Source organism: Apilactobacillus waqarii (assembly GCF_019061205.1).
GTDB lineage: Bacteria > Bacillota > Bacilli > Lactobacillales > Lactobacillaceae > Apilactobacillus > Apilactobacillus waqarii.
Map to the genome: position 1 here is coordinate 57,672 of NZ_JAHQYH010000005.1, position 44,119 is coordinate 101,790.

Annotated in this window: 46 protein-coding genes (1 of these 46 running past the window's edge); 44 read left to right on the plus strand and 2 right to left on the minus strand. The window is 35.3% G+C overall.

Going from position 1 to position 44,119, the window contains the following annotated elements; all coding sequences use genetic code 11:
• The 24 genes from KTJ72_RS04605 to trxA all read left to right on the plus strand — a co-directional run.
• On the plus strand, positions 1-819 hold the 3' portion of the coding sequence (locus tag KTJ72_RS04605) for an amino acid ABC transporter substrate-binding protein (protein WP_041152722.1). The gene continues 45 nt to the left of window position 1, outside the view; only the last 819 of its 864 coding nucleotides appear in the window; its start codon lies beyond the left edge, outside the window; the stop codon is at positions 817-819.
• Between the two features lie 20 nt (positions 820-839).
• The gene (gene yfmF / locus KTJ72_RS04610) at positions 840-2,114 is read left to right on the plus strand and encodes an EF-P 5-aminopentanol modification-associated protein YfmF (RefSeq protein ID WP_217304229.1); all 1,275 of its coding nucleotides are present in this window, start codon (positions 840-842) and stop codon (positions 2,112-2,114) included.
• Positions 2,104-3,360: an EF-P 5-aminopentanol modification-associated protein YfmH gene (gene yfmH, locus KTJ72_RS04615; RefSeq protein ID WP_217304230.1), complete on the plus strand. Its 1,257-nt coding sequence runs from the start codon at positions 2,104-2,106 to the stop codon at positions 3,358-3,360. Before yfmF ends, yfmH begins: the two co-directional genes overlap by 11 nt.
• A 78-nt stretch (positions 3,361-3,438) precedes the next feature.
• The gene (locus KTJ72_RS04620) at positions 3,439-4,293 is read left to right on the plus strand and encodes a helix-turn-helix domain-containing protein (RefSeq protein WP_034534365.1); all 855 of its coding nucleotides are present in this window, start codon (positions 3,439-3,441) and stop codon (positions 4,291-4,293) included.
• A 47-nt stretch (positions 4,294-4,340) separates the two neighbouring features.
• Positions 4,341-4,928, plus strand: a complete 588-nt coding sequence (gene pgsA / locus KTJ72_RS04625) for a CDP-diacylglycerol--glycerol-3-phosphate 3-phosphatidyltransferase (RefSeq protein ID WP_034532136.1) — start codon at positions 4,341-4,343, stop codon at positions 4,926-4,928.
• Positions 4,929-4,972: 44 nt separating this feature from the next.
• Entirely contained in the window at positions 4,973-5,440 is a 468-nt protein-coding gene (locus KTJ72_RS04630) for a CinA family protein (RefSeq protein WP_052471502.1), read from the plus strand.
• A 90-nt stretch (positions 5,441-5,530) separates the two neighbouring features.
• The gene (gene recA, locus KTJ72_RS04635; protein ID WP_034532137.1) at positions 5,531-6,577 is read left to right on the plus strand and encodes a recombinase RecA; all 1,047 of its coding nucleotides are present in this window, start codon (positions 5,531-5,533) and stop codon (positions 6,575-6,577) included.
• Between the two features lie 193 nt (positions 6,578-6,770).
• A complete protein-coding gene (gene rny, locus KTJ72_RS04640) occupies positions 6,771-8,336 on the plus strand; it encodes a ribonuclease Y (protein WP_034534319.1) in 1,566 nt (521 codons plus the stop codon).
• Between the two features lie 79 nt (positions 8,337-8,415).
• Positions 8,416-9,216, plus strand: coding sequence for a TIGR00282 family metallophosphoesterase (locus KTJ72_RS04645; RefSeq protein WP_041152719.1), 801 nt, complete (start codon positions 8,416-8,418; stop codon positions 9,214-9,216).
• A 23-nt stretch (positions 9,217-9,239) separates the two neighbouring features.
• A complete protein-coding gene (gene mutS, locus KTJ72_RS04650; RefSeq protein WP_041152718.1) occupies positions 9,240-11,861 on the plus strand; it encodes a DNA mismatch repair protein MutS in 2,622 nt (873 codons plus the stop codon).
• A gap of 15 nt (positions 11,862-11,876) precedes the next feature.
• On the plus strand, positions 11,877-13,817 hold the full coding sequence (gene mutL, locus KTJ72_RS04655; RefSeq protein ID WP_217304231.1) for a DNA mismatch repair endonuclease MutL: 1,941 nt from the start codon (positions 11,877-11,879) through the stop codon (positions 13,815-13,817).
• Positions 13,818-13,830: 13 nt separating this feature from the next.
• Positions 13,831-14,448: a Holliday junction branch migration protein RuvA gene (gene ruvA / locus KTJ72_RS04660; protein WP_034534315.1), complete on the plus strand. Its 618-nt coding sequence runs from the start codon at positions 13,831-13,833 to the stop codon at positions 14,446-14,448.
• Positions 14,449-14,461: 13 nt separating this feature from the next.
• Positions 14,462-15,472 (plus strand): Holliday junction branch migration DNA helicase RuvB, encoded by a 1,011-nt coding sequence (gene ruvB, locus KTJ72_RS04665; protein WP_094750513.1) that lies wholly within the window; start codon positions 14,462-14,464, stop codon positions 15,470-15,472.
• Between the two features lie 67 nt (positions 15,473-15,539).
• Positions 15,540-15,854 carry a preprotein translocase subunit YajC gene (yajC, locus tag KTJ72_RS04670; protein WP_217304232.1) on the plus strand — a complete coding sequence of 105 codons (315 nt, stop codon included), beginning with the start codon at positions 15,540-15,542 and terminating at the stop codon, positions 15,852-15,854.
• Positions 15,855-15,981: 127 nt separating this feature from the next.
• Positions 15,982-16,959, plus strand: coding sequence for a DHH family phosphoesterase (locus KTJ72_RS04675; protein ID WP_371416540.1), 978 nt, complete (start codon positions 15,982-15,984; stop codon positions 16,957-16,959).
• 3 nt (positions 16,960-16,962) lie between these two features.
• Positions 16,963-18,324, plus strand: a complete 1,362-nt coding sequence (locus KTJ72_RS04680) for a DEAD/DEAH box helicase (RefSeq protein ID WP_041152715.1) — start codon at positions 16,963-16,965, stop codon at positions 18,322-18,324.
• 266 nt (positions 18,325-18,590) lie between these two features.
• The gene (gene alaS, locus KTJ72_RS04685; protein WP_217304233.1) at positions 18,591-21,233 is read left to right on the plus strand and encodes an alanine--tRNA ligase; all 2,643 of its coding nucleotides are present in this window, start codon (positions 18,591-18,593) and stop codon (positions 21,231-21,233) included.
• 79 nt (positions 21,234-21,312) lie between these two features.
• Complete coding sequence (locus KTJ72_RS04690; RefSeq protein ID WP_034532160.1) at positions 21,313-21,585, plus strand: IreB family regulatory phosphoprotein; 273 nt, start codon at positions 21,313-21,315, stop codon at positions 21,583-21,585.
• 3 nt (positions 21,586-21,588) lie between these two features.
• Entirely contained in the window at positions 21,589-22,020 is a 432-nt protein-coding gene (gene ruvX, locus KTJ72_RS04695; RefSeq protein WP_034532162.1) for a Holliday junction resolvase RuvX, read from the plus strand.
• A gap of 18 nt (positions 22,021-22,038) precedes the next feature.
• Entirely contained in the window at positions 22,039-22,353 is a 315-nt protein-coding gene (locus tag KTJ72_RS04700) for a DUF1292 domain-containing protein (protein WP_034532164.1), read from the plus strand.
• A gap of 109 nt (positions 22,354-22,462) precedes the next feature.
• Positions 22,463-22,726, plus strand: a complete 264-nt coding sequence (gene zapA / locus KTJ72_RS04705) for a cell division protein ZapA (RefSeq protein WP_034532166.1) — start codon at positions 22,463-22,465, stop codon at positions 22,724-22,726.
• The gene (locus KTJ72_RS04710) at positions 22,726-23,211 is read left to right on the plus strand and encodes a CvpA family protein (RefSeq protein ID WP_034534301.1); all 486 of its coding nucleotides are present in this window, start codon (positions 22,726-22,728) and stop codon (positions 23,209-23,211) included. The genes zapA and KTJ72_RS04710 overlap by 1 nt, the downstream gene beginning before the upstream one ends.
• Positions 23,212-23,224: 13 nt before the next feature.
• On the plus strand, positions 23,225-25,582 hold the full coding sequence (locus KTJ72_RS04715) for an endonuclease MutS2 (RefSeq protein WP_041152712.1): 2,358 nt from the start codon (positions 23,225-23,227) through the stop codon (positions 25,580-25,582).
• An 84-nt stretch (positions 25,583-25,666) separates the two neighbouring features.
• Entirely contained in the window at positions 25,667-25,984 is a 318-nt protein-coding gene (gene trxA / locus KTJ72_RS04720; protein ID WP_272946541.1) for a thioredoxin, read from the plus strand.
• A gap of 45 nt (positions 25,985-26,029) precedes the next feature.
• On the opposite strand, the gene KTJ72_RS04725 is transcribed toward trxA, so the two are convergent.
• Entirely contained in the window at positions 26,030-26,521 is a 492-nt protein-coding gene (locus tag KTJ72_RS04725; RefSeq protein ID WP_052471501.1) for a YslB family protein, read from the minus strand.
• A 164-nt stretch (positions 26,522-26,685) separates the two neighbouring features.
• On the opposite strand from KTJ72_RS04725, the gene racE reads away from it, so the two are divergent.
• The 19 genes from racE (at position 26,686) to KTJ72_RS07205 (ending at position 42,351) form a co-directional block, all read left to right on the plus strand.
• Positions 26,686-27,501 carry a glutamate racemase gene (gene racE / locus KTJ72_RS04730; protein ID WP_217304234.1) on the plus strand — a complete coding sequence of 272 codons (816 nt, stop codon included), beginning with the start codon at positions 26,686-26,688 and terminating at the stop codon, positions 27,499-27,501.
• A gap of 2 nt (positions 27,502-27,503) precedes the next feature.
• Positions 27,504-28,094, plus strand: coding sequence for an XTP/dITP diphosphatase (locus tag KTJ72_RS04735; RefSeq protein WP_217304235.1), 591 nt, complete (start codon positions 27,504-27,506; stop codon positions 28,092-28,094).
• Between the two features lie 69 nt (positions 28,095-28,163).
• Positions 28,164-28,541, plus strand: a complete 378-nt coding sequence (locus KTJ72_RS04740) for a DUF948 domain-containing protein (RefSeq protein WP_051592199.1) — start codon at positions 28,164-28,166, stop codon at positions 28,539-28,541.
• Positions 28,542-28,556: 15 nt separating this feature from the next.
• A complete protein-coding gene (locus KTJ72_RS04745) occupies positions 28,557-28,979 on the plus strand; it encodes a YtxH domain-containing protein (RefSeq protein ID WP_034532178.1) in 423 nt (140 codons plus the stop codon).
• Between the two features lie 157 nt (positions 28,980-29,136).
• Positions 29,137-30,138, plus strand: coding sequence for a catabolite control protein A (ccpA, locus tag KTJ72_RS04750; protein WP_217304236.1), 1,002 nt, complete (start codon positions 29,137-29,139; stop codon positions 30,136-30,138).
• Between the two features lie 95 nt (positions 30,139-30,233).
• Entirely contained in the window at positions 30,234-30,968 is a 735-nt protein-coding gene (locus tag KTJ72_RS04755) for a YebC/PmpR family DNA-binding transcriptional regulator (RefSeq protein ID WP_034532182.1), read from the plus strand.
• Positions 30,969-31,059: 91 nt separating this feature from the next.
• Entirely contained in the window at positions 31,060-31,968 is a 909-nt protein-coding gene (comGA, locus tag KTJ72_RS04760; RefSeq protein WP_217304237.1) for a competence type IV pilus ATPase ComGA, read from the plus strand.
• Positions 31,946-32,917, plus strand: a complete 972-nt coding sequence (locus KTJ72_RS04765; protein WP_041152710.1) for a type II secretion system F family protein — start codon at positions 31,946-31,948, stop codon at positions 32,915-32,917. The genes comGA and KTJ72_RS04765 overlap by 23 nt, the downstream gene beginning before the upstream one ends.
• A gap of 2 nt (positions 32,918-32,919) precedes the next feature.
• Positions 32,920-33,225 carry a competence type IV pilus major pilin ComGC gene (comGC, locus tag KTJ72_RS04770; RefSeq protein WP_041152709.1) on the plus strand — a complete coding sequence of 102 codons (306 nt, stop codon included), beginning with the start codon at positions 32,920-32,922 and terminating at the stop codon, positions 33,223-33,225.
• A 55-nt stretch (positions 33,226-33,280) separates the two neighbouring features.
• The gene (locus tag KTJ72_RS04775) at positions 33,281-33,646 is read left to right on the plus strand and encodes a hypothetical protein (RefSeq protein ID WP_217304238.1); all 366 of its coding nucleotides are present in this window, start codon (positions 33,281-33,283) and stop codon (positions 33,644-33,646) included.
• Positions 33,647-33,783: 137 nt separating this feature from the next.
• Positions 33,784-34,206 carry a competence type IV pilus minor pilin ComGF gene (locus KTJ72_RS04780; RefSeq protein ID WP_034534286.1) on the plus strand — a complete coding sequence of 141 codons (423 nt, stop codon included), beginning with the start codon at positions 33,784-33,786 and terminating at the stop codon, positions 34,204-34,206.
• A 236-nt stretch (positions 34,207-34,442) separates the two neighbouring features.
• Positions 34,443-35,477, plus strand: coding sequence for a class I SAM-dependent methyltransferase (locus KTJ72_RS04785; protein WP_217304239.1), 1,035 nt, complete (start codon positions 34,443-34,445; stop codon positions 35,475-35,477).
• 10 nt (positions 35,478-35,487) lie between these two features.
• A complete protein-coding gene (locus KTJ72_RS04790) occupies positions 35,488-36,678 on the plus strand; it encodes an acetate/propionate family kinase (RefSeq protein ID WP_034532195.1) in 1,191 nt (396 codons plus the stop codon).
• 203 nt (positions 36,679-36,881) lie between these two features.
• On the plus strand, positions 36,882-38,252 hold the full coding sequence (locus KTJ72_RS04795; RefSeq protein ID WP_041152707.1) for an amino acid permease: 1,371 nt from the start codon (positions 36,882-36,884) through the stop codon (positions 38,250-38,252).
• A 122-nt stretch (positions 38,253-38,374) separates the two neighbouring features.
• Positions 38,375-38,983 (plus strand): metallophosphoesterase, encoded by a 609-nt coding sequence (locus tag KTJ72_RS04800; protein WP_041152706.1) that lies wholly within the window; start codon positions 38,375-38,377, stop codon positions 38,981-38,983.
• A gap of 13 nt (positions 38,984-38,996) precedes the next feature.
• Positions 38,997-40,370: a bifunctional metallophosphatase/5'-nucleotidase gene (locus KTJ72_RS04805; RefSeq protein ID WP_249419563.1), complete on the plus strand. Its 1,374-nt coding sequence runs from the start codon at positions 38,997-38,999 to the stop codon at positions 40,368-40,370.
• Between the two features lie 12 nt (positions 40,371-40,382).
• Complete coding sequence (locus KTJ72_RS04810) at positions 40,383-40,931, plus strand: YutD family protein (protein ID WP_034532203.1); 549 nt, start codon at positions 40,383-40,385, stop codon at positions 40,929-40,931.
• Positions 40,932-40,943: 12 nt separating this feature from the next.
• Positions 40,944-41,723: a TIGR01457 family HAD-type hydrolase gene (locus KTJ72_RS04815; protein WP_041152704.1), complete on the plus strand. Its 780-nt coding sequence runs from the start codon at positions 40,944-40,946 to the stop codon at positions 41,721-41,723.
• A 16-nt stretch (positions 41,724-41,739) separates the two neighbouring features.
• Positions 41,740-42,351, plus strand: coding sequence for a TIGR01906 family membrane protein (locus tag KTJ72_RS07205; protein WP_188595237.1), 612 nt, complete (start codon positions 41,740-41,742; stop codon positions 42,349-42,351).
• A 30-nt stretch (positions 42,352-42,381) separates the two neighbouring features.
• On the opposite strand, the gene KTJ72_RS04825 is transcribed toward KTJ72_RS07205, so the two are convergent.
• Positions 42,382-43,020: a VTT domain-containing protein gene (locus KTJ72_RS04825; protein ID WP_041152702.1), complete on the minus strand. Its 639-nt coding sequence runs from the start codon at positions 43,018-43,020 to the stop codon at positions 42,382-42,384.
• A 147-nt stretch (positions 43,021-43,167) separates the two neighbouring features.
• Between KTJ72_RS04825 and KTJ72_RS04830 the strand changes: the two genes are divergently transcribed.
• Entirely contained in the window at positions 43,168-43,758 is a 591-nt protein-coding gene (locus tag KTJ72_RS04830; RefSeq protein WP_034530939.1) for a peptidylprolyl isomerase, read from the plus strand.
• Positions 43,759-44,119 lie beyond the last annotated feature (361 nt).

The following is a 44,119-nucleotide window of genomic DNA, read 5'->3' on the forward strand; positions in this document are numbered from 1 at the left end:
TTGATGGCAGTGATCATTTTATCTGGTTGTGAATCTGTTACACAAAAAGCAGATCATGAAGATACATGGAGCCGCATTGAAAAGAACAAGCAAGTTACCATTGGTCTAGATGTTACCTTCGTTCCAATGGGATATGAAAATAAGAGTGGTAAAATCACCGGTTTCGACGTTGATTTAGCTAACGCTGTGTTCAAACAATACGGTATTAAACCAGTCTTTCAACCTATCGATTGGTCAATGAACGTAACCGAGTTGAGAAATACCACCATTGATTTAATTTGGAATGGTTTCTCAATTACCCCTGAACGACAAGCTGTTGTTAACTTCAGTAAGCCTTACTTGGCAAATGACCAAGAACTAGTTACTTTGAAATCATCTAACATTAATAAATTTAGTGATATGAAGGGTAAGTATTTAGGTGCTCAAAATGGTTCAGCTGGTCTAAATGATATTGACGATCAACCAAAATTATTGAAACAATATATTAAAAACCAATCACCAATTCTATATAATTCATTTACTAATGCATTTATTGACTTGAATCATGGTAGAATTAGTGGATTGTTAATTGATAGCACATATGCAAACTACTACATTGCACACCAGCCTAACCCTGACATGTACAAGGTCGTTAGAGGTAAATTCCCACAAGAGCAATTTGGTGTCGGAATTCGTAAAGGTGATAAGACAATGCAAGCTAAGATTAATGCTGCATTCAAGAAGCTAGCAAAGAATGGTGAATTAGAAAAGATTTGTAAGAAGTGGTTCGGTAAGAACTACAACTCACCATTAATGAAATTAACAAATAATACGAAATAGGAACTAGAGGTGGGGTTTTGTTGCATAAGAAATTAGCTAATGGAGTAGACTTAAATGTTATTTTAGAAGATAAATTCAAAACAATTTCATTTACTTTTGATCTAGTTAGCGAGGCTATTCCAGAAAATTTTGCTAAACGAGCAGTACTTGCAGAATTGATGGAAATTAGTAATCAAGATTATCCAACGCAATCCAAATTAGCAAGATACTTATCATCAATGTATGGAGCCAGTTTTGGAACCAACGTTTTGAGATATGGTAATTTGTCAGTTCTAAGAATTAACTTGAGTATCCCAAATCCAAAGTTTGTGGATGCAAAAGATGATTTATTACAACAGGCTGTTAGTTTTATTTATAGTGTAGTATTCAAGCCATTGGCTACTGATGGTCAATTTGATAAGGACACGTTTACCTTACAAAGAAACAACATGAAAAAGTATGTTGAATCAGTTGCTGATGACAAACAATACTATGCTTCAATTCAATTGAAGAAATTATTTTACAAGGACTACCTAAACCGTGGTTCTTTTATATTTGGAACACCAAATGACTATGACTTAATCGATAGTCAAAATGAATATGAATACTATTCAAACGTTTTAAATAACGATAATATTAAGATTTCCGTTATCGGGGATGTTGATGGAGAAAGAATTTCCAACTTGTTTGACCAATTTAAATTGTCAGATCGAAGTGTGGAATATGAGTTAGCACCACTAACTTCATTTAAGATGAATGACGATGTTGAAATGGTCGATAAGAAGATTCAATCATCACAAAGTTGTTTGAATTTAGGTTACCGTTTGTCAATTTTCTACAATAATAAAGAAGCGATGGCAGCGGTATTGTTCAATGCTATTTTTGGTGGAACACCACAATCTAAGCTATTTAAAAATGTCAGAGAAAAGAATAGTTTAGCTTACAGTGCAAGCAGTTCATATAACTCCATCAATGGGTTTGTAATGGTAAGCACTGGTATCAATTACAGTAATAAGGATAAGGTCTTAGCTATTGTTAAGGAACAATTAAACGATATTGCTAAGGGAAATGTCGACATCGATGTTTTAAACAGTATCAAGGCTGAAATGATTAATGCCAAAAAAGCTGTTTTGGACAGTCCTCGTCAAAACATGGAACAACAATTCGTTAATGGATTGTTGAATCGAGCTCTATCATTTGATGAATGGAAGCAACGCGTTAATGATGTGACAATCGACCAAATTGCTTCGGTTGCTAAAAAGGTTGAATTGAATTCAATTTTCTTCTTAGATGGGAGGATTGATGATGCAAATTAAAGAGTATCGTAAGTTTAACGAAAAAGTATATATCGAAAAGATGGATAATGGATTGTCTGTAGTAGTTGTTCCCAAGAAGGGCTATCAAAAGACCTATGCCACACTTTCCGTGCGATATGGATCTATTGATACCAATATTAATGGAAAGAATTATCCAGCAGGAATTGCCCATTTTCTAGAACATAAGATGTTCGATAAAAAAGATCATGATGCCATGGATGTTTTCTCTAAATATGGTGCGGGATCTAATGCATTTACTAGTTTTAATAAAACTAGCTACCTGTTCTCTACAACCGATAATGTTCATGAAAACCTAACTGAGTTATTGGACTTTGTGCAAGAACCTTACTTTAGTGACGCAAAAGTAGAAAAAGAAAAGGGCATCATTGGCCAAGAAATTAGTATGTATGATGATGAACCCGGAGCTGTTTTATTCTTCAAGACAGTGCAAAACATGTTCCCAGATACGCCATTGAATGTTGATATCGCCGGAACAGAGAATTCAATCTATAAGATTACCAAGCAAGACTTGTATGACTCTTATAATTACTTCTATCAACCTCAAAACATGCAACTTACAGTTGTTGGAAACGTTGTTCCTGAAGATATCTTTAAGTGGGTTAGTGATAACCAAAGTCAAAAGAGTTTTGACGAACCTAAAGATGTCAAAAGAACTACAATTAAATCCTCTGAAATTGTGAGGGAAACCACCCATTACATGGATGTAAATCGTCCTAAAGTGGCTTTGGGAATTAAAGGTGATTCCAAATACAATGGTGACATCAAATATGAACTATCCATTTCATTATTGCTACAACTTCTGCTATCAGAAGGTTCTGAGATTTACGAAAAGATGTATAACGATGGAATTATTGATGACTCATTTGGTTTTGACTTCGATTGCGAAGATCAGTTTAACTTTGCGGTTTTAGCGGGTGAAACTGAAAAAATCGATGAGTTTATTGATAGAATTTCAGATGTATTGGTTAACTTTGCCGACTATATTTCAGATAAAGCCGATGAGTTTGAATTAATTAAAAAAGAAGAAATCGGCCAACATGTTTCAATGATGAATTCCATTGAAGCAATTGCAAATAACATGTCAGATGAAGGTCATGATTTTGAAAATATTTATGATGAAATTGAAATGATCAAACAATTAGAATTAGATGATTTAATCCGTTATGGAAAATTGTTCTTAAAACCTGACATGATAGTGAAAAACAAGATTTTTCCTAAAAATTAATTAGTTTAGATGTCTAGATAATATAGCTAATTATGATATACTGTAGATGTAAAATAATAAATAAGTGGAGTAATACCTATGCAAAATAACAATGGAAAACAAGTAGAAATTGGTAAATCACTACACGAAGCACGTGTCGCCAAGGGAATGTCCATTGACGATATTCAAAAGATTACCAAAATCCAAAAACATTACCTTGAAGCAATCGAACAGGGGAACTTTGCTGAACTTCCTGGTGATTTTTACGTTCGCGCGTTTATTAAGCAATTCGCTGACACTGTTGGCGTTAACGGTATTGAACTATTGAATGAACATGACGATAGTCTACCTGATACTCAAAGCGAAGAATACGCTGATGAAGTATCAAAGGATGACGTTAATAGCCGTGTAGCTAGTCGTAGTCGTGAACACAGAAAAGACTCATTCCGTAAGGTTATTCCAACCATCGGAATTATTGTTGCAATCCTAGTAGTTGTTTGCGGTATTTGGGCAGTTGTTGTACATACTAATAGTTCTTCTCAAACTAGCATTAGTAGCAGTTCTGTTTCAGTTACTGGTTCTTCAGAATCAAGTTCATCAAGCAGCAAGGCTGATGACAAGAAGAAAGAAGATAAGAAGTCCACTGACACTAAGACTACCATTAAGGAAGTTAGCGCTACTAAGTATAATGTAACTGGTCAAAAAGAAAACACTGTTACTCTAAAGGCTACTGGTAGAGCTTGGTCATCAATCATGGCTGATAACAAGACTCTATTCCAAGGTTCACAAAACAGTGGTGATAAGAAGGATGTTAAGCTTCCAGCTGACACTAAGAGTGTTAACATTTCATTAGGTAACACCCAAGGTGCTAAGATCTTGGTTAATGGTACTGAATTGAAATACGATAAGAGCACACCTTTAACTACACAAATTACATTAGAATTTAGTAAATAAAAAAGAGGGCTTTGTTAAAGCCCTTTTTTATTTCTATGGAGGAAATTATGAATTTACCAAACAAACTTACATTAATTAGAATAATAATGATTCCACTATTCATTATATTGCTCTCATGTGACATTAACATGGGAACAGTTATCTGGTTAGGCACAAGCATCCAAGTAACCAGAATCGTTGCTGCGATTGTTTTCGCTGCTGCATGTATCACAGACTTTTTAGATGGACAAATTGCCAGAAGACAACACTTAGTTACTAACTTCGGTAAATTTGCTGATCCATTAGCAGACAAAATGATTGTTATGTCAGCATTCATTATCCTAGTTTCATTTGGCTTTGTTCCAGCATGGGTTGCAGCCGTAATCGTATGTCGTGAACTAGCCGTTACTGGTCTAAGATTAATCGTTGTTGAAAACGATGGCCAAGTAATTGCAGCTGCATGGCCTGGTAAGATTAAGACATTTAGTCAAATGATTGCCATTATCTTATTACTATTGAATGATTTCTTATTCATTCCATTTACAACCATTGGTTTTGGTACATTATTACTTTACATCTGCTTATTCTTTACTGTTTACTCAGGTGTTGAGTACTTTTGGAAGAGTCGTTTCATTTTTGCAGATTCTTTCAAGTAAATCGATTTAATTATCGTATATATATAAGAAAGGTCGGATTATGTATGCAAATTGATACATCTATTGTTAACAAGCTTATTGACGATAAAATCACCATAACCGGAGCAGAAAGCTTAACGGCAGGGATGTTTCAATCCACTATTGGTGGAGTTCCCGGTGTTTCTGCTATCTTCTATGGTGGATTTGTTACTTATTCGAATGAAGCCAAAGCCAAATTATTATCGATTCCAATGGATGTAATTGATGAATATGGTGTTGTCTCAGAACAAGTGGCAATTTGGATGGCTAAGCAATCCAAGCAAATCATGAATGTTGACGTAGGAGTTTCATTTACTGGTGTTGCTGGTCCTGATAGTTTGGAAGGCCAACCAGCAGGAACTGTATTTATCGGACTAGATTTCAAAGGAAATCAATTTGCAAAAGAATTTCATTTTAGTGGATCACGTCAAGAGGTGCGTGAACAGTCAGTGCAAGCTGCGTTGAAAATGATTGAAAATGAGCATTCTAAATAATGCGAACTTTTGTTCTGTTTTTACTTGCTTTTTTAATGAGAGATTAGTATAGTATAAATATCGAATAGTTATCAAAGGGAGGTCAAATTAATGGCTGATGAACGAAAAGCGGCTCTAGATGGTGCCTTAAAACGAATTGAAAAAGAATTCGGTAAAGGTTCAATCATGAGAATGGGAGACCGTGGAGATACTAGAATTTCCACTGTACCAACAGGTTCCTTAGCACTTGATAATGCATTAGGTGTTGGAGGATTCCCACGAGGAAGAATTGTTGAAATTTATGGACCTGAAAGTTCAGGTAAGACTACCATTGCGCTACAAGCTGTTGCGGAAGTACAAAAACAAGGTGGAACAGCAGCATACATTGATGCTGAAAATGCTTTGGATCCAGTATATGCTACCAACCTAGGGGTAAACATTGATGATTTACTTCTATCACAACCTGATACTGGTGAACAAGGTCTACAAATTTGTGACGCCCTTGTATCTAGTGGTGCCATTGATATCGTAGTTGTCGATTCAGTTGCAGCTTTAGTACCTAGAGCTGAAATTGAAGGTGAAATGGGTGATGCTCACGTTGGTTTGCAAGCTCGTTTAATGTCACAAGCACTACGTAAGTTATCTGGATCAATTAACAAGACTAAGACTATTGCTCTATTTATTAACCAAATTAGAGAAAAAGTTGGTGTTATGTTTGGTAACCCAGAAACTACACCTGGTGGACGTGCTCTTAAGTTCTACTCAACTATCAGACTAGAAATCAGAAGAGCTGAACAAATTAAAGATGGTACTGACATTATTGGTAACAGAACTAAGATTAAAGTTGCCAAGAATAAGGTAGCTCCTCCATTCAAGCGTGCCGAAGTTGATATCATGTACGGTCAAGGTATTTCACAAACTGGTGAATTAGTTGATATGGCCGTTGAACAAGACATCATTGGTAAGTCTGGTTCATGGTATTCATACGGTGAAGAAAGAATTGGTCAAGGTCGTGAAAACGCAAAACAATTCTTACAAGATAATCCGGACAAAATGGAAGAAATTAACAAAAAAGTTCGTGCTGCATACGGCATGGGCGAAGACGATTCTGAATCGGGTGAAGCTGAACAAACAAGTTTGGACACTGGTGAAGAATAATGATAAAGAAGCCGAAAGGCTTTTTTATTTTGCAAAAGAAAATAACATGTGTTGACACTTACACAACTAAAATTTAAAATATAGTAATGTACATTGAACTATTTATTTAGTTCGCAAAATGACTAATAAATCATTCAATGCGCAATTATCAAAAACTTAATTAAATAAGATGATGTGGAGGTGCAATAAGCCTATGACTTATTTTTTACCTATGATCCTCGCAATCATCGCTGCTTTTGTAGTTGGTATCTCTGTGGGAATGTTTTCTAACAAGAAAATTGTTGATAAGAAATTAACAAAGGCCCACATGAGTGCACAAGATATTTTGGAAGATGCTAAACGACAAGCTCAAACCTCAGCTAAGGAAGCAATTCTTGAGGCAAGAGAAAAGAGTAACCATTATCGTTCAAACATCGAAAAAGAAATTAAGCAAAGACGAATTGAAGTTCAACGACAAGAAAATCGTCTAATTCAACGTGAAGATTCTCTAGATCGTAAAGATGACGCTTTTGATAAGCGTGAAGATTCATTGAATAAGCGTGAAGAAAAGCTTAATTCAAACCAAAAGAAACTTGAACAAAAGCAACAGCATGCTGATATGCTAGTTAAACAACGTCAAGATGAGTTAGAACGTATCTCTTCACTTTCTCAAGAAGAAGCACAAGAGCTAATTATTAATGAAACAAAGAAAGAATTAGCTGACGAACGCGCTAAGATGGTTAAAGATAGTTATAACCTAGCTCGTAAGGAATCTTCTGAGAATGCCAAGAATCTAGTTATTGAAGCGATTCAACAAAGTGCTGCTGATATCGTATCTGAAACCACAGTTTCAGTTGTTAACCTACCTAACGATGATATGAAAGGTCGTATCATCGGACGAGAAGGTAGAAACATTAGAACCTTTGAAACCTTAACGGGAATTGATTTGGTTATTGATGATACTCCAGAAGCAGTTGTGCTAAGTGGATTTGATCCAATTAGAAGAGAAGTTGCCAAGATGGCACTTGAAAGTCTAATTAAGGATGGTCGTATCCACCCAGCTCGAATCGAAGAAATGGTAGATAAGAGTCGTCGAGAACTTGATGAAAAGATTCAAGAAATTGGTGAAGAAACAGTATTTGATTTAGGAATTCATTCATTGAGTCCTGAAATGATTATGATGATTGGTAAATTGAAGTTCAAGATTTACCATGGTCGTAATGTTTTAAGCCATTCTATTGAAGTTGCGAAGTTGTCAGGTGTCTTAGCCGCAGAATTGGGCGAAGACGTCGTATTAGCAAAACGCGCAGGATTGTTGCACGAAATTGGTCGCTCTGCAGATAATGAAACAGAAGGTTCTCACATTGACCTTGGTGTTGACTTAGCCAAGAAGTTCAAAGAAAGTCCAGTTGTTATTGACTCAATTGCAGCCGATAATGAAGACAGTGAACCTAAGTACATCATTTCTGAATTAGTTAACATCGCAAACAAGATTGCGATTGCTAGACCAGGTGCAAAGAGTAAATCTCTTGAAAGCTTTGTTCATCGTCTAGAAAGTTTGGAAACAATTAGTGATAGCTTCGAAGAAGTAAACAAGAGCTATGCAATTCAAGCCGGACGTGAAATTAGAGTGATTGTAAAACCAGAAAAAGTTTCTGATACTCAAGCAGTTGTTTTAGCTAGAGATATTAAAAATAAGATTGAAGAGGATATGGAATATCCTGGTCATATCAAGGTTACAATTATTAGGGAAGTAAGATCAATCGAATATGCAAAATAAAAAAAGGGCTTTTGCCCTTTTTTATTTTATGTAAAACGATGTAAAATAGTATATATATAATAATGAATTGAGGACGAAAATGAGAATACTATTTTTAGGTGACGTAGTAGGTAACTTGGGAGTAGAGATGGTAAGTAAGTATCTACCAATTCTAAAAAGAGACTACAAGCCACAGGTAACGATTGTAAATGGTGAAAACTCAACATCATTTGGTCGTGGAATTAATAAAAAAGTATATAAACAAATTATGAGTGCAGGGACTGACGTAATTACATTAGGAAACCATGCATGGAATAACGAGGAAATCTTCGATTTTATCGATGATACCAAAAAATTAGTACGTCCTCTTAATTATCCTGGTAAGGATGTACCGGGTAGTGGATATACAATTATTAACGTTAATAATAAGAAGTTAGCGGTAGTTAACTTACAAGGAAGAATATTTATTGATCCAATCGATGATCCTTTCCAAAAGATTGACGAACTTATCAGTGAAATTAAAAAAGAAGCAGATGCAATTTTTGTTGATTTTCACGCTGAAACAACCAGTGAAAAGAAAGCGATGGGGATGTATCTAGATGGTCAAATTTCTGCGATTGTGGGTACTCATACCCATGTACAGACTAATGATGACCAAATATTAAAAAACGGCACAGCGTTCATTTCTGACGTTGGAATGTGTGGACCGTTTGATAGTGTCTTAGGAATGAAGTATGAAAACATCATCCATCGTTTCATTACCCAACGTCCAACTAGATTTGAAGTTGAAGAGAAGGGACGTGGAATCGTCTCCGGATGTGTTATCGATTTAAGAGACGATGGCACTGCCAGATCTATTGAAAAAATATTAATTGATCCAAATCACCCATATAAGGGTTAGTAGCAAAGGAGGATATTGTTTTAATGGCTAGTAAAACTAAACAAACACCAATGATGGAACAATATCAGAAAGTAAAAGATCAATACCCAGATGCTTTTGTTTTTTATCGTCTTGGTGACTTTTATGAAATGTTCAATGAAGACGCGGTAAAAGGGGCCCAAATTCTGGAGCTAACATTAACTTCTAGAAGTAAGAATGCCGACAATCCAATCCCAATGTGTGGAGTGCCACACAAGGCGGTTGAATCATACATCGACACATTAATCGATAAGGGTTATAAAGTCGCAATTGTAGAACAAATGGAAGACCCTAAGTTGGCAAAAGGAATGGTCAAAAGAGCCGTTACCCAATTAGTTACTCCTGGTACCAGAACTACAATGGGTGCCGAAAACGCTAAGGATAACAACTACTTAACCGCAATCGAATATTCAGATGCTGGTTATGGTTTTGCGTACGCTGAACTATCTACCGGTGAATTAAAGACCACTGTTTTAAGTAATATGAACAGTGTTTTAAACGAATTGATGACATTACAAACGAAAGAAGTAATCGTTAATCGTGAAATTCCTGAAAAAGATGTTGCACTAATCAATAAGGTTGGCATCTTGGTTTCATATCAAGACGACATTAAAGAATTAGATGATATGCAATATCTTTCAGAAGGGCTAAGACAGGACCTAGAAAAGAAGGTCGTAAATCGACTAACTACTTACATTGTGGATACTCAAAAACGTAGTCTTTCTCACATGAAGGCAGCCATTGCATACAAGCCGGCTGAATTCTTGAAGATGGATCACAATTCACAATACAACCTTGAATTAACCAAGAACTTAAGAACTAACAAAAAGTCCGGTAGTTTACTATGGCTATTGGATGAAACCAAAACAGCAATGGGTGGTAGAAAATTACGCGAATGGATTGACCATCCACTAATTGATAAGTCTTCTATTGAAAACCGTCAAAACCAAGTTGATGATTTATTGAATCATTACTATGAACGTAGTGAAATCACTGACATGTTGGTAAAAGTTTACGATTTAGAAAGACTTGCTGGAAAGGTATCTTTTGGTTCAGTTAACGGTCGTGACTTAGTTCAATTAAAGACATCATTGCAACAAATTCCAAAGATTAAATACATCTTAGATGAAATGGATACCAAATCATTTGATGAAATTAATAATGATTTAGATCCAGTCGATGAAGTTTCAGAACTAATTGAAAAGGCGATTATTGAAGAACCACCAATTTCAGTCACTGATGGTGGGGTTATTAAAGATGGCTACAACCAAATGTTGGATCAATACAGGGATGCAATGAACAATGGAAAACAATGGATTGCTGAACTAGAAAGTAAGGAACGTGAACTTACTGGTATCAATAACCTAAAGATTGGTTATAACCATGTTTTCGGTTACTACATCGAAGTATCGAAGGCCAACCTAAGCAAGTTGCCAGAAGATAGATATGAAAGAAAGCAAACTCTTACCAATGCTGAAAGATTCTCTACTCCTGAACTAAAGGAAAAAGAAAAGTTAATCATTGAGGCACAAGAAAAATCAAAGACCCTAGAATACGAATTATTCAGTGAAGTTCGCGATGTTGTTAAGAGTGCCATTCAAAGACTACAAAAACTAGCTAATGCGGTATCTAGTCTGGATGTAATGCAAAGTTTTGCATCTATTTCAGATGAATACAGATTGGTTCGTCCAACCTTAAATGAAGAACACAAGCTAGAAATCATCGACGGTAGACATCCGGTGGTTGAAAAGGTTATGGGACATCAATCATACGTACCAAACGATGTGATTATGGATCCAGGCACTAACGTATTGTTAATCACTGGTCCTAATATGTCTGGTAAGAGTACTTACATGCGTCAATTGGCATTAACAGTCATCATGGCTCAAATTGGTTGCTTCGTTCCTGCTAAGTCAGCCAAAATGCCAATTTTTGACCAAATCTTTACCAGAATTGGTGCTGCCGATGATTTGATTTCTGGTCAAAGTACTTTCATGGTTGAAATGAAGGAATCAAACGAAGCAATTCAAAATGCTACCGATAACAGTTTGATTTTATTCGATGAAATTGGTAGAGGGACAGCCACATACGATGGAATGGCGTTAGCTCAATCAATCATTGAATATGTTCACAATCATATCCATGCAAAGACACTATTTTCTACACACTACCATGAATTGACTGAATTAGCTGATTCATTGGATGAACTACAAAACGTTCATGTTGGTGCAGTTGAAAAAAACGGTGAGCTAGTCTTTCTACACAAGGTGAAGAAAGGTGCTGCCGATAAGTCATATGGTATTCACGTTGCTAAATTAGCCGGTTTACCAAATGAATTATTATCCAGAGCAGACGTCATCTTAAGTGACTTGGAAAATAACAATCAAAAGACCAATACTGACAATGTTGTCATGGCAGAAAAATCAAATCCAGTCGTTGAACACGAAATTGATGAGCCAGAACAACAACTTTCATTGTTTGGGGATGTTAAAGAACCCCAAAAGAAAAAAAGCAAGAGCGGCGAAGATAAGATTCTAAAAGCTCTTAAGGACTTAGACTTGATGTCTAAGACACCAATGGATATTATGAATGAAGTATATAAATGGAAACGCGAAATTGATAAATAAATGAGGTGATTAATCTTGCATAAAATACATGAGTTATCAACAATTCTTGCTGATCAAATTGCAGCCGGTGAAGTTGTTGAACGACCTGCTTCGGTTGTAAAAGAATTAGTTGAAAATTCAATTGATGCGCAAAGTACGCAAATTGATATCAATATTGAAGATGCAGGATTAAAGAAAATCGAAATTATCGATGATGGAATTGGGATTAATCACGATGATGTCGAAATCGCCTTTAAACGTCATGCAACAAGTAAGATTAATAACCAAAGAGATCTCTTCAAGGTTCAATCCTTAGGATTCCGGGGTGAAGCTTTGCCTTCAATTGCTTCGGTGTCAGATGTTCATTTGAAAACATCGACTGGGGATGAAGGAACCCAGATTCATATCAAGGGTGGCGAAATAAAAAAAATCAAGCCAGCAGAAGCTAGAAGAGGAACAAGTATCTGTGTTGAGGACTTATTCTTTAATACACCAGCTAGATTGAAATACATGAAGACCATTAAGACTGAACTAGCCAAGATTTCTGATATTGTTGATCGTTTAGCAATTGGTCATCCTGATGTTGCATTTTCGTTGGTTCATAACCAAAGAGAAATCTTAAGAACATCAGGTAGAGGTCAATTACAACAAGTAATTGGTGATATTTATGGTGCCAAGAACTTAAAGCGCATTATTAAGATTGAAAATTCTGATAATGATTTTAAGATTAGTGGTTTTGTAAGTTTACCTGAATTAACAAGGGCTTCTAGAAACTATGTCACCATTACTTTGAATGGTAGATACGTTAAAAACTATGCGTTATTCAAAGCAATCACTGATGGCTATGGTTCTAAGCTAATGGTTGGTCGTTATCCAATTGCTGTGTTAAACATCGAATTGGATCCGGTTTTAACTGATGTTAATGTTCACCCAACTAAGCAGACCGTTAGAATTAGTAAGGAAGACCAATTGTGCAATTTGGTTGCCAAAACAATCTATGATACGATTTATCAAGAAAACCTAATTCCAGAAGTAATGACTAGAGACCGTGCTGTTCAACCGAGATACACTACCGAACAATTACAAATGCAAATCAACCAATATTCAAATACTAGGGAAGAACCAAAGAGTGAACCATTGGTTAACGATTATGTAGAGCCTGTTTTACAATCTCAAGCAGAAGAGGAAGAACAGACACCTAAGGAAGACATCAAGACTTCGGATATTGATGCTATTTTCATCAGCAATAAGGCACAATTAAATGATGAAGACGTACAAAGTTTTGCTCATCGCTACGAGCATCCCGTAACTCCGTTTGGAGAAACTGAAGTGACGGATGATGAAGTATCAAATAACGATGATCAAACACGTTTTCCTAAGCTATTGTATATCGGTCAACTTCATGGAACTTATTTAATCGCTGAATCAGATGATGGCATGTACATTGTCGACCAACATGCTGCTCAAGAAAGAATTAACTATGAACGTTTGAGAACCGAGATTGGAGAGGTATCTAACGACCAACAGAGTTTGTTAGTGCCACTAGTTTTGGATTATCCTAATCGTGATGCGTTAATCATTCAGGAAAAGTTGGGGATGCTACAAGAAGTTGGCCTAAACGTTGAACCGTTTGGTAAGAACAGCTTTGTAGTAAAGCAACATCCAACATGGATTGAAGAAGGTAACGAGGAAGAAACAATTCGAGAAATGATTGATTGGGTCATTAATCATAAGAACATCTCAGTAGCTTCATTTAGAGCACAAACAGCGATTATGATGAGCTGTAAGCAAGCAATCAAGGCTAACCACCATTTGGATAGAAAACAGGCGGTTCATTTACTTGATGAATTATCGACTGTTAACAATCCGTTTAATTGCCCACACGGCAGACCAGTTTTGGTATCTTTTTCTAACACAGATATGGAAAAGATGTTCAAACGAATTCAAGACCCACATACTAACGACAATTTTATGTAATCGAGGATAGACTATGTTTGAATATTTAAAAGGAACCATCGAAGATGTCCAACCAGGCTATATCGTAGTTGATGTCAACGGGGTTGGATACTTGGTATACACATCTAATCCATATGTATACCAAGTAGATAGTAATGAAGAAGTGAAGGTATTCATTCACCAAGCTGTGACTGATTCATCACAATTACTTTACGGATTCTCAAGTCGAGAATTAAAATCGATTTTTGAAAAGCTATTAAACGTTTCAGGAATCGGTCCTAAGAGTGCGCTAGCAATTATTGCTGGAAACGATCCACAATCATTACTAAACGCCATCAACACAGAAAATGTTACTTACTTAACTAAATTCCCAGGTGTCGGGCAAAAGACTGCTAAGCAAATCATTCTTGATTTGAAGGGCAAACTAGACGACATTGCACCATCATTATTTGATGACTTTACTGCTGAAAATCAACCTGTATCTGATGATAAGTCAGATAACCAAGCACTTGAAGATGCATTAGAAGCACTAAGTGAATTGGGATATTCAGCACGTGACATTAAGAAGGCTAGAAAGGCCTTAGAAGATATTGAAGTTACAACAACTGAAGATTATTTAAGACAAGGTTTAAGTGCTGTAACTAAATTTTAAGGAGGAGTATTAAATGGATGACAACCGCATTATCTCAGGCGATAGTGAAGGTAGAATTGAAGAAACATTTGAAAAATCACTCCGTCCACAATACTTATCAGAGTACATTGGTCAAGACGACTTAAAGAAAGAGTTGTCGGTGTACATTAAAGCTGCTAAACAACGTGAAGAAACTTTAGACCACGTTCTGTTGTATGGTCCTCCTGGATTAGGTAAGACTACTTTAGCAATGGTGATTGCAAATGAAATGGAAGCAAATATCAAAACAACTAGTGGTCCAGCTATTGAAAAGACTGGTGATTTAGCAGCACTGCTAAATGAATTACAACCTGGTGATATTTTATTTATTGATGAAATTCATCGTCTCCCTAAGACAGTTGAAGAAATGCTTTATTCAGCAATGGAAGACTTCAGTGTGGATATCGTGGTGGGTCAGGGACCAACAGCGCATCCTGTTCATTTACCATTGCCACCATTTACTTTGATTGGTGCAACTACTAGAGCTGGTTTGCTATCAGCACCGTTTAGAGATCGTTTCGGAATCGTTGAACACATGAAGTACTACAATACTGAAGATTTACAAGATATTGTTTTACGTTCAGCTGACATTTTCCATACTAAGATTTATGATCAAGGTGCACACGAAATTGCTAGACGTTCAAGAGGAACACCTAGAATTGCAAACCGTTTATTAAAACGAGTTCGTGATTTTGCTCAAGTATCAAATGATGGAAACGTAGACGTCAATATCGTTGATACTTCACTTAAAATGTTGGGTGTTGATAATGAAGGATTGGATGCAACTGATATTAAGCTTCTAAAGACCATGATTGAGTTTTACAATGGTGGTCCGGTCGGTGTATCAACACTTGCTGCTAATATTGGAGAAGAAGTGAATACAATTGAAGAAATGTATGAACCATATCTTCTTCAAATTGGTTACATTAAAAGAACTGCTAGGGGTAGAGTGGTAACCGATAATGGTTATCATCACCTTAATTATCCAATCAATCGTGATAATTAGGGACTGGACTATTAATGATAATTTTGATAAGATATATATTAAATTATGAGAGGCACGGTGAACTATAATGGGTAACTACAGTGGATTTATTATTTTAATCGTATTATTTGCGATTATGTATTTCTTGGTTATTAGACCACAAAAGAAACAACAACAAAAACACGCAGAAACATTAAAACAACTTCAAAAGGGTGACCACGTAACAACTATCGGTCGTCTACACGGTATCGTTGACGATATCAACGAAGAAGAAAAGACTGTTACTTTAGATTGTGACGGCATTTACTTAGTATTTGACCTAAACGCAATCGCAAAGGTAACTGATCGTGTTGCTGACGCTAAGTCAGACGACTCAGCCAAAGAAGATAAAGAAGAAAAATAATAAGTTGAAAGAGACAGTTTTCAGCAGTGCTGAAGGTTGTCTCTTTTGTCTGTTAAGGCCTAAACAACATAAATGACCATATGATATAATTATGTTATGAATTTATAGAAGGATATTAGGAGCGATTATGAGTAAAATGTTTAATTTTTTCAAATTATCAACGCAAAGTAAGATTATCAAAGCCATTTGCGATTTTGATACAATTATTATCCATAGACACCAACGACCAGATCCAGATGCATATGGTTCTCAAATGGGATTAGCTAACATCATCAAGGAATCTTTTCCAAATAAGAAGGTTTACTGTGTTGGAAAGCAATATCAAAGTTTTGATTGGTTAGGAACAACCGACGAAATTGATGACGATGTATACAAGAATGCATTGGTTATTGTTGTTGATACCGCTAACCAACCTCGAGTTGATGATGATAGATATACTCAAGGAAAGATGATGATTAAGATTGATCACCATCCAAATGATGATCAATTTGGTGACATTATGTGGGTAGAACCAGAAGCATCAAGTACATCTGAATTAATCTATGATTTGTTTGAATCATCAAAGAAGTTAAAGATTAACGCAAATGCTGGTCGCTTATTATACGCTGGTATTATTGGTGACACTGGTCGTTTCAAATATCCATCTACTTCTTCAAACACATTTAGGGTAGCATCTGAATTGGCTAAGTTAGACTTCTCAACTAGTGAAGTTAACACAATTGAATCATCAATTGACTTACCAATGGCTAGACTATCCGCATACGTATATGAAAATCTAAGTATTACCGATAATGGAGCCGCTTATATCGTATTAAGCGATGAGGTTTTGGAACCATTCAATTTGGGCAATGAAAGAACTTCAGCCGTTGTGCCACTTCCTGGCAATATCAATCAAGTAACCGCTTGGGCTATCTTTATTCAAAAAGAAGATGGCACATACAAGATTAGCTTGAGATCAAAAGGACCAGCTATTAATGAATTAGCCAAGGAATTTGGCGGTGGCGGTCATGATTTGGCAAGTGGTGCCGCTGCTAAAGACGAAGATGAAATCAAGTCGGTAATTAGTAAATTAGACGAATTAGTCGCTAGTTACAAAGGAGAATAATAAATGCCAAGTACATTTAAGCAATACAATTTAAAGCCATTCATCATGGATGCTTTAGATGAATTAAACTTTAGAGAACCAACAGCTATTCAGGAAAAGATTATTCCTGAAATCCGTAAGGGTAGAAGTGTTGTTGGTCAATCAGCCACTGGTAGTGGTAAGACTCATGCGTTCTTGTTACCAATTTTTGATAATCTAGACGTTGATACCTTGGAAGTCCAAGCTGTTATCACTACACCAAGTCGTGAATTAGCTTACCAAATTTACAACAATGCTAAGCAACTAGCTAAGCATTCAGAAAAGACCATTCATATTGCTAACTATGTTGGTGGTACTGATAAGGTTAGACAAATTGAAAAGCTAAAGAATGAACAACCACAAATCGTTATTGGAACTCCAGGTCGTATTTCTGACTTGATCAAGGGTCAACATCTACAAGTTCACACAGCTACTCAACTAGTAATTGATGAAGCCGATATGACATTAGACCTTGGTTTCTTAAACGATATCGACAACATCGCTGCCAGCTTTGGTAAGGATGTTCAAATGATGGTGTTCTCAGCAACCATTCCACAAAAATTGAAACCATTCTTGAAGAAGTATCTGGAAAACCCGTACGTTGAAAATATTCCAAACAGAACTGTTATCAGCCCAACAATTGATAACTGGTTAATTTCAACTAAGGGTCAAAATAAGAACGATTTAATCTACAAGTTAATCACCATGGGTGAACCTTACCTTGTATTAATCTTTGCTAACACTAGAAAACGTGTTGAAGAAATTTACGAATTCTTACGTAACCAAGGATTAAAGGTGGGAATCGTTTCTGGTGATTTAACACCACGTGAACGTAAGAGAACCATGAAACAAATTCAAAATCTTGAATTCCAATACGTTGTAGCGACTGATTTAGCTGCTCGTGGAATTGATATCGAAGGGGTTTCTGACGTTATCAATGATGATATTCCAGAAGACTTAGAATACTTCATTCACCGTGTTGGTAGAACAGGTAGAAATAATATGCCTGGAACTGCGGTAACTCTTTACTCTCCTGATGAAGAAGATGAAATTGACGCATTAGAAAAGATGGGCATTTCATTTAAGCCAAAGGTTATCCGCAGTGGCCGTGTTGAAGACACTTACGATCGTAACCGTAGAAAGTCGCACCGTCGTGGTCATGACAAGCTAGAACCAACCATGATTGGTATGATTAAGAAGAAGAAGAGAAACGTTAAGCCTGGTTACAAGAACAAGATTAAACAAGAACTTAAGCGAAACGATGAAATGAATCGTCGTATCCAGCAAAGAGAAGAAGGACGTCGTAAGAGAAAGTCCAAGAAGAACAGTTCACAACGTTATAGATAACGTTTGACACCGGTTTTAATAAACCATATAATTTAGATATAAATTAGAGAACATGCTTGTATAATTTCATTTTAAGAGACATCTTGGTTGGTGAAAAAGATGATTGGGTTTATCAAGTGCTATCTCGAGTAATAATTAAATCGCTTTCTCAGCGTTATTGAGACTTAAAGAGGTATACGAAAAAACATCGTTGCAAGTAAAGTGGTACCGCGCATATAGCGTCTTTACTAGCAACGGTGTTTTTGTGCTTATTGGAGGGAATTTCTATGAAAAAATTAGATAGTAGTCAAATTCGTGCTATGTATTTGGAATTTTTCAAACAACATGGTCACACAATTGAACCAAGTGCTTCATTAGTACCTAAGGATGATCCATCACTTCTATGGATTAACTCTGGTGTTGCCACAATGAAGAAATACTTTGACGGTAGTGTTGTTCCAAAGAACCACCGTTTAACTAGTTCACAAAAGAGTATTAGAACTAACGATATCGAAAATGTTGGTAAGACAGCTCGTCACCATACATTATTCGAAATGTTAGGTAACTTCTCAGTTGGTGATTACTTCAAGAAAGAAGCAATTACATGGGCTTTTGAATTACTAACTTCACCAGAATGGTTTGGTTGGGACAAAGAAAAGCTATACATGACTGTATATCCTGAAGATACTGATGCTAAGAAATTCTGGCAAGAAGCAGGGGTTGCACCTGACCACTTAATCGACATGGATGACAACTTCTGGGATATTGGGCAAGGTCCTTCAGGTCCAGATACTGAAATCTTCTACGACCGTGGAGAAAAATACGATAATTTAGCTCCAGATGATCCAGAAAACTACCCTGGTGGGGAAAACGAAAGATATCTTGAAGTTTGGAACATTGTGTTCTCACAATTTAATCACAAACCAGATGATACTTACGAACCACTTCCAAGAAAGAACATTGATACGGGGATGGGATTAGAACGTGTTGTTTCAATTTTTGAAGACGCACCAACTAACTTTGAAACCGACTTGTTCATGCCAATCATTGAAAAGACTCAATCACTAAGTGATGGTAAGAAGTATGGTGAAAATGCTCAAGACGATATCGACTTTAAGATTATCGCTGACCACGCTCGTGCAATTACTTTTGCCATCGGTGACGGTGCTCTTCCATCAAACGTTGGTAGAGGATACGTTATCAGACGTTTAATCAGACGTGCCATTGTTTCTGGTCACCGTTTAGGAATCAAGGATGACTTCTTATACCAATTAGTTCCAGTTGTTGGTGAAATCATGAAGTCATACTACCCAGAAGTATTGGAACAAAAGGATTACCTAGAAAAGGTTATTCATTCTGAAGAAAAACGTTTCAACGAAACACTATCTGATGGTTTACAACTTCTTGGTGAATTAATGGACAATTTGAAGAAGACTAACCAAAAGACTGTTGAAGGAAAAGATGCATTTAAGCTATACGATACTTATGGTTTCCCATTAGAAATGACTAAGGAATATCTAGAAGATGCTGGATTCTCAGTTGATGAAACTGGTTTTAAGGCTGAAATGCAAAAGCAAAAGGAACGTGCTAGAAATGCTCGTGGAAACGACAAGTCAATGGGTGTTCAACGTGACCTATTAATCGACATTAAGACGCCAAGTGAATACGTTGGTTACTCACAACTAGAGGTTGATGATGCCAAACTACTTGATATTATTGTTGATGAAAAACTAGTTGACCAAGCAGGCGCTGGAGAAGCTGAAGTTATCTTTGATAAGACTCCTTTCTACGCTGAAATGGGTGGTCAAGTTGCTGACCAAGGGACCATTGTTGATGAAGACGGTAACCTATGCGCAAAGGTTACTGATGTTCAACACGCACCAAATGGTCAAAACTTACACACTGTTGAAATAATTACTAGTCTTTCAAAAGACCACCAATACAAACTAAGTGTTGATCGTAAGTTCCACGCATTGGTTGAACACAACCATACTGCAACTCACTTATTGGACCAATCATTGAGAAATGTTTTGGGTGACCATACTCAACAAGCTGGTTCATTAGTTGAACCAAACTACCTAAGATTTGACTTTACTCATTTCGGTTCAGTTACTAAGGAAGACCTACAAAAGGTTGAAGACTTAGTTAACGAAGAAATCTTCAAGGCAGAACCTGTTACAACTGTTGAAACAGATCAAGAAACTGGTAAGAAGATGGGTGCCATCGCCTTATTCGACAGCAAGTACGGTGATAAGGTTAGAGTTGTTAGCGCCGGTGATTACTCAGTTGAATTCTGTGGTGGTAACCACGTAAGCAACACTAGTCAAATTGGACTATTCAAGATTGTTTCAGAATCAGGTGTTGGTGCCGGTGTTAGAAGAATTGAAGCCGTAACTTCAAAGGCTGCTTTTGATTACCTAAACAACGAAGAAGCACTTCTAAAACAAGTTGCTGATCAAGTTAAGACTATCCAAGTTAAGGAAGTTCCTAACAAGGTTGCTCAATTACAAGAACAAATCAAGGACTTACAACAAAAACAAGATAAATTAGAATCAAAGATTGCTAGCCAACAAGCTAACTCGGTTTTCGATGACGTTAAAGAGATTAACGGAAACAAGATTATTACAGGTGTCTTAAATGTTTCTGGAATGGATCAACTAAGACAATTAGCTGATACTTGGAGAAGCAAGAACCTATCAGACGTATTAGTACTTGGAACTCAAAGTGGTGAAAAGGCTAACCTAATTGTTGCTGTTAGCGATGAAAAAGTTAAGGATGGCATGAAGGCCGGTGACATCATTAAGTCAATTTCTAAGGAAATTAATGGTGGCGGTGGTGGCCGTCCAAACATGGCTCAAGCCGGTGGTTCAAAGCCTGAAGGATTACCTAAGGCAATGGAAGCAGCAGTGTCTTGGTTAGAAAACTTTTAAAAATAATTAATATTTAAGTTTTATTTTGTTCCAAGTAGAATTATAATAAACCTACATCATAGACTTAGAGGTGTTATAAATGAGTGCTTCAGATAAGACAATGTATTTTGATTTAAGCAACAATACTCCAAAGAATGTTCACGATACGCTTTTAATCGTATTTAAGGCATTGGAGGAAAAGGGTTACGATCCATACAATCAAATTGTCGGATATTTAATTTCAGGAGATCCTGCATATATTCCTCGATTTAATGATGCTCGTAATTTAATTCGTCGATACGAAAGAGACGAAATTATTGAAGAGTTGGTTCGTTTTTACTTGGACAAGAATAATGATCGTGAGGAAAACTAATATATGAGATTAATGGGGATGGATGTCGGATCTAAGACAGTTGGGATTTCTGTTAGTGATTTATTGGGATGGACAGCACAAGGTGTTGAAATCATTCCAATTAACGAAGACGAAGAACAATTTGGATTAGATCGGGTAGCCGAGTTAGTCGAAAAATATGAAATTACGGGGTTTGTTCTAGGATTACCAAAGAACATGAATAATACCTCAGGACCTAGGGTTGAAGCTTCAAAACGATATGGTGAAATGTTAAAGGAAAAGTTTAACTTGCCAGTCGACTTTGTTGATGAACGATTAACAACTGTTGAAGCCGAAAGAATGCTTATTGAAAAAGCGGACACTTCTAGAGAAAAACGTAAAAAAGTTATCGATAAAATTGCCTCCGAATTGATTTTACAAACCTATTTGGATGGTAAAGGTAAACTAACAAGATAAAGAAAAGAGGGGTTAGCAATGGACAACAACAACGAAGAAGAACAACAACAAATCTCATTAGTTGACGAAAAGGGAAACGAAGAATTATACGACGTTTTATTCACTTTCGAATCTGATGATTTTGGTAAATCATATATCTTACTTTACCCAGCCGGTAAAGCTGATGATGAAGAAGTTAACATTGAAGCATATGCCTTACCAGAAGGCGATGATCCAATGGACCCACAAGGTGGAGATTTACAATTAATCGAAACTGATGAAGAATGGGAAATGGTTGAATCTGTGCTAAACACTTTATTAGATACCGATGACGGTGACGATGAAGAAGAATAAACAATAACTAAAAAGATGCCGCAACGGCGTCTTTTTTTGTGTTCTTTACTGGTTATAGTCTGCCCTTTCATGCTAAAATAGTGATGAAGTTAATGGAGGTTTATCGAAAATGAACGACACGAATCAACGTTTTAAAGCTAGTATTGGAAAAAAGAATTACACATTTGTTGGGAAGAGTTCCGCAGATCACATGAAGACAGTGACTGAATTAATGAATCGTCAATTGGTTCAATTAAAAGAAATGTCACCAGATATTAATGACGAAGATGCAGCAATTTTATTGGCGTTCAACGCATTTTCAGAACAAATTAAGTTACAAGAAAAATTAAATGAATTAACCGAAAATAACGAAGAAGAAGGAAACATGAACTAATGCTTTTTAATATTATTATCTTTCTACTGCTTATCTATGGTGCATATGATGGATACCACCGTGGGTTAGCACAAGAAATATTACGTGTTGTTGGTTTTTTGTTTAGCCTATTTGTTTCGCTGTACTTTGCTAGAGATTTAAGTCAAGCTATCTTTGCAAACAGTAGTTTGATTAATGATCAAATCCTATGTAACAGTATCAGCTTCTTCATTATTTTCTTAATTTCTGGAATTTTTGTGCGTATTATTATCTCAATCGTAGATAAGATTACACACATTCCAGTAATTCACCAACTTAATGCATTAGGTGGAACCGTTATTGGATTGATTATCGCTTACGTGTCAATTCTGTTTATTTTAAACGTGATTTCTGTTCTACCAAGTAATCAAATAACTAAACAATATCATCAGTCATCAGTTGCTGAGTTTATTGTTCATAAAACACCAATTATTTCACACGATTTATATGAAAAATGGCTAAGATAAGGTGATTAAATAAATGAATGAAAAAGTTCTATCAACTTTAGAATATGAAAAAGTTAAGAGCTCAATTGAGCAATACTTAACGACTAGAAACGGGAAAAAGGAACTAGCTGCACTATCACCGGTAGATAATCCTAACACTATTAATATGTGGCTTGATGAAACTGATGATGGGGCGCATATTTTACGTTTAGATAAAGAAATTTCCATTCCCAAGCTTGATGATGTCACCCCATACATGAAGCGTTTGAAGATTGATGCTTCATTGAATGGTAGTGAATTATCAAAGATAAATAAGATTTTAAAGACATCTAACTATCTAGTTAGATTTTTTAATAACCTAAAAGACGATGAAGTATCATTGAATCGTTTATATAAACTAATCAATGATATTCAAGCAGTCCCAAGCATTTCACAACGACTATCTGATTCAATCGACGATGATGGCAGATTATTAAATACTGCCTCAAAGGAATTGAATTCAATCAGACGTCGAATGGATGTAATTAAGGGTGAAGTTCGTTCAATTATGAATCAATTCACTCAAAAACACAGTAAGGATTTAACTGAACCAATCGTCACGATTAGAGATGACAGAATGGTTTTACCAGTTAAAGCTGAAAATAAAAATAAGTTTGGTGGAATTGTCCATGATCGCAGTTCTTCTGGACAAACATTGTACATTGAACCAGCTTCAACCGTTGGTTTAAATACAGAACTTCGTCAAAAACAAATCGAAGAACGTCATGAAGAAAGACGTATCTTAATCGAATTATCTGATTTAATTCGTCCTTACCAAAGTGAAATTATCAATAACTCTAAGATATTAGGACACTTGGATTTGATTAATGCCAAGGCCAAATATGCGAGAGATTTAAAGGCAACCAGACCAGTTGTATCAAACGAAAATCATGTTAACTTAAAGCAAGCTAGACATCCTTTAATTGATATGAATAAGGTTGTTGCTAATGATTTATACATTGGCAAAGATAATAAGGCAATCATTATTACCGGTCCTAATACTGGTGGTAAGACCATTACTATTAAGACATTAGGATTACTTCAATTGATGGCTCAATCAGGATTGTTTGTGACAGCCAATGAAGGTTCATCTGTTGCAGTATTTGACAATGTCTTTGCTGATATTGGTGATGAACAATCAATTGAACAAAACTTAAGTACATTCTCTTCTCATATGGATAATATCGTTGACATTTTGAACGGAATTACCAAGAAGAGTTTAGTAATACTGGATGAATTAGGTGCCGGAACCGACCCTAAGGAAGGTTCTGCTTTAGCCATCGCGATTCTAGACAAGATTGCCGAAAAGGATTGTGATGTTGTTGCTACAACTCACTATCCTGAATTGAAGGTATATGCTTACAACCGTCCTCAAACGATTAATGCATCCATGGAATTTGATAGTGAAACCCTTCAACCAACTTATCATTTAATGATGGGTGTTCCTGGTCAAAGTAATGGTTTAAATATTGCATCTAGACTCGGTTTGGATGAATCAATCATTACAGAAGCCAGATCACTTGTCGACCAAGATAGCCAAGACTTAAACACAATGATTGTTGAATTAACTGAACAAACTAAACGCGCACGAGTTGAGGCTGATGAACTAAAGGTTCAATTGGGTGATGCTACCAAATTACATGAAGACTTGAGTGAAGCATATGCTAAGTACAAGAACCAAAAGAATCGATTGGTGACTGCTGCTAAGCAACAAGCAAATGAAATTGCTGAAGCTGCTAAGAAGAAGGCGGACGCAATTATCAAGGATCTTCATGAAAAGCAACGTAAAGTTGGCCAAGTTACCATCAAGGAAAATGAATTAATTGATGCTCAAGGTCAATTAAACTCACTACGTCATGATGTTAACCTGGTTAATAACCGTGTGTTGAAGAAAGCGAAAGCTAAACATGATTTCCATAAGGGTGATGACGTTATGGTCAAATCATATGGCCAACGTGGTGTATTGGTTAAGAAGTTAGATGATAATGAATGGGAAGTTCAATTAGGAATTCTTAAGATGAGAATTGCCGAAGGTGACCTTGAAAAAATCAAAGTTGATAACGATGAACAAAGGTTTAATACTAAGGTTAAAAGAACTGCTTCCAAACGTGTGTCTGCAAAACTAGATTTACGTGGCCATCGTTATGAAGAAGCAATGCATGAAGTTGATCAATACTTGGACTCTGCTGTGCTTGCAGGATATCCTTCAGTAACAATTATTCACGGAAAAGGGACCGGAGCACTTAGACAAGGTGTCACAGACATGCTTTCCAGTGATAGACGAGTTGACTCCTTTAATTATTCACCAGCAAATGCTGGAGGAGACGGTTCCACAGTGGTAAAATTGAAATAGAAAATTAAATCGTATAAGACTTATTCTTTGCATTTAATTACTAAACAGTCTAAACTTACTTTCAGTAAGAAAAATAAGGAGGCTATTAATATGGTTTCAGAAACAACAGATAAGACATTTGAAAAAGATACTGCCGAAGGTGTTACTTTGACTGATTTTTGGGCAACTTGGTGTGGTCCTTGCCGTATGCAATCACCAGTTGTAGACCAATTATCTGAAGAAATGGGTGACAAGGTAACATTCAACAAGATGGATGTTGACCAAAACCCAGAAACACCACAAAAATTTGGTATTATGAGTATTCCTACTTTATTAGTAAAGAAGGATGGCGAAGTTGTAGATAGCATCGTGGGTTACCACAGCAAAGAACAACTAGCTAAGATCTTAAACCAATACCTATAAGATAATAAAAAAAGAACGTTTAGCATATTGCTAAGCGTTCTTTTTTTATTGTTTTAAATCAAATTCTTTAACGGAATCTTCAATTACTGGAGCAGGATGCTTTGGATCCATATGTACTCTAATAAGGACGGTTCCATTTTTTTCTTCTTTAGGATTCATTTCGGCTTCAGAAATTACCCCGAATTGTTGTTGAGCAATTTGAGCTAAGAAACCGGATTCGAACATGAAGTCGGCATCTGGATTGGCTTCGATTCTTTTAGCAACGATATCTCCACTCAATGTCCATTTGATTTCATGCTTATTTTCAGAAGAAACAGATAAGTCACCTAAACCTGATTGTTTGAAAAATAGGACAGTATCCAAAGCATCTTTTAGTGGGAACTTTCTGGCAATCTTTTTACCAGCCCAATACATGATGCTGTGGGTATCATTTCCCAATAAATCGTTTAATAATACGTCTCTTAATAATTCTTGTCCCCATAGAGGACGAGTAGAATCATTATCAATTATTTTATTGTAAAGATTATTATTATCCATACTTGTTAACCTCAATTCCTTATATACAAATACATTATATTATAAATTTATCATAATTTGTATATCCCAAGTAAAATTAAAGTAAATGTTTATCCTTAATAAATGTCAGATATGGCTAAAAATGGTAATATAAAAGTAATGGAACTGAAAAGAGGGTTACTATTTTGAGCAAAAAAGCGATTGGTTTTATGGATTCTGGAGTTGGTGGCTTAACAGTTGCTAAGCTAGCAATGAGGGAATTACAAAATGAAAATATTGCATATTTGGGCGATGAAGCCCGTTTACCATACGGTGAAAAATCTAAAGAAGAAATTCAACAATATTCATTACAAATAGCAAACTTCTTAATTGAAAAAGAAGATATTAAAATGCTGGTAATTGCATGTAATACTGCAACTTCACACGCATTAGATTATTTAAGAAAGCATCTTCTTATTCCCGTAATTGGTGTTGTTAATCCAGGAAGCATTGCTGCGGTCAATAATACAAAGACCAATCGTGTTGGATTAATTGCCACTAATGGAACTGTTAAGAGTGGTGCTTACGAAAAAGAAATTAAAAAGATTAATAATAATATCGAAGTATTTAGCCAGGGATGTCCTAGGTTTGTCTCAATGGTTGAAAACCAAGAATACAAAGACGCCCAAAAACAAGAAGTGGTCGATTACGATTTATCAACTATCAATACGGATAACGTTGACACTCTAATTCTTGGTTGTACGCATTTTCCAATAATGCGTGAAATGATTCAAAAATCAGTTGGCGATTCAGTTAAACTAATTGATCCTGGATACGAAACTGTTAAGCAAATTAAGATGATTTTACAACAACATCACATCGAAAATGATGAAGAGGGAGATACTACTTATTCCTTCTACACCACTGGTGATGCAGATAACTTCAATCAGGTTGCAAATGAGTGGCTTAACTATGAAGTACACGCAAAACACCTACCAATTAAAGAATTAGAGGAGCTATGATTATGGACACAATTGTAATTGCGACTAACAATCAAAATAAGGCCCGCGAATTTCGCGAAATGTTTGCCGATAAAAATATCGACTTTAAAACACTTGCAGATTTTCCAGAATTAGGTAAAATTATTGAAAATGGTGAGTCATTTGAAGAAAATGCCACCATTAAAGCACAAGCCATTTTCGAGCGAACTAACTTAGCAGTTTTAGCTGATGATTCTGGTTTGGAAGTGCCTGCATTAAATAATGAACCTGGAATCCATTCAGCTAGATATGCTGGAGACCATGATGACGACGCGAACAATAAAAAGCTATTAGCAAAATTAGGTGATCGTGACAAACGTGATGCTAAATTTGTGACTTGCTTAGTATTATTGAATCAACATGGTGAAAAATTCGTTGTTTATGGAACCATAGAAGGAACCATTCTAAAAGCCCCAAGAGGTGATAATGGTTTTGGATACGACCCATTATTTTATGTACCAAGTAAGAAGAAGACCATGGCAGAAATGTCTGATCATGAAAAAAATGAGATAAGCCATCGTGGAAATGCAATTAAACAACTATATAGTAAGTTTGACGAATGGTGGAAGGCTTAAGGTTTAACTAATTGTAAGATTAAATAGTAAATGCTATTATAATCATATAAACGTATGAGGAGGGGTTGCATGACAATTGGAGGATTAGCTGGTTTGATTGCTGCAGTTGCATTTTTCATTATTGCAATTTGTGCTGCGGTTCTACTAATCAAGTTATCTAAGACTGTTGACGAGGTAAATAAGAATATTAATTCTATTTCTCAAGATATTACTGTAATATCAAAGCAAGCCGAAGATATTTTAGCTAGCTCAAATTCATTAGTTAAGGATGTTAATGAAAAAATCAACACCTTGGATCCAGTTTATCAAGCTGCTGCAGATGTTGGACAAAGCGTTAGCGATTTAAATAACGCAACTCAAAACTTAGCCAAAAAGTTCCAAAACAGAAACAAGAAATCATTTATGGAAAAAGCCGCAGGTGCTGGCTTTAGAATGTTTAAAAAATAAAAGGGAGTGTTTTTTATGAAAAAGACAGGACTATTTTTATTAGGATTAACTACCGGTGCAGCTGCTGCTGCATACTTAGCATACCGTAAGATGGATGATGAAAAGACAAAGGAATTCGTTAACAGTACTGTAAAGACTGCTAACGACCTAAAGGATCGTGCATTAGATTATGCTTTTTACGCTTTAGATTCTGTTGATGACGTAAAAGAACAACTACAATACAAGACCTCAGATGCAAAGTCAAAGATTAAAGACGCTGCTGGTAAGGTTAACGACAATGTAGTTAACAAAGCACAATACTACTACGATGAAGGTAGTACCCAATTCCATAAAGCAGCTGATAATTTGAGAAATCAAGTTAGAAAAAACGCTGATGATAGCCAAGATATTGTCATCGACCCAGATGCTTTAAAACAAGAAGACAATTTAAGTAAATAATTTTTAAATTGTAAAAGAGACCTGACTTTGTTAGGCCTCTTTTGTTTTTTTCAATAGGTGGTAGTCTTGTTAAATCATCGTTTATCTGATATATTTGTAAACATATTGAAAGCGCTATGAAAACAACCCAGGCGGACTTAAAGAGGAGTTTGAGAGAATGGAAAAGCAAAATGTAACTATTTACGATGTTGCTAGAGAATCTGGTGTTTCCATGGCTACTGTTTCCAGAGTTTTGAATGGTAACAGTAACGTACGACAAGCAACCAAAGAAAAAGTGTTGAAGGTCATAGATGCTCTGGACTATCGCCCTAATGCTGTGGCAAGGGGACTAGCAAGTAAGAAGACAACAACGGTTGGGGTAATCATTCCCGATGTAACCGATGGATACTTTTCTTCACTAGCTCGTGGAATTGATGATATTGCTACCATGTACAAGTACAATATTATCCTAGCCAATTCGGATGATAATCCCGATAAGGAAGCATCAGTACTAAATACATTGTTAAGTAAACAAGTTGATGGAATTATCTTCATGGGTAATGAAATTAATGATGATTTAAGAGCTGATTTTAAGCGTTCTGACTGCCCAATCGTGCTTGCAGGTTCAGTTGATATTAATAACTCTGTACCTAGTGTAAACATCGATTATGCAGATGCAGTTAAGAATGAAACAGAACGTTTAATCAAAAACGGTAATTCTAGAATTGCGTTTGCATCTGGCTCAATGAAACAAGATGTCAATAAGGAATACCGATTAAAAGGATATGTATCTGCTTTGGAAAACAACGGAATCAAGTTTGATGAAAAGCTGGTTTTCGAAACAAAGGGAACATATGAAGATGGTTATGATTTGGCTGAACGAATCATCAATGATAAGATTACTGCAGCTGTAGCAACTAATGATGAATTGGCTGCCGGAATCTTAAATGGAATGACCGATAGAGGTGTTTCAGTGCCACAAGATTTTGAATTATTCACAAGTAATAATACAAAATTGGCAAAGATGATGAGACCACAATTGTCTTCAATCACTCAACCTTTGTATGATATTGGTGCGGTAGCAATGAGATTATTGACCAAGATCATGAACAAAGAAGAGATTGATAATCGTTATGTGGTTTTAGGCTATGAAATAGTTGAACGCGACTCAACTAAATAGCTGATATAGTAACTTGATTAATTATATACTGATTGATATAATTGATATGTTTGTAAACTAATGAAACAATAGAATTCGAGAGGAGTGCTGTGATTATGTCAGGACATTCAAAATGGCATAACATTCAAGGACGTAAAGGTGCCCAAGATAAAAAACGTGGTAAGATTTTCCAAAAATTGTCTCGTGATTTATACCAAGCTGCTAAAGCTGGTGGTCCAGAACCAGACGGTAACCCACAATTACGTCTTGTGATTGATAAAGCTCATGCTGCCAACATGCCTAAGGATAACATTCAACGTGCTATCGATAAGGCTTCTGGTCAAGGTGGAGCAAACTACGAAGAAATTACTTACGAAGGATATGGACCTGCTGGTACAGCTATCATGGTTTCTTGTTTAACTGATAACAAGAACCGTACTGCTGCTGCCGTACGTTCAGCATTCAGTCACCATGGTGGTTCACTAGGATCAAATGGTTCTGTTTCATACATGTTTGACCGTAAGGGATACATCGTTATCCTACGTGACGGATTAGACGTTGATGAAGACAGCATGTTAATGGATGTTTTAGATGCTGGTGGAGAAGACATGAAGTCAGATGATGACCAATTTGAAATCTTCACTGCACCTTCAGATCTAACTGCTGTTAGAGATGCTTTACAAGAAAAATATGATTTAGATACTGCTGAAGTTACAATGTTCCCTCAAAACAAGACTGCTGTACCAAGTGACAAAGTTTCACAATATACTGGTCTAATTGACGAACTTGATGAAAACGATGACGTCCAAGACGTTTACGAAGCAGCTGAATTACCTGAAGCAGCTGAATAATTAAAAAAAGATGCACATAGGTGTATCTTTTTTTGTATAAAAATAAATGAAACCTCTACTTTTTTCGAATATAAAAAGTGGAGGTTTTTTTATGAGTATTTCAAATTATTTTGATAATTTAATTAATCAAGCAATCGAAGACAAAATCAAAGACATTTATCTTCTGCCGATTAATGAAAATTACATTGTTAGGGAACATACAGGATTAAGCATTGAGAATCATGATTGTATCAATTATGAAAAAGCGAATAAATTAATCAATTACTGTAAATATATTGGCGGGATGTCAATCAGTGAACGTAGAAGACCACAGATTGGTTCATTTGAGTTTATCAATAATCAAAAGAAATTTTTCTTACGTTTTTCCTCAGTTGGAAATTATAAAAATCATGAATCAATGGTAATTAGAATTATTTATTCGTTGGATGATGAGACTATCAATTACGACAATGAGGATCAATTCTATCGACTAAAGGAATTATCCAAACAAAATGGGATGATTATTTTCGCTGGTAAGACCGGTTCAGGGAAGACGACATCAATTTATCATCTATCTAATTCAATGAGTTCAAATAAATTGATTATGAGTATTGAAGATCCAGTTGAAATTATTAATACCAATTTTCTTCAGTTGCAGGTCAATGAATCAGCTGACATGGGTTATGACGAATTGATTAAGGTGGGACTAAGAAGTCGTCCGGACGTCTTTATTATTGGTGAAATTAGAGATGCTAGTACTGCTAAATCCGCAGTTCGTGCAGCATTATCTGGTCATTTGGTATTAACTACAATCCATGCCAGAGATATTGATGGTGTCATTAATAGGTTACGGCAATTGGGTTGTGACTATGACGACTTATTTAACTGTTTAAACTCAGTTGTCTTTCAAACGTTATCAGTAAAAAATCAGAGAGATATTTCAGTGAATATGGATATTAGAAATGATTTTGCAGGTTTAAAAGAAAGGATAGTTGGCAATGGAAAAACTATCGCTGAATAAGCAGTATTATCTGTTTAAGAATTTAAGTGATTTATTTAGTGCTGGATTTACAATTAAGGAATCACTACAGTTTCTATCTCAAGTAGGTGGTAGGCAATCAACAATTAAAAAAATTGCTAATAAGTTGAGTGAAGGAAGTAGTTTCAGCGACAGTATTGTTGGCTTGGTTCATAACGATTTCTATAACCAAATCATGATTAGCGAAAAATATGGTGATCTGTCCTCATGTTTAGCTGAACTAAGCCACTTTATTGAAGTTAAGTTAAAAAACAAATCAAAGATAAAAGACTTACTGTTTTATCCAATTGTATTAGTGATTATTTTGATTGGAATTGTTTATGCTATCAATGCATTTGTATTACCACAATTAAGTTCGATTAATTCCATGCAACATTATGATTTGGGTTGGCTATATATAATTTTACTCTGTATGCTTATGGGGATTTTAATCGTCTCGGTGATGTATAAACGATTACCATTACTAAGAAAAAGAGACGTTATATCGAGAATTCCGTTTATCGGAAAAATATACAAAGCATATATGGGATATATATTGTCTCTTGAACTAAAAATGTTGATTCAAAATGGCATTGATTTAAAGAATATCCTAATCATTTTAAAGGATTTTAAGCCAAATACTATTATGTATCTGTTAGGAGAAAAGGCACGCCGTTTAGCTGATCATGGAGAAGATGTCGGGCAGCTAACTAAAATGTATTCGTTTATTCCAGTTGAGTTTAATGGCTTTTTCCATCATGGCTCAAAGGTGTCGGAAATATTAATCAAACTAGATGCCTTCTCACAGATTAAGTTTGAGGAAATGAATCGTCGTTCTAATCAACTAATTAATTTAATTCAACCGCTATTATTTTTATTTATTGGAATTTGTATTGTGTTGGCATATTTAGTTGTTCTTATGCCAATTTATTCATCATTGAAAGGAATTTAAAAATGAACAAGAAAAAAGCAGGCTTCACACTAATTGAAATGACAATCGTATTATTTATTATTTCACTACTAATTTTAATTGTCGTACCAAATGTTTCAGGACAAAGAAAACACGCAACCGATGTACATGTCCATGCAATGCAAACTTTAGTTCAAGGTCAAATTGATTCATTTTCATCAGATGAAAATAAAGGAGACGTAAGTATGGATGAGCTTGTTAAAAATGGTTACCTAACCCAAAAACAAGCTGATCAAGCTCAAGAAGAAGGCATTCAAATTGTGGACAACAAGGCCGTGGCAAAAAAATAAATCCGCATTCACTACAATTGAGATGCTGATTGTATTAATCATTAGCTCTATTTTTATGTCATTATGTATATTTTTATATCAAGGTGTTCATATTAATGATAGGGAGTTAGAAAAAGATTTTTGGGCAAATTTTAATGTGTATTGGAAACAAGGAATTGCGAATAGTGAATATAGCAGATTAAAAACATATATTTACCAGAAAAATCATGACATTATCTTTTTTAACGATGGTCATTATAATAATCTGAAAATGCCTGATGGTATGCGTTCAGAGGATAATTTGTTAATAACTATTAACAATGACGGATATGTTCCACCACAAACCTATAAGTGGTATTCCAAGACGACACATACCTGTTATCTTTTAAAAGTACAGCTTGGTGGAGGTACTTATAAAGTATATGAAGAATATTATGAATAAAGGCTTTATTATGATTGATTCGATTACGGCGCTGACTCTAATTTCGGTGGGGATGATTTTCTTTTGTGAATCAAACCAACATATGTATGACAATCTAGATAAAGCTAGAAGAACTTTGCTACAAAAGAGAATAGATTATGAAAAGAGAAAAGGGCTTTACGATTATTGAAACGATCATTGCACTAACAATACTGGGTTTAATTGCGTTTTCGATTACAATGATCAATCCATTGAAGAAATCATATAACACGAAAAATATTCATGCTGTGGATTTTCAGCTGTTTATAAAGAATATCGAATTACCTAAGAAACACTACTTTTTATATAAAATTGTGGGTGGAAAGTTGTTATATATTGGGAGCAAAACGTATGACAAAGAGTATGAAATGTTTAAAAATGGCAGAATGATAATTTTAACTGGTATGAATGGTGGATTTTATCCGATATTAGATAATGTTGAAAGTGTTAATTTTAAAGAAGTAAAGAAGCATTTAGCAATTAATGTGGAATTTACAAACGGTGAAAGTTATGAGGATGTGAGTTCAATATCTTATGAGTAAAAAATGTGGATCAGCGACATTGATTGCGATTGTCGTTCTATCAGTTTTATCAATTTTCTTATTGATAAAATATGAAAAATATAATGCAGAAATGCAGACGATAGATAAATTGATAAAAAGTTATGAATAACGATAATTTATATGCAAGTTATTAATGGTTTATCTTGAATTTTCTTGTAAAAATCTGGTAATATGAAAGTTGTTATTAAGTGATAATACTTTTAAGGGAGTTGAGTGTGCTGACTGAGAAAGATACAGAAACTCTGTTTAAAGTTTTCAATTCTTCAGCTGAAATCTTGAAGGACAAGCTAGGGGTATCATATCTTGATGCATTCATCGAGACTGGAGATAACCTTATCAATGACGGACAAGTTCACGTTGAAGATGGTATACCAGATAGTGACACAGTTTCTAAGTTAGAAGGATTATACCGAGATGTAGATTATCAATCTATGGATGCAGAAACTGTAAGAAAGGCAATTCAAATTTGCATGATTAAAGCAACCAAAGAGGATGCGATTCAAGCAAATCACCAAATAACACCTGATACAATAGCTTCTATCATGGGCTATTTAGTTATTAGATTAATTAAGAATGCCAAGCATCTACAGATTCTGGATTTATCCGTTGGAATGGGTAACCTATTAACTACGGTTATGAATCAATTGAAGGATGCAGTTAAGGATATTGATTTGCATGCTATTGGAATCGATAATGATGATTCTATGTTAGCTGTTTCAAGCATAAGTACACAAATGCAAAGAAACGATAAAAATACTGAACTTATTTACCAAGATTCAGTTGCCAATATTTTGGTAGATGATGCAGATCTAGTAATTTCTGATTTACCAATTGGGTATTATCCGATTGATGAAAATACCACTAACTATAAGACAAGATCAACAGATGGTCATTCATATGCTCACCACTTGTTAATCGAACAAGGGATGAACCATATCAAACCAGGTGGTTATGGGGTTTTCTTAGTACCAAGTAATATCTTTAACACGCCGGAATCAAAATCATTGTTAAAATGGATTCAAGATAATGCTTATCTTCAAGCATTGTTGAATCTACCAAAAGAAATCTTTAACAATGCAAATGCTCAAAAAGCTGTTTTGATTCTACAAAAGCATGGTGAAGATGCCCACCAAGTTGAAAAAATTATGATTGGTGAGTTCCCATCATTTAACGAAGTATCTGCTTTCCAAAAATTCTTAGCAGAACTAGTTGAGTGGGAAGAAAAGGATTTATTATCTAAAAAAAGTTAGGAGAACTATTATGGGAAAGTCAATTGCAATTAACGCAGGAAGTTCCACATTAAAATTTAAATTATTCGAAATGCCTTCAGAAAAATTAATTTCAAGCGGGGCAATCGATAGAATTGGTTTAACTAAATCAGATGTTGAAATTAAATATGGTGATGGCGAAAAATTCCAAAAGACAATGGATATTCAAAACCACGAAGAAGCCATCAAACTTGTATTAGACAAACTTCTAAGCCTAAACATTATTGCTGATTACAACGAAATCACGGGTGTTGGTCACCGTGTTGTTGCCGGTGGTGAATACTTCACTGACTCAGTTGTTATTGATGATGATGTTTTAAGTAAGTTAGAAGAACTATCAGAACTAGCTCCACTTCACGAACCAGCAAACATTCTAGGAATTAAAGCATTCAAGAAGATTTTGCCAGACGTAATTAGTGTTGCTGTATTCGATACTTCATTCCATACTTCAATGCCAGAAGAAAACTACATGTATGCTTTACCATACAAGTACTACCGTGATCACAAAGCTAGAAAATATGGTGCACATGGTACTAGTTACCGTTACGTATCAGGCCGTGCTGCAGCAATGATGGGCAAGAAACTAGAAGACTTAAAGCTAGTTATCATGCACTTAGGTGCCGGTGCTTCAATCTGTGCCGTAGACCATGGTAAGTCATTAGATACTTCAATGGGATTCACTCCATTAACTGGTATCATGATGGCTACTAGATCTGGTGATGTTGATCCTTCACTACTTGCTTACATTATGCAAAAAGAAGGAATTTCAGATATTAACGAAATGATTAGCATCCTAAACAAGAAGTCAGGTTTAGCTGGTGTATCTGAAGTTTCTGCTGATATGAGAGATCTAGAAGCAGTTAAGGATGAAAACCACCAAGCCGAATTAGCTCGTAACATGTACATGAACAGAATCGTTAGATACGTTGGTCAATACGTTGCTGAAATGAACGGTGTTGATGGTATCGTATTTACAGCCGGTGTTGGTGAAAATGATATTGGTATCAGACAAGAAGTTGCTGATAAGTTAAGCTACTTCGGTGTTAAGGTTGATCCTGAAAAGAACCACATTCGTGCCGTTGAAAGAGATATCAGTGCTGACGATGCTAAGATCAAGACATTATTAATTCCTACAAACGAAGAATTAATGATTGTTAGAGATATCGAACGTCTTAAAAAATAATGAAAAAGAGACCGAATAAGGTCTCTTTTTTATTTTCATGGATTGATGAAAATAATTCAATTAAATATAAATAACATGAACAAACGTTGAAATGCTGCGGCTTAAACGTTGCTAAGTGCAAGTCTATAAAGATTCAGACGTATTGCAGTTCAAATAAAATATGTATAATTAACATCATAGAATAATTAGAGGAGGGTGATGAAATGCAAGAATCACCGAAACAAGAAGGCCAACAGCTTTCTAGAGGTTTAAAAAATCGTCATGTTCAATTAATCGCTTTGGGTGGAACAATCGGAACTGGTTTGTTCTTAGGAGCTGGTGAATCCATCCAATTTGCAGGGCCATCAATTATTTTAGCTTACTTAATTGCTGGAATTGCCGGATTCTTTATCATGAGATCACTTGGTGAATTATTATTATCCAACGTTGATTGTCATTCATATATTGAATTTATTGAAAAGTACTTGGGTGAAAAGATGGGATTCGTTGCCGGTTGGACTTATTGGGCCTGCTGGATAACTATTGCCATGGCTGAAATTACAGCTGCCAGTTTGTACATAAAGTATTGGTTCCCAAGTGTACCACAATGGATAACTGGTTTAATTATCATCATTATTTTGTTCCTATTAAATACAATTAATGTATCAGCATTTGGTGAAACTGAATTCTGGTTTGCATTAATCAAGGTTGTTGCTATTTTAGCTTTAATCGCAACAGGAATTGTACTAGTAATTATTAATTACAAGACTCCAGTGGGTCATGCAAGTCTTTCAAACCTATTTGGTCACAAAATGTTTGCACACGGTATCTCAGGATTTTTAATGAGTTTCCAAATGGTAATCTTTAGTTTTGCCGGAATTGAAATGATTGGTATGACTGCTTCAGAAACACATGATCCTGAAAAGGTTATTCCAAAGGCTATTAACGAAGTACCTTCAAGAATTTTAATTTTCTATATTGGTTCATTAGTAGCATTAATGTGCATCTATCCTTGGAACTACATCAATGCTGATTCAAGTCCATTCGTGCAAGTATTCCAAAACATTGGTATTGCCGGAGCTGCATCAATCATCAACTTTGTTGTTTTAACTGCTGCCGTATCTGCATGTAACTCATCAATCTTTACAACAGGTAGAATGGCATACTCATTATGCTATGGTACTGACAATAAGGTTGGTAAGAAGATTGGTTCCTTAACTAAGAACGGTTTACCAGCAGCTGGAATCGTATTCTCAATTGCTGTTATCGCAATTTCACTAATCTTGAACGCATTTATGCCAAACGGTGTTTTCCAATTAATTTCAAGTGTGGCTACCACATGTTTCCTATTCATTTGGGGATTAATCGTAATTGCGCATATCAAGTACAGAAAGATTGTTAAGAAGAACAAGGAAGAAGACAAGTTAACATTTAAGATGCCTTTATTCCCACTTTCAAGTTACTTTGTATTAGCATTCCTACTATTCGTAGCAGTTGTATTGCTATTTAGAGTAGACACAATGATTCCATTAATCGGATCAATCGTATGGATTGTATTCCTATACATCTTCAAGGTTGTTAAAGACCGCGTATAAAAAATAAAACAGTTTCAACGACTAATTACTTAATTAAGTGGTTAGTTTGATTGAAGCTGTTTTTTTATTTTTCATTTGTTCAATAATAGTTTATTCTATTAGTAAGGAAGTAGGTGGCAAGAATGAAATACTTTATAGCGGATACGCATTTTCTTGATAAACACATGATAGGAAATAAGAATTTCGCGCCACGACCATATTTCTTTGTGGATGAGATGGATAACGATATCATTAAAAACTGGAATGAAGAGGTTTCTGACAGTGATATTGTTTATCATTTAGGTGATATCGCAGTCTGTCATGAAAAGCCCCAAAGAAAAGCACATGAAAAAATTTATGATATTTTAAAACAATTGAATGGACAGATTGTCTTTATTAAAGGAAATCACGATAGTAGAGCTTTGTTTAAGTTCATTGAGAAAAATAACTATGAATTGAATGGGAAACCAAAGTTTTCTTTCCACGATGTCGGAGCATTGATTAAGATGAATCACGCCCAATACTATATGACCCACTATCCATTGATGATGGGCCAGGTTGGACCGATTATTGATCTTCATGGGCATATTCATCACTATTCAGTGCCGGTAAAGGAAAATATTAATGTTGGAGTTGATAGTCCAGAAAAAGATTATTTAGGCTATGAGAAGCCATTCGGTGCTCCGTTTAGTGAACAGGATATTTTTAAGATGGTGGAACAAAAGAAAATTGATTTTGCCAAAAGACGATGAGGAGGAAGTAAGTTTGGAAAAAATTGCTATTTTACATACCAATGATTTACATTCACACTTTGAAAATTGGCCAAGAATAAAAAGATATTTAATTAGCGAAAAACAAAAGCTAGAAAAAGCAGGCTACTTTGTCATTACTGTTGATTTAGGAGATGCCTTAGATAGAGCTGATCCATTGACTGATGCTACCGACGGTAAAGCTAATGTTGAATTATTAAATGAAATTGGTTATGATGCCGCCACAATTGGTAATAATGAAGGTCTAACCAATAGTAAAGACCAGTTAAACCATTTGTATGATGCCGCCAACTTCGACGTTGTTTTAGGTAATATTGTTGATTCAGATACTAAGAAGAGGCCAGATTGGGCTCATGAAACTAAGATGATTAATACACCAGGTGGTAATCATATTAAGATTTATGGTTTAACAGCCCCATATCAATCAACATACACGCTTGAGGGATGGACACCAATTGATGACCAAGAAAAAATTCCTGAATTGTTGGACAATGATAATGATGACGAAGTATTAGTATTGTTATCCCACTTAGGTGTTACTCAAGATAGATTGATTGCTAAGAAATTTCCACGCTTTGACGTTATCATTGGAAGCCATACCCATCATTTGTTTGAACATGGTGAAAGAGATAACCAATCATTATTGGCTGCTGCTGGTAAGTATGGATACTACGTTGGAAAGGTAACACTAGAAGTTGATGATGATCACGTTATCAATAGTGAAGCTAGTGTCGTTAAAACTAGTGACCTACCTGTTGAACCAGAAGACAGTAAGTGGCTGGATGCTTTAGAAAAACGTGGTCAAGACATTTTGGCACAATCTAAAGTTGCTAAGTTAGATGAAAAAATGGATAATGGTCTTCGTGGCAAACCAAGAATGGTTAGCGAATTTTTATCTGCAATGAAAGAAAAGGCAGGAACTAAAGCTGCAATCGTTAATAATGGATTGTTCCTACATGCTCTGCCAAAAGGAATTGTAGATAAGAATCAATTACATCAAATCTTGCCACATTCTATGCATGTAACTAAGACAACATTATCTGGAAGCGACTTATGGCGCATGGTAATGGAAATGCAAAAGAATTGGAAATTCCTAATTGCATATGAACAAAAGGGAATGGGCTTTAGAGGAAAGTATTTTGGCCAATTGAACTATGATGGAATCGATGTTGATGACCAAAATAATGTTTACTTCGACGGGAAGTTGATTGACTTTAATCAAACCTACGAAATTGCATTACTAGATCATTACATCTTCATTCCGTTCTTCCCAACGGTTGCAATTAAGGGTGATAATAATATCTTGTATGACCAAACACTTAGAGAAGTGTTCGCATCATATCTATCAAAGAAATATCCGCTAGAATAGGAGAGGATAATTTTGGATCGTAAGAGTATTGAAGAGCTAGTCGAAGAAAAGAATAGTAACTATAAACCACTAGCTAACATAAAACTTGAAGACGAAAAGACCATTTTGATTAATGGTCATAAATATGAAATCATCAGTAATCGTAATAACTGTTTTAATATTGATGATTTCACTGCTAGTTACAATCCCATCTTTAGTCGATACAGCTTTATTGTTGGTGATTACGGCTATGGCGTATTAAGACTAAAGGGATTTTCTGATGATGGTAGTAACACACCACTACAAAATCAATTCATGGCAATTCAAGATTATTTATATGAATATGCCAATATGGGTGCTGACTATTTTGTCTTGCATAACTTAGAAGTAAAGACTAAGCCAAATGGTTCTTTCAATAAGCGAAGAGGACGTCGTTCATCTAATAAGAACAACCGTCATGCCTTTATTAAAGAAAAGGTCACTAACGAAAAACCTCGTGTAGATAAAAGAGAACACGTGACAGTGACCCAATCAAAGGGACATGGTAAGAGACACTTTACAATTAAACAAAGAACGGACTAGGAGAGAGTATTAATGACAAAGTATAAAGGTTATTTCATTGACCTTGATGGCACAATTTATGCCGGAAGTAAGAGAATTCCAGCTGCCAAGAGATTTATCGAAAGACTACAATCAAATGGGATTGATTTTCTTTTCGTAACCAATAACACAACCAAGATGCCAGAGGATGTAGTTAAAAACCTAGGTGATAATCATGACATCCATGTGAGTGTCGATAATGTTTACACTGCAGGACTAGCTACTGCTGACTATGTAAAAAAAGATTCTGAAAGTAACCAGTTAGATAGGACAGCTTATGTAGTTGGTGAAAAGGGACTAATCACTGCTCTTCAAAATAACGGTTTTAAAATTACTGATAATAAACCAAGTTATGTAATCGTAGGTTTAGATAGTTCAGTGACTTATGATCAATTAAGTAAGGCAGTTCTATTAGTAAGGGATGGTGCTAAGTTTATTGGTACCAACCCAGACAGTAATATTCCAACTGAAAAAGGGATGCAACCAGGAGCAGGTTCATTAGTAAAACTTGTTGAATACGCAACCCAACAAAAACCTGTTTTAATTGGTAAACCAGAATCAATTATCATGCAAAACGCATTGGATAAGATTGGCCTTGATAAATCTGATGTAGTAATGGTTGGAGACAACTACATGACCGATATTTCAGCGGGTATTAACTTTGGCATGGATACCCTAATTGTCTACACTGGTTTATCTACAAAGGAACAAGTAGCACAAAAAGAAGTGCAACCAACTCATCAAATTGATTCATTGGATGACTGGGAAGTTTAATTTGAATATTGAATTTATGAAGTATCGAGCATTGTCGTTAGTAATCATCTTGTGGTTTGTAACTTGCTCGATATTTTTATTTATGAACATGCCATTTATATATACGTCAGTTGTCCATGTATTAAACGTACAACATGATATTAAAATGAGTTCAGGACAAATAAGGGATAATTACTTATTGATTATTAGATATTTACAGTCATTCTTTATTATCGATATGCAAACGACATTGCCAATTAATAACGTAGTAAAGGAACACTTTGGGGATGTGAGAAGACTAATTTTATTAAATAACCTCTTTATGGTTATTATGACGCCAATAGTCATTAAAACATTGATTAGATTAAGGAAAAATCGCTTTTTATGGCTTTTAAAATTATCTTTTAGGCAAATATACGGATGCTTCGTATTTCTTTTCGTGTTTGCTTTAATTGATTTCAATGATGCGTTTATCTTTTTCCATAAAATCCTATTTAGAAACAACGACTGGATATTTAATGCAAAAAAAGAACCAATCATCATACTGTTTCCAGATCAGTACTTTATGATTGGTTTTGCTTTTATATTTATATTTGTAACGGTATTTTATTTAATCCTATTACGATTTATTAATAGATCAACACAATAAAAAAGGGCCCCAACATAGGAGTCCTTTTTATTATGCTTTCTTTTCTTTTTTGAACAATGCTACTAAAGCAGGGATACAAGTTACTAGGATGATACCAAGTACAACCACTGAGAAGTGTTCTTGTACGAATGGGATGTTTCCGAAGAAGTATCCTCCACCACAACATAGTAGTACCCAGACGATACAAGCGGCTACGTTATATTTAACAAACTTACTGTACTTGTAACCACTTGAAGCGGCAATGAATGGTGCGAAAGTTCTGATGATTGGCATGAATCTAGCAATAAATATAGCTAAGATACCGTATTTATCAAAGAAAGTTTTTGCTTTGTCTAGTTGTTCTTGTTTAATGAACTTACCAATATGTTTTTGTTTAGTAAGCTTATTACCAACTTTTTCGCCAAGGAAGAAGTTTAAAGAGTCACCGACGACTGAAGCAATTAAGAATAAGATGATAAATATGAATATACTTAGGTGATATTTTGGATTTGCAGAGATAGCTGCTGCTGCAAATAATAATGAATCCCCAGGTAGGAAGGGCATAATTACGATTCCAGTTTCAATGAAGATCACTAGAAATAGTAGTAGGTAGGTCCAATCACCAAAATAATTAACCAAGTTAATGATGTGTTGGTCAATGTGTAATATAAAATCTATTAAAAGTTGCATTTCTCTCTCCTTTTGTTGTTTAACTATATTTTAACAAATTTACATGATTTACATTAAAGTTTTTTTAAAATAATTTAGTAAAAACACTTAATCATTTTTACTTCGTTAGCTATAATAGATATATCAATTAAATATTTGGAGGACAAAATGACTCAATATCCACAATTAAGTATAGATGATAAATATAAGCCGATGGCTATTCTAAAGACAAATTATGGTGACATTCAAATAGCTTTGTTTGAAAAACAAGCACCTCAAGCAGTAGAAAACTTCATGAAATTAGCTGAAGTTGGTTACTATGATGGAACAACTTTCCATAGAGTTATTAAAGATTTTATGATTCAAGGTGGTGATCCAACAGCAACCGGTGCTGGAGGGGAAAGTATTTGGAATCGTCCATTTGATGATGAATTTTCTAAAGACTTATACAACGTACGTGGAGCTGTGTCTATGGCTAATTCTGGCCCTAACACCAATGGTAGTCAGTTCTTTATTGTGCAAAACAAGACACTTCCTGAAACACTAATGGATCAAATGAATGAAGCGGGATTTCCAGAAGAAATAATTGACTATTACGTTAAAAATGGTGGAACACCATGGCTAGATTTCAGACATACTGTATTCGGACAAGTAGTTAAGGGTATGGATATCGTTGATAAGATTGCAGATGCTAAAGTAGATGCAAGCGACAAACCTGTTGAAGATGTTCTAGTAAACAAAGTAGAAATTTTTAAATAAGTACTTGACCGTAAAAAGACTTCCTGGTAGTATAAATATTGCTGTTGAGAGAGGTTACTTAATCTTCTCAAATGATCTTGAAAAATTGATGTTGACAGTGATTGATGATTTTGATATTATAATCAAGTCGCGTTAAATCAGTTGATTTCAAGCGTTGGCAAATAAAAAAAGTTATTGACACTGTGTTGATAATTTGCTATGATTAATGAGTTGTCAATTGGGACAGCGAATTAATAAAAGGTAGATCTTTGAAAACTGAACAAGATTGATAATCGATGATGTGTAAGGAACTTACAACTTGGTTGTAAGAATTAAACATTGCGAAGTCAATTCGCTTATAAAATAACAATTTATTCAGAAG

Excerpts from the sequence above, each read along its gene's own strand:
- yfmH (WP_217304230.1), top strand. The coding sequence starts at position 2,104 with ATGCAAATTAAAGAGTATCGTAAGTTTAACGAAAAAGTATATATCGAA.
- KTJ72_RS04620 (WP_034534365.1), top strand. The coding sequence starts at position 3,439 with ATGCAAAATAACAATGGAAAACAAGTAGAAATTGGTAAATCACTACAC.
- pgsA (WP_034532136.1), top strand. The coding sequence starts at position 4,341 with ATGAATTTACCAAACAAACTTACATTAATTAGAATAATAATGATTCCA.
- KTJ72_RS04630 (WP_052471502.1), top strand. The coding sequence starts at position 4,973 with ATGCAAATTGATACATCTATTGTTAACAAGCTTATTGACGATAAAATC.
- recA (WP_034532137.1), top strand. The coding sequence starts at position 5,531 with ATGGCTGATGAACGAAAAGCGGCTCTAGATGGTGCCTTAAAACGAATT.
- rny (WP_034534319.1), top strand. The coding sequence starts at position 6,771 with ATGACTTATTTTTTACCTATGATCCTCGCAATCATCGCTGCTTTTGTA.
- KTJ72_RS04645 (WP_041152719.1), top strand. The coding sequence starts at position 8,416 with ATGAGAATACTATTTTTAGGTGACGTAGTAGGTAACTTGGGAGTAGAG.
- mutS (WP_041152718.1), top strand. The coding sequence starts at position 9,240 with ATGGCTAGTAAAACTAAACAAACACCAATGATGGAACAATATCAGAAA.
- ruvA (WP_034534315.1), top strand. The coding sequence starts at position 13,831 with ATGTTTGAATATTTAAAAGGAACCATCGAAGATGTCCAACCAGGCTAT.
- ruvB (WP_094750513.1), top strand. The coding sequence starts at position 14,462 with ATGGATGACAACCGCATTATCTCAGGCGATAGTGAAGGTAGAATTGAA.
- yajC (WP_217304232.1), top strand. The coding sequence starts at position 15,540 with ATGGGTAACTACAGTGGATTTATTATTTTAATCGTATTATTTGCGATT.
- KTJ72_RS04675 (WP_371416540.1), top strand. The coding sequence starts at position 15,982 with ATGAGTAAAATGTTTAATTTTTTCAAATTATCAACGCAAAGTAAGATT.
- KTJ72_RS04680 (WP_041152715.1), top strand. The coding sequence starts at position 16,963 with ATGCCAAGTACATTTAAGCAATACAATTTAAAGCCATTCATCATGGAT.
- alaS (WP_217304233.1), top strand. The coding sequence starts at position 18,591 with ATGAAAAAATTAGATAGTAGTCAAATTCGTGCTATGTATTTGGAATTT.
- KTJ72_RS04690 (WP_034532160.1), top strand. The coding sequence starts at position 21,313 with ATGAGTGCTTCAGATAAGACAATGTATTTTGATTTAAGCAACAATACT.
- ruvX (WP_034532162.1), top strand. The coding sequence starts at position 21,589 with ATGAGATTAATGGGGATGGATGTCGGATCTAAGACAGTTGGGATTTCT.
- KTJ72_RS04700 (WP_034532164.1), top strand. The coding sequence starts at position 22,039 with ATGGACAACAACAACGAAGAAGAACAACAACAAATCTCATTAGTTGAC.
- zapA (WP_034532166.1), top strand. The coding sequence starts at position 22,463 with ATGAACGACACGAATCAACGTTTTAAAGCTAGTATTGGAAAAAAGAAT.
- KTJ72_RS04710 (WP_034534301.1), top strand. The coding sequence starts at position 22,726 with ATGCTTTTTAATATTATTATCTTTCTACTGCTTATCTATGGTGCATAT.
- KTJ72_RS04715 (WP_041152712.1), top strand. The coding sequence starts at position 23,225 with ATGAATGAAAAAGTTCTATCAACTTTAGAATATGAAAAAGTTAAGAGC.
- KTJ72_RS04725 (WP_052471501.1), bottom strand. The coding sequence starts at position 26,521 with ATGGATAATAATAATCTTTACAATAAAATAATTGATAATGATTCTACT.
- KTJ72_RS04735 (WP_217304235.1), top strand. The coding sequence starts at position 27,504 with ATGGACACAATTGTAATTGCGACTAACAATCAAAATAAGGCCCGCGAA.
- KTJ72_RS04740 (WP_051592199.1), top strand. The coding sequence starts at position 28,164 with ATGACAATTGGAGGATTAGCTGGTTTGATTGCTGCAGTTGCATTTTTC.
- KTJ72_RS04745 (WP_034532178.1), top strand. The coding sequence starts at position 28,557 with ATGAAAAAGACAGGACTATTTTTATTAGGATTAACTACCGGTGCAGCT.
- ccpA (WP_217304236.1), top strand. The coding sequence starts at position 29,137 with ATGGAAAAGCAAAATGTAACTATTTACGATGTTGCTAGAGAATCTGGT.
- KTJ72_RS04755 (WP_034532182.1), top strand. The coding sequence starts at position 30,234 with ATGTCAGGACATTCAAAATGGCATAACATTCAAGGACGTAAAGGTGCC.
- comGA (WP_217304237.1), top strand. The coding sequence starts at position 31,060 with ATGAGTATTTCAAATTATTTTGATAATTTAATTAATCAAGCAATCGAA.
- KTJ72_RS04765 (WP_041152710.1), top strand. The coding sequence starts at position 31,946 with ATGGAAAAACTATCGCTGAATAAGCAGTATTATCTGTTTAAGAATTTA.
- comGC (WP_041152709.1), top strand. The coding sequence starts at position 32,920 with ATGAACAAGAAAAAAGCAGGCTTCACACTAATTGAAATGACAATCGTA.
- KTJ72_RS04775 (WP_217304238.1), top strand. The coding sequence starts at position 33,281 with ATGTCATTATGTATATTTTTATATCAAGGTGTTCATATTAATGATAGG.
- KTJ72_RS04780 (WP_034534286.1), top strand. The coding sequence starts at position 33,784 with ATGAAAAGAGAAAAGGGCTTTACGATTATTGAAACGATCATTGCACTA.
- KTJ72_RS04790 (WP_034532195.1), top strand. The coding sequence starts at position 35,488 with ATGGGAAAGTCAATTGCAATTAACGCAGGAAGTTCCACATTAAAATTT.
- KTJ72_RS04795 (WP_041152707.1), top strand. The coding sequence starts at position 36,882 with ATGCAAGAATCACCGAAACAAGAAGGCCAACAGCTTTCTAGAGGTTTA.
- KTJ72_RS04800 (WP_041152706.1), top strand. The coding sequence starts at position 38,375 with ATGAAATACTTTATAGCGGATACGCATTTTCTTGATAAACACATGATA.
- KTJ72_RS04815 (WP_041152704.1), top strand. The coding sequence starts at position 40,944 with ATGACAAAGTATAAAGGTTATTTCATTGACCTTGATGGCACAATTTAT.
- KTJ72_RS07205 (WP_188595237.1), top strand. The coding sequence starts at position 41,740 with ATGAAGTATCGAGCATTGTCGTTAGTAATCATCTTGTGGTTTGTAACT.
- KTJ72_RS04825 (WP_041152702.1), bottom strand. The coding sequence starts at position 43,020 with ATGCAACTTTTAATAGATTTTATATTACACATTGACCAACACATCATT.
- KTJ72_RS04830 (WP_034530939.1), top strand. The coding sequence starts at position 43,168 with ATGACTCAATATCCACAATTAAGTATAGATGATAAATATAAGCCGATG.